The sequence below is a fragment of the Vibrio sp. Vb1980 genome (genome assembly GCF_033338615.1).
Classification (GTDB): Bacteria; Pseudomonadota; Gammaproteobacteria; order Enterobacterales; family Vibrionaceae; genus Vibrio; species Vibrio alginolyticus.
Window position 1 is genome coordinate 55,539 of the sequence record NZ_JAWOSZ010000015.1, and the last position, 53,521, is coordinate 109,059.

General features: G+C 46.1%; 47 protein-coding genes (1 of these 47 running past the window's edge). 13 read left to right on the plus strand and 34 right to left on the minus strand.

The features are described from left to right. The 10 genes from R7F64_RS19155 to R7F64_RS19200 all read right to left on the minus strand — a co-directional run. Positions 1 to 244 carry the 5' portion of a hypothetical protein gene (locus tag R7F64_RS19155; RefSeq protein ID WP_256952031.1) on the minus strand. The gene continues 221 nt to the left of window position 1, outside the view, so 244 of the gene's 465 nt are visible here — the first part of the coding sequence; it begins with the start codon at positions 242 to 244; its stop codon lies off the left edge, out of view. A 64-nt stretch (positions 245 to 308) separates the two neighbouring features. Next, on the minus strand, positions 309 to 809 hold the full coding sequence (locus R7F64_RS19160; RefSeq protein WP_161607486.1) for a hypothetical protein: 501 nt from the start codon (positions 807 to 809) through the stop codon (positions 309 to 311). A gap of 4 nt (positions 810 to 813) precedes the next feature. Then, entirely contained in the window at positions 814 to 1,272 is a 459-nt protein-coding gene (locus tag R7F64_RS19165) for a hypothetical protein (RefSeq protein ID WP_169628926.1), read from the minus strand. Next, positions 1,272 to 1,853, minus strand: a complete 582-nt coding sequence (locus R7F64_RS19170; protein ID WP_213907395.1) for a hypothetical protein — start codon at positions 1,851 to 1,853, stop codon at positions 1,272 to 1,274. Before R7F64_RS19170 ends, R7F64_RS19165 begins: the two co-directional genes overlap by 1 nt. Positions 1,854 to 1,939: 86 nt before the next feature. Beyond that, positions 1,940 to 2,137, minus strand: a complete 198-nt coding sequence (locus R7F64_RS19175) for a hypothetical protein (protein ID WP_169628928.1) — start codon at positions 2,135 to 2,137, stop codon at positions 1,940 to 1,942. After that, positions 2,134 to 3,537 (minus strand): hypothetical protein, encoded by a 1,404-nt coding sequence (locus R7F64_RS19180; RefSeq protein ID WP_318071998.1) that lies wholly within the window; start codon positions 3,535 to 3,537, stop codon positions 2,134 to 2,136. Before R7F64_RS19180 ends, R7F64_RS19175 begins: the two co-directional genes overlap by 4 nt. A gap of 56 nt (positions 3,538 to 3,593) precedes the next feature. Beyond that, positions 3,594 to 3,893 (minus strand): hypothetical protein, encoded by a 300-nt coding sequence (locus tag R7F64_RS19185; RefSeq protein ID WP_206954367.1) that lies wholly within the window; start codon positions 3,891 to 3,893, stop codon positions 3,594 to 3,596. A gap of 3 nt (positions 3,894 to 3,896) precedes the next feature. Further along, a complete protein-coding gene (locus R7F64_RS19190; protein ID WP_213907392.1) occupies positions 3,897 to 4,436 on the minus strand; it encodes a single-stranded DNA-binding protein in 540 nt (179 codons plus the stop codon). A 3-nt stretch (positions 4,437 to 4,439) separates the two neighbouring features. Continuing rightward, positions 4,440 to 4,742, minus strand: coding sequence for a helix-turn-helix domain-containing protein (locus tag R7F64_RS19195; RefSeq protein WP_169628931.1), 303 nt, complete (start codon positions 4,740 to 4,742; stop codon positions 4,440 to 4,442). After that, on the minus strand, positions 4,717 to 5,148 hold the full coding sequence (locus R7F64_RS19200; RefSeq protein ID WP_161441356.1) for a hypothetical protein: 432 nt from the start codon (positions 5,146 to 5,148) through the stop codon (positions 4,717 to 4,719). The genes R7F64_RS19195 and R7F64_RS19200 overlap by 26 nt, the downstream gene beginning before the upstream one ends. Positions 5,149 to 5,287: 139 nt before the next feature. Here R7F64_RS19200 and R7F64_RS19205 point away from each other — a divergent pair, with 139 nt between their 5' ends. Further along, positions 5,288 to 5,521, plus strand: a complete 234-nt coding sequence (locus R7F64_RS19205) for a hypothetical protein (protein WP_318071999.1) — start codon at positions 5,288 to 5,290, stop codon at positions 5,519 to 5,521. Positions 5,522 to 7,399: 1,878 nt separating this feature from the next. Here the strand turns inward: R7F64_RS19205 and R7F64_RS19210 are convergent. Together R7F64_RS19210 and R7F64_RS19215 are read right to left on the minus strand one after the other, a co-directional pair. Beyond that, positions 7,400 to 8,476 (minus strand): replication initiation protein, encoded by a 1,077-nt coding sequence (locus R7F64_RS19210; protein WP_054577229.1) that lies wholly within the window; start codon positions 8,474 to 8,476, stop codon positions 7,400 to 7,402. 89 nt (positions 8,477 to 8,565) lie between these two features. Beyond that, positions 8,566 to 9,483, minus strand: a complete 918-nt coding sequence (locus R7F64_RS19215) for a hypothetical protein (protein ID WP_318072000.1) — start codon at positions 9,481 to 9,483, stop codon at positions 8,566 to 8,568. A gap of 549 nt (positions 9,484 to 10,032) precedes the next feature. Here R7F64_RS19215 and R7F64_RS19220 point away from each other — a divergent pair. Then, positions 10,033 to 10,386, plus strand: coding sequence for a hypothetical protein (locus R7F64_RS19220; RefSeq protein ID WP_158174268.1), 354 nt, complete (start codon positions 10,033 to 10,035; stop codon positions 10,384 to 10,386). A gap of 91 nt (positions 10,387 to 10,477) precedes the next feature. Here the strand turns inward: R7F64_RS19220 and R7F64_RS19225 are convergent, their stop codons facing one another. Together R7F64_RS19225 and R7F64_RS19230 are read right to left on the minus strand one after the other, a co-directional pair. Next, positions 10,478 to 11,431, minus strand: a complete 954-nt coding sequence (locus R7F64_RS19225) for a hypothetical protein (protein ID WP_064369749.1) — start codon at positions 11,429 to 11,431, stop codon at positions 10,478 to 10,480. 13 nt (positions 11,432 to 11,444) lie between these two features. After that, positions 11,445 to 13,118, minus strand: coding sequence for a portal protein (locus R7F64_RS19230; protein WP_318072001.1), 1,674 nt, complete (start codon positions 13,116 to 13,118; stop codon positions 11,445 to 11,447). Positions 13,119 to 13,499: 381 nt separating this feature from the next. Here R7F64_RS19230 and R7F64_RS19235 point away from each other — a divergent pair, with 381 nt between their 5' ends. From R7F64_RS19235 to R7F64_RS19255, 5 genes are all read left to right on the plus strand, one after another. Further along, entirely contained in the window at positions 13,500 to 20,219 is a 6,720-nt protein-coding gene (locus R7F64_RS19235; RefSeq protein WP_318072002.1) for an SNF2-related protein, read from the plus strand. A 55-nt stretch (positions 20,220 to 20,274) separates the two neighbouring features. Next, positions 20,275 to 20,700, plus strand: a complete 426-nt coding sequence (locus tag R7F64_RS19240; protein WP_054579116.1) for a hypothetical protein — start codon at positions 20,275 to 20,277, stop codon at positions 20,698 to 20,700. A 572-nt stretch (positions 20,701 to 21,272) separates the two neighbouring features. Next, positions 21,273 to 21,512 carry a hypothetical protein gene (locus R7F64_RS19245; RefSeq protein ID WP_017634062.1) on the plus strand — a complete coding sequence of 80 codons (240 nt, stop codon included), beginning with the start codon at positions 21,273 to 21,275 and terminating at the stop codon, positions 21,510 to 21,512. Positions 21,513 to 21,515: 3 nt separating this feature from the next. Next, positions 21,516 to 22,289 carry a ParA family protein gene (locus R7F64_RS19250; RefSeq protein ID WP_140203112.1) on the plus strand — a complete coding sequence of 258 codons (774 nt, stop codon included), beginning with the start codon at positions 21,516 to 21,518 and terminating at the stop codon, positions 22,287 to 22,289. Further along, positions 22,286 to 23,203 (plus strand): ParB/RepB/Spo0J family partition protein, encoded by a 918-nt coding sequence (locus R7F64_RS19255; RefSeq protein WP_140203111.1) that lies wholly within the window; start codon positions 22,286 to 22,288, stop codon positions 23,201 to 23,203. The genes R7F64_RS19250 and R7F64_RS19255 overlap by 4 nt, the downstream gene beginning before the upstream one ends. Positions 23,204 to 23,224: 21 nt before the next feature. Here R7F64_RS19255 and R7F64_RS19260 read toward each other — a convergent pair whose 3' ends face one another. The 18 genes from R7F64_RS19260 to R7F64_RS19345 form a co-directional block, all read right to left on the minus strand. Beyond that, a complete protein-coding gene (locus tag R7F64_RS19260; RefSeq protein WP_140203110.1) occupies positions 23,225 to 23,557 on the minus strand; it encodes a hypothetical protein in 333 nt (110 codons plus the stop codon). A 92-nt stretch (positions 23,558 to 23,649) separates the two neighbouring features. Then, positions 23,650 to 25,095 (minus strand): hypothetical protein, encoded by a 1,446-nt coding sequence (locus R7F64_RS19265; RefSeq protein ID WP_140203109.1) that lies wholly within the window; start codon positions 25,093 to 25,095, stop codon positions 23,650 to 23,652. 235 nt (positions 25,096 to 25,330) lie between these two features. Beyond that, positions 25,331 to 26,014, minus strand: coding sequence for a hypothetical protein (locus R7F64_RS19270; protein WP_140203108.1), 684 nt, complete (start codon positions 26,012 to 26,014; stop codon positions 25,331 to 25,333). 68 nt (positions 26,015 to 26,082) lie between these two features. After that, a complete protein-coding gene (locus R7F64_RS19275; RefSeq protein ID WP_318072003.1) occupies positions 26,083 to 30,876 on the minus strand; it encodes a hypothetical protein in 4,794 nt (1,597 codons plus the stop codon). Next, a complete protein-coding gene (locus R7F64_RS19280) occupies positions 30,873 to 31,499 on the minus strand; it encodes a hypothetical protein (protein WP_213967943.1) in 627 nt (208 codons plus the stop codon). The genes R7F64_RS19275 and R7F64_RS19280 overlap by 4 nt, the downstream gene beginning before the upstream one ends. Then, positions 31,492 to 31,905, minus strand: a complete 414-nt coding sequence (locus tag R7F64_RS19285; RefSeq protein ID WP_069497785.1) for a hypothetical protein — start codon at positions 31,903 to 31,905, stop codon at positions 31,492 to 31,494. The genes R7F64_RS19280 and R7F64_RS19285 overlap by 8 nt, the downstream gene beginning before the upstream one ends. Beyond that, on the minus strand, positions 31,902 to 32,225 hold the full coding sequence (locus tag R7F64_RS19290) for a hypothetical protein (RefSeq protein ID WP_140051868.1): 324 nt from the start codon (positions 32,223 to 32,225) through the stop codon (positions 31,902 to 31,904). The genes R7F64_RS19285 and R7F64_RS19290 overlap by 4 nt, the downstream gene beginning before the upstream one ends. 446 nt (positions 32,226 to 32,671) lie before the next feature. Next, positions 32,672 to 35,305, minus strand: coding sequence for a hypothetical protein (locus tag R7F64_RS19295; RefSeq protein WP_169628944.1), 2,634 nt, complete (start codon positions 35,303 to 35,305; stop codon positions 32,672 to 32,674). Positions 35,306 to 35,402: 97 nt separating this feature from the next. Continuing rightward, positions 35,403 to 36,521 carry a hypothetical protein gene (locus tag R7F64_RS19300; protein WP_318072004.1) on the minus strand — a complete coding sequence of 373 codons (1,119 nt, stop codon included), beginning with the start codon at positions 36,519 to 36,521 and terminating at the stop codon, positions 35,403 to 35,405. Positions 36,522 to 36,593: 72 nt separating this feature from the next. Then, a complete protein-coding gene (locus tag R7F64_RS19305) occupies positions 36,594 to 37,853 on the minus strand; it encodes a hypothetical protein (RefSeq protein ID WP_158157460.1) in 1,260 nt (419 codons plus the stop codon). Further along, positions 37,853 to 38,314, minus strand: a complete 462-nt coding sequence (locus R7F64_RS19310; RefSeq protein WP_158157462.1) for a hypothetical protein — start codon at positions 38,312 to 38,314, stop codon at positions 37,853 to 37,855. The genes R7F64_RS19305 and R7F64_RS19310 overlap by 1 nt, the downstream gene beginning before the upstream one ends. Before the next feature lie 57 nt (positions 38,315 to 38,371). Further along, positions 38,372 to 39,244 (minus strand): phage tail protein, encoded by an 873-nt coding sequence (locus R7F64_RS19315; RefSeq protein ID WP_262679445.1) that lies wholly within the window; start codon positions 39,242 to 39,244, stop codon positions 38,372 to 38,374. A gap of 99 nt (positions 39,245 to 39,343) precedes the next feature. Then, a complete protein-coding gene (locus R7F64_RS19320; protein ID WP_158157466.1) occupies positions 39,344 to 40,744 on the minus strand; it encodes a hypothetical protein in 1,401 nt (466 codons plus the stop codon). Further along, the gene (locus tag R7F64_RS19325; RefSeq protein WP_024703838.1) at positions 40,741 to 41,088 is read right to left on the minus strand and encodes a hypothetical protein; all 348 of its coding nucleotides are present in this window, start codon (positions 41,086 to 41,088) and stop codon (positions 40,741 to 40,743) included. The genes R7F64_RS19320 and R7F64_RS19325 overlap by 4 nt, the downstream gene beginning before the upstream one ends. A 3-nt stretch (positions 41,089 to 41,091) precedes the next feature. Next, the gene (locus R7F64_RS19330) at positions 41,092 to 43,764 is read right to left on the minus strand and encodes a hypothetical protein (protein ID WP_318072005.1); all 2,673 of its coding nucleotides are present in this window, start codon (positions 43,762 to 43,764) and stop codon (positions 41,092 to 41,094) included. 128 nt (positions 43,765 to 43,892) lie between these two features. After that, positions 43,893 to 44,705, minus strand: coding sequence for a hypothetical protein (locus R7F64_RS19335; protein WP_318072006.1), 813 nt, complete (start codon positions 44,703 to 44,705; stop codon positions 43,893 to 43,895). Continuing rightward, complete coding sequence (locus R7F64_RS19340; protein WP_054866402.1) at positions 44,705 to 45,220, minus strand: hypothetical protein; 516 nt, start codon at positions 45,218 to 45,220, stop codon at positions 44,705 to 44,707. The genes R7F64_RS19335 and R7F64_RS19340 overlap by 1 nt, the downstream gene beginning before the upstream one ends. Positions 45,221 to 45,231: 11 nt before the next feature. Continuing rightward, positions 45,232 to 45,792 carry a hypothetical protein gene (locus R7F64_RS19345; RefSeq protein WP_213967099.1) on the minus strand — a complete coding sequence of 187 codons (561 nt, stop codon included), beginning with the start codon at positions 45,790 to 45,792 and terminating at the stop codon, positions 45,232 to 45,234. Positions 45,793 to 46,125: 333 nt separating this feature from the next. On the opposite strand from R7F64_RS19345, the gene R7F64_RS19350 reads away from it, so the two are divergent. After that, positions 46,126 to 46,461, plus strand: coding sequence for a hypothetical protein (locus R7F64_RS19350; RefSeq protein WP_318072007.1), 336 nt, complete (start codon positions 46,126 to 46,128; stop codon positions 46,459 to 46,461). A 226-nt stretch (positions 46,462 to 46,687) separates the two neighbouring features. Here R7F64_RS19350 and R7F64_RS19355 read toward each other — a convergent pair whose 3' ends face one another. After that, complete coding sequence (locus R7F64_RS19355) at positions 46,688 to 47,284, minus strand: tyrosine-type recombinase/integrase (protein WP_262652351.1); 597 nt, start codon at positions 47,282 to 47,284, stop codon at positions 46,688 to 46,690. A gap of 352 nt (positions 47,285 to 47,636) precedes the next feature. Here R7F64_RS19355 and R7F64_RS19360 point away from each other — a divergent pair, with 352 nt between their 5' ends. Then, positions 47,637 to 47,825, plus strand: coding sequence for a hypothetical protein (locus tag R7F64_RS19360; RefSeq protein WP_318072008.1), 189 nt, complete (start codon positions 47,637 to 47,639; stop codon positions 47,823 to 47,825). Between the two features lie 333 nt (positions 47,826 to 48,158). After that, complete coding sequence (locus R7F64_RS19365; protein ID WP_318072009.1) at positions 48,159 to 49,079, plus strand: IS5 family transposase; 921 nt, start codon at positions 48,159 to 48,161, stop codon at positions 49,077 to 49,079. Positions 49,080 to 49,379: 300 nt separating this feature from the next. Here R7F64_RS19365 and R7F64_RS19370 read toward each other — a convergent pair whose 3' ends face one another. After that, the gene (locus R7F64_RS19370) at positions 49,380 to 50,414 is read right to left on the minus strand and encodes an IS110 family transposase (RefSeq protein ID WP_318072010.1); all 1,035 of its coding nucleotides are present in this window, start codon (positions 50,412 to 50,414) and stop codon (positions 49,380 to 49,382) included. 217 nt (positions 50,415 to 50,631) lie between these two features. On the opposite strand from R7F64_RS19370, the gene R7F64_RS19375 reads away from it, so the two are divergent. The 3 genes from R7F64_RS19375 to R7F64_RS19385 all read left to right on the plus strand — a co-directional run. Further along, positions 50,632 to 51,324 (plus strand): hypothetical protein, encoded by a 693-nt coding sequence (locus tag R7F64_RS19375; RefSeq protein ID WP_318072011.1) that lies wholly within the window; start codon positions 50,632 to 50,634, stop codon positions 51,322 to 51,324. Then, complete coding sequence (locus R7F64_RS19380; protein ID WP_318072012.1) at positions 51,317 to 52,351, plus strand: hypothetical protein; 1,035 nt, start codon at positions 51,317 to 51,319, stop codon at positions 52,349 to 52,351. The genes R7F64_RS19375 and R7F64_RS19380 overlap by 8 nt, the downstream gene beginning before the upstream one ends. Further along, positions 52,335 to 53,521, plus strand: a 1,187-nt coding sequence (locus R7F64_RS19385; protein WP_318072013.1) for a hypothetical protein, incomplete at its 3' end; no start/stop codon positions are given. The genes R7F64_RS19380 and R7F64_RS19385, both read left to right, overlap by 17 nt.

Genomic DNA, 53,521 nt, shown 5'->3' on the forward strand with positions numbered 1-53,521 from the left:
CGAACGCCTTGCGCTCTGACGATTTCATCACCTTGTGCTTGTTGCGTCTCGGGCACGTAAACAGGGACGACCACACACATTGATGTTGGTGCGAGCCTTGCGCTTTCCATAGCGTTCCTAGCGTGTCCCAATAGGTTGAGTCGTCTTGGATAGCTGGCGCACTGCGAACAAAGAAATCGAGCTGATAACACTCAGGAATGGATAACAAACGGGAAATGATATTGGAGTCGTTAACGTTAGCCACTTTGTACCTCTTTTTTGCCGCCTCACACTGCTTGGCAAGGCGGCCTAACGTTATGATCTTTCGATTAGTGTATTGTGCTTACTTCGGGGTTATGTACTTTGCGAGCTTTTGAGCGCATCGATTCCAGCACCATCGCTATCAGCTCAATTGGGGATGGCTGCCCCTCAAGGCTTGCGTTTTTCGATTTTAAAATGTCATTTTCAGCTCTTAGCACCTTGGCCACTTGCTTGTTACATTGATTGGCCAGCTCGCTAGCAATGTTTCCCATTTGTTGACGCGCATCCTCACGGCTCTCACAAGGCTTACTCAATACTTCGGAGCACTTTTGAGAGAATGTCATCAAACGCTCGTCAGCCAATACACTATTAAAGAGCTTTGGAAAGCTCTTAAGCACTGAATCTGGCGCGCCCGACATTCGTTCATCAAGCTTGCGCCTCACCGATTCACGAACATTTCTTAAATGGTCAAAATAAAAACTTGGACTTAAGTGAACACGCTTGTTTTCCTCGTCAAATTTAAAAGACAGCCCTTTAACAAGTCTTGTTCCGCAATGTTGCTCAGTCATTGTTTTACTCACTCTTAAAAAATACGTGTTTATACTCAGGTTTGATTGGTTGTAAGCCCTCTACAGACTCCACTCGGTCGCACTCTCGAAAGAACGACAAGATAGGGCAATACGATGAATTGATACCTCTCGTTACCTTGCACACCTCTTGGAATACCAAGGCGCTCTCATACTGCTCTGTCGAGCAAGCCGTAAAGAACATCGGATTGACCACCAGCGAGCCGCTAGAATCGGTTTGTGCCGCAGAACTGTTAGCAACAATCATTGGCACGGTCATCATTAAAGCAGCATTCGCCGCCGTGCTTGTTGTGCTGGTGGATGCTTTGATTGGCGTTGCCGGACGAACAGGCGCAGGAGCAACACGAACTGGCATAGGTGCAACTCGAACAGGGGTTACTACTGGCGCTGAATGCGCTTGAAAAGCGGCCAGCAAGGCCGCCGCTAGTGTAAATTTTCTCAGCATCAGTGAATAGTCTCCCCATCAGCTACAACTCGTTGAACGTTCTTAACTTCTACGGTTGAATCCGGCTTGGTTTCCACTTTCAGCATGTCAAGCATATCCATAACAAGGCTAAGCATCTGCTTAGTTTCTTCTGACGTACCACCAAGGCGATCATCTGCCGATTTAATGTTGTCTTTGAGCTCGTTCGTCAGGTAATCGCAAGCTTGTTGAGATAGGTTCGTTAACACCAAAGGCAAGTGCATTTCGGGATCAAATTCTTCCTCCCCCTTGTACACATATTCCAATTCATTAGCGGCACTCATCGCCAATTGGAATAGCTTGCTGTCCATCAGTAGCGTTTCAGCAATCTTGGTCGCCACTCCCACGACTACTTGAGGCGGTACTGCATCTTTGTCGTTCTCGTCATACTCGTACACCTTGCTTACGTGCATTGGAATTGCTTGAAGAACCACATCACGCACAGCGCGGTAATGGTCGTAATAATAGGGAGCCATCAAAACCACTCCGCCTGTTTCGGGATTAAAACCGACCATCATTGTGTTAACTTCGCAGGATGTTTCGAACTGTTCTTGAGTGTTCATGCTCATGCCTCTCGCTTTCTGGCTTAAACAATTTATTAGGGGTAGGAAAAGCAAGGGAGCGTATCCCTTGCGGGTTTAAATTCTTCTCAGTATTTGTGGCTTTGGTGCGCCAAGTGTGGGTATTCCTTTTCCAGCATGTACCCTTTGCTGCATTTCTCGCATCGATGCGCAAACTCATTATCGACGCGCACCTTACCTAATCGAACTACATTGCCTTTACACTGCTCGTCATCGCATTGGTACGTCACTAGCACGGCTGAAAATGGCTTGTATGTCTCGCTCACTTACGCTTACCTCGTTTCTGGTTACGTTTAGGCTTGCTTGGTTTCTTTGGTGAATCTGGAATACGGCCACCAGCGGAATGCAGCGCGTACTCTGTATTGAATCGTTTGTTGATGCGCTTAATTAGGCTTACGCTGCGTGGTGCAAGCTCTTTCGCACGTTCAATGTGTGTTAGCGCTCGGTTTAGCTCATGTTGAGGCACGTAATCACTTAAGCGCTGCGCAATCTCTACTAGGTTCACTTGGGTACACCAATCCAAATCGAGGACTTTGGCCACACTCACGACTTTCTTTGTGCGCTTAACTGCACGGTCTAAAGCTCGCTCAATTTGGTCTACTGGCACTTGCTTAGCGGCCTCGGTAAATTCTTCCCAATACTCTTGTGGCAGTACGCGCGATTCGTGTAGCAGCTTAGACATACATAGGGAACCATCTTCACCAATGTAAGCCGTGTGGCCAGCTCCGGTATGCGTGTTCATTAGGTAAATCAGACCAAAACGCTGATCCGGTTTGCCTGGACCCTCTTGAGGCTGAATCGCTGTCGCCTTGCAAAGCATGTAGGCTTGCCAGTTACCGCCTTTCCAAACGGATTTAAGATCGTGGTATTGAACCGCTTCACCTAGATATAGGTTGTCGTTGCGCAGTTCTTCGTTTTCGTGAGCAATGATCGCTGCGTAGGCCAACACCTCATCAATGTTGTGCATCACGTAGTGATAGTTCTCGTCAGCGTTCTTCAATCCCTCGCTCATGCTGTTGATTTGCTCGGTTTGAGTCGCCACCAGCTCACTTAGCATTTCGATGTGCTCTTTGCTCTTGGTGAGCTCTGATTCAGTGGCCTTGTATGCCTCATCCAATGTCGCGTTCTTAGCGGCGGTTGCTTTGCGTTTATCCTCGGCAATGCGTAGTTGCTCTTGAACACTCTCAAGTTGCTGATTAAGCGATTCCAGTTCACCAGATGATGCCACTTGGTTAGCCAATGCAGCGGCTACCTTGTTCTCCACCAGCTTAGGAATGCCGTCCAGTTCTTGTTGAGCGTGACGCAACTCAGTGGTAAGGCGTTTGATCTCTGCTTCTAGGCGTTGGTTGTCCTTACCTAGACGCTCGTTTTCTTCGCGTAGCTCGGCTGCGATCTGCTCGGCCTCATTACGCTTTTTACGCATCACCTCAGTACCAGCCATTGCGCGGTCACGCGCTGCAAGGATTTCGGTACGTTCATCAAGCATTGCCTGATATTTTTGCTTTAGCGCCTCGTCGGCCTTGGCCGTGCGTTGGGATAGTTTGAATTGCAAGTCATCGATGATGTGCTGCATCAAACCAACAAGCGGGATCTCAAATTCTTTGATTTCAATTGGCGAATTTTCAGGAAGTCCCCACGGAAGCTCTACAGTAAAAACATCGCTCATAGGAAAATTTCTCTACTACTCAAAAATTGGGATAAGGGAATAGGGTTAAAGTTTTCTTATTCTTGGTTAGCAAAGCGCTCAAGGCGTTCTTCTAAGTCATCCAGCCAAACCAGTATTTCGCTACCTTTGTGAACGTAGTCGAGATCACTTTCTTGGATTAGATTGGCCACCTCTCGCGAACACCCGTTTACCTCTGCCGCGATTGCGCGGTTACTGAAATAGAAAGCATTCGGTGTGTCAGTAAAGTCCGTTTCGCCTGTCGCTTCGCGCATTTCCATAAGCGCTTTAGTGGTCATTCGACGCAGTACAATCAGTAAGTCGTCTTGAGTTGCTAACGCTAAATTTTGTTTACTCATGGTTTAAGCCGCCACGTAACTCAACATCTTGTAGTGACGAAATTCGTTCTGGAACGGTATGTCATCGTCAAAGTCCATTGGTGGCTCGCTGTATTGCTGTTGAGGTTGCTCCCAACCACCCTGTTGCTGTGGTGAATGCTGTGGTTGTTGAGGTTGACCCCAACCGCCTTGTTGTTGCTGGCCACCAGCTCGGTTATTGCCAAGCATTTGCATCACGCCATTAAAGCCTTGAACTACTACCTCTGTGCTGTAACGGTCTTGGCCTTGCTGGTCTTTCCATTTGCGAGTCTGCAATTGACCCTCGATGTAAACTTGTGACCCTTTGCGTAGGAACTCCCCCGCTACTTCGGCCAACTTGCCGAACAACACCACTCGATGCCACTCGGTTTTTTCTCGGTTCTCCCCTGTCGCTTTATCGCGCCAAGTTTCGGATGTAGCGACCGTGATATTCGCTACTGCGCCGCCATTTGGTAGGTATCGGATTTCGGGGTCTGACCCCAAGTTACCAACCAGAATGACCTTGTTAATGCCTCTTGAAGCCATTCGTTATTCTCCGGTATCTCTCTTTACCGCTTTGTCTCTGTTAGAAATCGCATCACCAAAGAACAAATAACCCACGTCTGTACTTGTGTAGACCGCTATCAGTTCTAGGTTTTGCACCCTTGGGTTCACCTCGCCATTCTCGATTTTTCGATAAGTGTCTGGTGATAACCCGATTAACCTGCTCATTTCGAGTATGGTTAAATCTGCATGCCGTCTCGCTCGCTTGATTCGCGCTGCACGTTGCTGTCGATATTCAAGCGATTGGATTCGAGCGGCCTGTTTAGTCTTTGCGTCTCGCATTTTCATAGAAGCTCTCCACTTCACTTGCTAGTCGTTCTTCCTCGGTTGTGGTCGCCTTAATCAAGGCAACGCGATATTCATGTAACCGATTCTTTGACCAATCGAGGCAGAGCTTTTGCCACTTGATAACGGCAACCGGATCGGAAAGGTCGTAACCCGTCCCAAAACAGCTACAGCACTCCCACTTGCTAAATAACGACTTGGTGTAACCAGTGCCATTGCAAGTCGGGCAGCGATCCGGCTTGTCATCCAATGTCACATCGGCATCTTGTAACCGGTTCGCCAGAGCTTCGCGTTCGTCCGTAAGCTCTATGCCCTCGAATGTATCCAGGATTGATGGTGAGCTTTTGTCTCGCTCTCTTTGCCGTTGTTCCAGTTGAGATCGCTTAATTTCAGAAATTTCCTCACTCATCTTCCATTCCGAACACATCAATTTTATTCGGAGTATAAACCCACTTAAAAAACAATGCAAAAAGTATTGATACAAAAACCGAAACGATGTATTTTTGTCTCAGCAAACAGGCAAACAGACTCATATGAGGAATCAGAAAATGTCAGAAAACAACAGCAAAAAAGTTCACGACCAAATCCAAGCAGACGTTAAAGAGTACATGACCAACACCTCGAACAGCGTCTTAGACTTCGCTTTGGCCAATGCAATTAAGAGCGGTCAGAACAACCTAAATGAATTGTGTAAAATGTGGAGAATCCCAGTAGACAAGCTACTTAGCAAGTTAAACACTTCTCTTTTCAAAGTGGATGATGATAAAATCCACCTCGCATAGACGGATACGTTTAGCTATCGGGATAAGAGTAATGGAAAGCTTCGGGGAAACTCGAAGCTTTTTTTTGCCTCAATACTTAATCCGAACGTTCAAGAATTTAAGGCATAAAAAAAGCACCTACTCATAGAGCAAGTGCTTACCATTCGGAATACTACCAAAACACCACTAGCAACAAAAAAACAAAAAACCAACCAAATTAAACAACAATACTGTCGCTTTATAAAATCAAAATAGAAATTAGAAAGCATCAATCGAGAAAGATAGTTTGAACTGATTCATCAAGAAACCTCGTCCGTAAGGTTCTATTAGCACGCATTCCATTTAAAATAGCGGTATAGTGAAAAACAGACGCCTTACGTGACCATGACGCCAGATCGTTTAGCGTCTTATCGACGTCAAATAGTTGAGTTTAATACTGTCAACACTTAGGCTATTTGGAAGAAAAAACACTGTAAAAATAGTAGCTAAACCTATACTTTTGGCCCAATTAGTTTGTACGGAGAAGCATTTTAATTTTTTACAGGATAAGATGGCTTAACAGCAATACATTGAATGCGCTAACCCACCTGCTGGAAGCGGCAACTTTCTTTTGAGGTTGGCATCAAGCAGAAAGGAAAAATGAACATGAATTATTGGATAAAAATCTTGCTCATATCCCGATTCATGTAGAGAAATGAATATTTTTCAAAGCGTCCCTTTATGAGAGGGGAATTATCTGATAACAATGGGACATAAGGACTTGGGAGTTTTCATGCGCCTAAACCTGAAAGAGATAACCAACTCGTTTGGGCGTTTGCAAAATTAGCAAAAAGTCTGGAATACTAGGCACAGCAAGACGTGGAACAAAACGTTCCCCAATAACCTTGATTGTGTGAAGAATATAAAAAAAGGCTGGATTCGAAGAACCCAACCTTTAATTAATTTGGAGGTAATTATGTAATCACCAACCAAGCTCGAAGCAGCTAGAAAGCTTCACTTCGTGCATACGGGCAATCAATGGTGGCCGCCATTAAAAAACCCTTGTGCGTTGTCTTTAACCATAAGCCTTTGGAGAGGTAGATATGGTCAAGTTAGTTGATCTCTTGATTGCTTTAATCAAGTTAGTCACAGCTATAGTGCAAGCACTATTCGGCTAGACAACGTTGTCGCTCTAGAAGTACATTGTTGCTTCTAGAGCACACTTACAACTATCCAATAATTAATATTTCCTGTCAATTCGTGTTTTTGTCAAGAACTCACACAAATGCGATCGCAATTCGGTTCTGCCTGCCAAATTTACCTTTCATCGTCCATCTATCAGTTAGATTGAAAATTGACCTACCACTATTAGTTATAACACGCAGTTGTCTATAGCCAGGATCATTCACTCATCTAAACAACAAAAACTTGTTGTGTATGTGGGAAACTGTGTAAATCTTTGATTTTCCAGTTATCCACATACGCTATAAAGATCTATATTTAACTATATCAATCTATGAAAACTATAGAACTATAAGATCTATAGTAACCGTAACGTATTGATTTTAATTGGTTTTAACTCGTCTAAAGATCTTTTTTTAGGTCTTTAAGTAACAAGATCTAGGTTTAATTGATCATTTATTAGGTGTTTGTGATCTTCTTACAGGCTTTAGTGCTACATAATCTAGGTGAAAGTGATCATATATCAGGTGATTGGATAACAGATTTTAGGTGTTTCTGCTCTTGAATGACATATTTTAGGTGTGTGAGATGGTTGTATAGGAGTCTTGTCCGGTTTTTTCTACTTTCGAGTCAATGATCACGTCGAGTTCACTCCCATATACCTAAAATGTGTCACATAGCTCATTTCAACCTAGAAAATGTCATCTATCGAGCCCTTGACCTAAAACTTGTTAGCTATCAGTAATCGTGTGTATCGGTTAGTTCTGAAAGGGTATCTATCTTTTCCATTAACGACTCTAATTCATGCATTCCATCATCATGCTTTTGTTGCTCTTTTTCTGAGTGTCGCTTTGACAAGCTAGCTTCAACTTTAAGAGCGTGGTCTTCTTTACCCACATAGCGGTACGCGATGGCAAGTGATTCTAGTTCAGACTCGGTGAGTCTGACTTGGTTTTGAAGCCTTTTCAATTCAAGTTGTCTAATTGTCTTAAGAGCATCGTGTTGATTTAACTCATCAATTGAACCTAGTTTAACCCACCGGAAGAGAAACTTGATTCCAGTAATGGTTCTACCTTTCTTTACAACCTCAAACCCCTTATCACCTTGGCTACTTTCTAAAAATAAAAGTTCTTTGCTAATCTGAGGGTGTTCAGAAAGTTCTTTAATACTTTCCCTGATACAACGTTTCATAAATACGCTGTTGTTTTTGAAGGAACTTTTATCTTTCTTCAGCTTCCCTGATTCGTCCAAAAGCCCAAATATTCCTTTCAGTTCACTAAGCTTTTGCGCATGCATTTCAAAGCCCTTGTCTTTGAAGCGACTAAGCAGTTCGTACAAGCGCTTAGAATACTCCTTTTTTACCTCAAAGAAATTGCGAGTATTAATCAGAGCAAACCCTTGATTATATTCAATATACTCAGGTTTGAGCATATCGTTAGGAACCATCGTAAGTATGCCGTGTTTATAAGCGATATGTTTAAAAAGAGGTCTATAGTCGAATTCAATATCACCTTTCGGGGTTTCCACCTTTATCCCGATTTTTCGACTAGCTAGGCGGTTCGCTACTGGACTTAAGTTGCTACCGATATGTTTAGACTCAACACCTAACCACTCTGATAATTGATGTGAAGTAAACTCATAGTGTGGTGTTTTCTGCTCCCAATCACTTGGTTTCATATGTGCAATCATCAACGCAAACATATCTGCTTCCCTAGCGGATAGATCTTGACGACTAAAGACCAGTTGATGGCCTTTTTTGATATGTTTCGGGAGGTTATCGCTTACCGCAGGGTAGAAATATTCTTCATCACTCATGCAAATGCACATCCATAAATAACAAGATTTAGGTAATTATGACACATTTTAGGTCACGCATGTATAGAAATACTCACATCAAGCAGTGATTACAGATACCTGACTTGTACTCGCCCGACTGCGTCACGATAGTATTCAACTAAGCCTTGAGACTCTTTCTCGGAAATGGTGTTCATGTACTCTGCTAACATGGTGGCTGTATCACGAACCTTGTTCACGCTAGCTTTCACGGCGCTTGCAGCCTTGTTGTGCCAGCTAGCAATCACAAACTTAAGGTATGACACGAACTTAGGCGCTAAAGGCTGTTGGTGCTTGTTGTACAGCTTGATAACACGACGAGCTCCACTAGCTGATAGGCGGCCTTGCTTAGCTGCTAGTTGAAGTTGTTTTACTTCGTCAGCGTCACGTTTGAAGATCTTCAAAAACCAAGAATCAGACGGGACACCGTTATTAATTTTATTTTTACTCTCTGTAGAGAGATCTTTTGTATTTATAGTGCCATTTTTGTTTTTGTCTGATTGCTCGCAAGCCTTGTCAGCACTGGCCTCAAGAGGTTTTTCCACAGAAGCCCCCCCTGAGTGCCGTTTTTGTCTATTAAAACGCTTTTGTGCAGCTTGTAGCGCGTACTTGTATGCGCCAGCGAACATTTCTTGGATGGCGTCTACGCATAGAGTGATGTGACGTAGATTCTGACCTGTTGCATTGTTTGGCTTCTGTTCTCGGACAATTAAGTTCAAGTCTTCTGCTGTTTTCAGTTGTTTTTTGAGAGTGTCAAAAGTGGTTGGACGACAATCATAGCGATCGCAGTTCTCGTTGTATACCTGTACCAATCGAGTAGTTGATGCAAAGCAGGTATGGCCATGCTTAAGAATATGGCTTGAGATAGTTTCTAGTAGGCAAGCAAGTTTACGTTGTGCCGACGGTTTATTGGTTTTGATATTGGAGGCTTGGGTTCTGAATCCTGACTTCCAGTAGCAAGGATGCAGTAAAAGCGGTGTGTTTTGCATAAAATTTGATCAAAAGAAAGGCGTAAAAATTTGCCACCGATCTCTTTGAACGTTATACTTACACCTGCTTTAGTGTGGTGTAATTTGTGTTAACGTTCGCTGAGATTGATGCTCAATCTAAACTGTTAAACTAATTACTAACCATTTGAGGCATTAGTCGCCAACTAAATGTCTCGCCTGATTAGGCTTCGGTCTAATTCATTACGGCATAATGACTTTCCTTAAGTTCGTTTGTCGTGACGCTTTAAGTTTGCCGCTTAAAGCTCGATTTCAGTAAGAAAGCCCGCTCGCCAAAGCGGGCTTTTTTATTTTCTGTTGCCCGAAATCGAATCACTTTCTCTCTATCACGGTATCGCCATGATCTAATTACAGAAAAACTCCCCTATTATTGATCGTAAATGGTTGATCAAATAAATCCCTATATTAAAGCGATTCCGAACAAGAGGTGTTACCATCTGGCGCTAGAGTTTACCAAAAATTTTATCTATTTAAACTCCTTTTGGATATGATAATATTCCGAACACGCTGAATTTTGTGGATAACTCTGTGATGAAATTTACTCCCCCACCAAGTGCTGAACAGCAATTAGAAACTCAAGTTAACCAATTAAAACAACAATTTAAGCGCCGTCAGTTCCCGAAAAAGAACGCACCAGCGCTACCGTTGGATTTGTTAGTAACAATCTCAGGTTGCACCTTTGGTTTGCATAGCCAAAAAGACGGTAGACTCGTTCTAAAGGCCGATAAGGCGATTAACTTTGATAAGGGTGTCAATGTGTTGCGCTCAGTGTCGTATATTGCTGGCGCGCGAGATAGCGTATCTATCGCTGGTTGGGACTGGCGACCAATGCACTTCAAGAAAGATAAACTCTACTTGCGTCCTGTCGCGCCTAGTGATTTATAAAATTCCGAATTGGCCACCAGAATTTTCGATTTAATTGAGTGTTTCTTGTACTTGATTACTAATCGCTGGTGGCGCTTTTTAATTGATCAACTTATTGGAATTTTCGTGATGAAGATCCGAAGTTGACGAATTGCTGTTTAATTTGAGGCGCAACACTCACTTTTTGCTCTACTGGAACGTAGCTATTTGTCGGTAAAGTTGCCATTTTTCGGGAACCTAGCGACTCAAACATGGCTCGCACCACTTGATGATCTTCCTTGGTGGCCATGTTGGCGATCGCTTTGCGCTGCGCATCGGTTACATAGATAGGTAAAGAGTCCACAACATCAAGCAGCATCGAGGTTGCCTTAGCGTTTTGCTCTACCTTTTCACGCAACTCTGCATTCACGCTTTCTAGGTACATAAGCTGGTTAGTAAGATCACCGACTAGCTCAACATTGGTCTGTTGAGTCATGTTCGCGTAGATATTACGCGCGGATTCCTCATCAAAACCTTGTTCCTGTAGCGATTCGAGGATCATTTGCTTGCTGTTCGCACTTTCCATCATCATGGCCGGATGGTCTAGGCTGATATAGTTCGGCTGCAACACGTAGTCCATACCGTGATATGAAGTCGTGATCGATGCCTCGCGTGTATCTTGGCCACCAGTCGCCCAACTCCAACCACCAGCACGGCTATTGTGCAAACCTAAAGCGATACGGCCTGTATCGGTATCTAAAAACTCTTGAGTGTGTTCAACAATACCGTCATCTGAACAGGTGATAGAGACTGTGCGGTTAGATGGCACGTTTTCTACCACAACCGGACGACCATTAATCATGATCACCTCAGTTTCACCGATTGAGAGCTTATTAGCGCGTTGGCGGGATTGATGGCCATAGTAACCATACGCTTCGCCTAGTCGTAGTAGCTCTTGAGTTCGTGGGCTGTTGATCATCGCTTGCACGGCTTTGATGATGTAATTGCGCTTGTTGGCGCTAAGCTTGCGACCGTCATTGAATAGGCTGAAACGGTCGGATACTTGTTTAAGTGCTTTTGCTGTCACTTTCTTTTCTCCATTAATGGCTTTGGATTTCGGTTAGTAGGTCGAGAACTACGTCTCTAACGAATCGTTCTGCTTCGCTTTGGTCAGTCATGCCAATGGATTCCATCATTTTGTCGTTCTTGGCCACTTGAGCCGCGAGCTCGGAAATGACTTCATTGGCCAGCTCGGAATCGAGGCCAACAACGGACGTGTAAAGATGGTTTTTGAGTTTCGGAGACTTGCCGATTGGGGATTGCTCGATAAGGTCAAGCACCGTAGTCAGCATGGTTGCGTAGTTCGCTTGCGACTCCATTGCTGCCGACTTCTCTTGCTCGATAGCAGTGTTGAGAGAGTTAAATCGGATCTCGAATGGCATATCGTTGTCATTCCACACCTTGCCGTCTCGGTAGATGGTGTGAATGTCGATAGCGCGCTTAACGAACGCGACCACGGCTGCGCGGATTTGGTTGGCGCGTAGTGCAGATTGAATCGATGTGCGGAAGAAGCCGCCCTCGCCTAGTCCACCAGAAAGAAGATCACCAAACCCAAGCATGGATGGGTCTACGCCAAGCGTTCCGGCTAAGCGTTTAAGGTGAAACATAATGTCTTCGATGTGGGAGATATTCGGGTCAGTGGTAAAGGTATCGATCTGCAAGCCACCTTTAGCGCCGCCCATAAATGGCAATAGCGTGTTGATGACGGTTGGAATGAAACCTAGCTTGCGGGAACGGTCTACCACCTCTTGACGGTCTTGCTTCATCTGGTCAGCGACCATGTTGATGTATTCCGCAGCTCCGGCCGCATCTAAGCCGTCAGTGTTTACCGCTACCATGCGATCGATAAGTGAAGCATTCACACGACTTGCGCCGAGCGCTGCAATGGACTGGCGAAGCATCGACCAAGCCTCAAAACAGGTCAGAAGAATGGATGTGCCATAGTTCTGCGTCTCGATTGGCATGCGTGAATACGCATCGTCATAAAGTGAGTAGCGCTGGCCAGTGTAGTTAACTGGCGGCATATCCATATCTGGTCGCCAGATTGGCATCTTTAGTGGGATGAGCGCCCAAGGCTCGGCAAGGCGTACCTGTTCGCCGTTCGCTCGGGTTTGTAGATATTCCGCAGTAAATCCCGCTAGCTCGCCCGAACGTTCGTACTCACGAATTTGGTTTGGCAACGTGTAGTAGTTGGCCTCAAAGTGAGTAATACCCACGCCCTCTTTCGTGTATGGGCGAACATAGTTAACCCCATAAACCAGCGTTGAATACGTCCAGTTCATCAGGTTTTCGTTGATTGGAGTTAGCAGCTCTCGGTTAAGACGGCCTACGTACTCGGCGTACTTCTCATCGGTTGGATGAAGATACACAGCCATGCCATTGTCGTTTGATACCGAAAGAGCGTGACCAAGGTGCAGATTGAGCGCGGCATCAATCGTGCTGTCCTCGGCCATTTCCTTGAGTATCGGATATAGCATGAAGCGATCTTTCGGCAGCTTGTGCAGAAAAAAGCGGTCTGAGCTTTTTCGACCGTCATTGGTCAGAGCGCCGTTGCTTTCATCTAATTGGTGTTCGCGATCGTGGAATGGCGATCCCGTGTATCCAGCGCCAGATTCAAAACTTATCCCACTCTCTTTATCGTCATTCTCGTTAAAGAAAGGGAACGCTTGTTTTAAAGCTGCCGCTAGCCCAATTGATGCCTTGTTTTGCGACATGTGCGACCTCGGTAATTTGAGGCGCTTTTTACAGGGATGGGGATGATCTTGGATGATAGCGCATCGCGTCAATGTGACCAATACGCTAATAAATCATTGATTTTCTATGCGTTAATTTTTTTTAGTCAAAGTTCAATTGCTTGCCTTTGAATCTTGGTTACTCACCAAAAACACTAATTTTTATTCTTGATGATAATAACCGTGTTCGGAATAATTCTCTCGTCCCTAAAAATCTACTTCCTTAGATATTTTAGATTATTCATTAACTTAAATTGATATTGATAGTGGCGTTTTTTTGGGATGGGGAATAGGAAAGGAAAAAGTCGGGCGAAAGCTCGACTTTTTTTTTGGCTTTTATCCAAAGAATAAAAGGCACGTTCAATGAACACTGATTTAACCCGCAGTATTGAACAGGCGACAACAATCGATGAACTGGTACGCCAGTTTGAAGCCTTGCTCGCTGTCGATATTAGCGACACTCCAAAAGGCCACCAGCGCCTTAAGGCTAACCAACTAGCCAAAGATATTCTCGCCAAGTACAACGGCGACTACTCCAACGTTTCACCCGAAGATAAAGCAGCTCTGCGCGACTACACAGGTTTTGGCGGTATCGGTGGCTCCACCAACGAATACTACACGCCCAAATGGCTGGCGAGCGCGACTTGGGATGCAGTTCGCTCCTATGGCTTTACTGGCGGTAGCGTACTTGAACCAAGTTCGGGCGTGGGCGTATTTAGCGAAACCAAACCTAAAGGCACCCTGACTACATCCGTAGAAATGGATCAGACCTCAGCGGCCATCAACCAAATTCTTCACCCCGAAGACCATGTAATCCAATCGGCATTCGAAGCGGTAGCAACTAATCCTGGCATTGGCGACTTTGACCTAGTGATCGGCAACCCGCCTTATGGTGTTCGAGACGCTAGCGCGATGAAAGACAAAGCGTACAAAGACATTAAGTACGCTGATCAGTATTTCGTTTCTCGTTCTATCGATAAAGCGAAAGCTGGTGGCTTGATTGCCCTAGTGCTGCCAACTCGTATTTGTGATGCAAAAAACCTTGAGAAGTGGCGTACACAACTCGCGCTTAAAGCGGAGTTTTTGGGCGCGCACCGACTACCAACGGGCACGTTCTCTGATACGGGCGTAGTGACTGACCTTGTTATCTGGCGAAAATACAGCGACCAAGCGAAAGCACTGATTGATAGTGCCGACCGCGACACGCTGATTGAATCTAACGTACTTTGGGACACTTGGCTCAAAGGTAAGTGGTTCGAGCGCGAGGGTAAGAAATTCATCAACGGCGAACAGACTGTTGAGGGCGTAGGTAAGTTTGCGCGCAAAGTCGTGAAGCGTGGCAACCGTTCTAACGATGATATTAAAGAGTCGTTAATGCGCCGCTTTGACAGTCGCATTGATTGGATGTTACTCGATGAAGCGGTTAGCGAGCCAGTGAGCGCGAAATACTCCGATGGAGACACGATTTTCCGCAATGGCCAGCAGTACGAAATGATTGATGGCGAATGGGAGCTATCTGAAAGCAATGCGAAAACAGGCGTTATCAGTAAGGCGACCTATGGCGTAGATAACACCGATGAGATCGGTTCTATCACCTACTCTACTGAATCGATGCTTAAGCTATCGGCCAGCCAAGCGCTCAAGCTTTTCGAAGATTACGGTTACTTGTGTCATGACGACTTTAAAGCCCTAATGCGCGAGATTGCCAAGCTGCCAAAAGCAAGCCAAGAACACGCTTACAAAGGCATTCTACTTGGCATGAAAGTTCAAACACTTGCAACGCTGGTTGCTGGTGGCCGAACCACAGCCAATAGCGACTTGGCCAACATGGCAATGGGCGCGGAGGACTTCCAGACCGAACAATATCGCGTGAAGTTAAGCGGCGAAGTGTTAGAGCTGAACGCATTAATGGGCGGCTCTAAGGTATCGAAGAAAGCGCTAAGCAACTTAAGCGAGAAGTACGTCTCTGCATGGAATTACTACCACTCATCGATCGATTCTAAGGGCAAACTGTCTGACCTACTCAAAGGCGACCTTAAGCGTGAGCTGACCGTTCAATACAGTTCGTCTCGCATTGGTGACGTGTTCCATCTATGTGACCGTGAACTAGGCATAACCACACTGACACTGCATGACGTTCGCACGTATTACACCGCAAGCGGTATCGATGCGATGAGCGATGAGCAGTTGCTTGATTACCTAGCGAACATGGATGAGGTAGCCGTAAACCCTGACGGCACGGTGACGGCATTCCATAAAGCGACAACTGGCCTAGTCGGTAAGCGCATGGATCAGCTGACCGCACAATTAGTATCGACCACCAGCGATACCGTGAAAGCTAACATCATGCGCCAAATTCAAGCCATCGAATCTAAGCGAAACAAGATCTCGATTGCCGATGTGAAGATGAAGCTTACCGATAAGTGGATTCCTAAAAACATCATGCTTGAGTTCCTGCATGACCGTGGCTACACAGAATTTATCTTGGGCGACTTTACCGAGGATAAGGACGGCTTTGAGGATTTCGTACAAAGCGAATCCGGCCAATACCTTACTGGCTACCGTTGGCGTGATGGCGAATGGATTGATGGCCTAACTCGTAATGGCGTGAAAGGTAAAGCAGCGAACAGCGATGAGCGATTTGAGCGTCAAATTGAATCGTACATCAACTATGGTGCGGTTCGTGGCGGTAGTAAGAACGAAGATAAATCACTTATCCGTGAACAAATGCGCCGCCTCGATGATGAGTTTTCTACATGGATTGCATCATCTGACCATTCAGAATACTTGGAACAGGTTTACAACAATACGTTTAACGGTTGGATTAAGCCGGAGTTTGATGACTCACCACTAACGCTAAATGGCGTATCTGGTGCGATTGAGTTCCTACCTTACCAAAACTCAACGATTCGCCGTCACAGTGCAGACGGTAACGGCATTATTGCCTTTGGTACTGGCTTGGGTAAAACGCTCACTGGCCTTGGCCTCGTGCAGCATAACCTAGAAACCAAACGCGCCAACCGTGTGGCCATCGTTGTTCCTAAATCCGTGTTAGAGAACTGGTTCTATGAGTCCGACCTGTTCTTTGGTGAAAGCAATCTATCTGACAAGGTATTTATCGGCCTTGAAGTTCACAAAGACGATGACGGAAAAATCATTCGGGAACCGGTATTAGATGAAACGGGCGAACCGAAGTTAGACAAGAAAGGCGATCCTATCTTGCGCGCCAAACTGACCGTAGACACAAACGGCAAGCGCGTAGCAGAGCAGCTCCACCAGCTTACACAGTCAAACGCTCGCATCGTGGTAATGACAAAAGACGTGTACAACCGCATTCCATTGAAGCCGGACACGATTTCGGCCAATGTGCTTGAAATGCGCGATGCTGGTTTAATTGCTGGTTCAAGCAAGCTAGTTAAGGAAGCGGAAAGCCACACAGATCAAGCGAAGAACGCGCGCTTTGAAGCGAAATATGCTGACGATGGTACGGCCAAAAACGAAGAACTACCGTACTTTGAGGACTTGCTATTCGATTCGGTTATGGTCGATGAGGCGCATGATTTCCGCAACTCGTACAAGGGCGGCTCATACCGAAACAATCTGGCATTCTTGCCTAGCCAAGCGCAAGCCGATCGCGCTATCGATATGCAGCTTAAGAACAACGTCATTAAGGCTCGCAATGACGGTCGAGGTGTTTACTTCCTAACAGCTACGCCAACCGTAAACAGCCCTGTTGATATGTTCAATATGCTGTCCCACATCATTCCGGCAGACACGTTTGCCAAGATGGGGATCTTTGACAGCGACGACTTTATCCGCATGTTTGGTAAGACTGGCGAAGCGCTGGTTACTAAGATTTCGGGCGAAGTTGAACAGCGTGAAGCCCTACTTGGATTCCAAAACCTAGACGCACTTCGAAACATCGTTAACCGCTACATGACGATCGAGGATGCTAAATCCGTTGGTGCCAACGTTCACATTCCTGACCTGATTAGCCAGCAAAGCGTTGTCCAAATGAATAGCGAACAGGAAGCGCTATATGAGGAACTACGCCAGCGCGCTGACGCAATCAGTAATCCAGACAAAGACGAAAACCAAGAGATTGTCGAGCAATACCCTAACGACACGGTTTTCGGCCTAATCCGTAAAATGGACAAGGTAAGTACAGACCTTGATTTGTACTATGAGCGTGTTACCTACCGATTCGCCAAGGACAGCAAGAAAGAGGTAGAGGCGGCAGTAGCTAAGCTACCAAATACCGTCACGGTCGCTTTTGAGGATGTGGCACCAGACGGCACGGTTAAGTTAAGCAAAATCCAAGTTAAGGTTGATAAGAGCGTTAAGGTCGAGGGCGATCACTGCGTGGTTCAGCTCCACCAGCAACTTGATGACCGATTCACAAACATTTGTGACAAGGCCAAGTTGAAATTTACGCACCCTGTCTCCCCTAAGTACGCCAAGTTCCTTGAGAGCGCCCGCGAGATTTATCTGGCTGGCGGTAAGCAGCTTGTCTTTACCGAAGAAAAAACACAGCACAAGAAAGTCGCGCGAATCATTGCGGATTTTGTTGGTTGTAAGCTGTCTGAAATCGGTATTTTGAACAGCGATACCGTTGCGGGTAAGAAAGGCTCTAAAGCGACTGAGGACGATGAGGAAGCGGGTTTGGAAGCAATGGCCAATGCTTACAACACCTCGAAATACAAGTTCATGATCCTCAATAAAAAAGGCGAAGTCGGCATCAACTTGCATCATGGCACAACCGATATTCACCACTTAACGCTACCTTGGACTCCAATGAGTATCACACAGCGTAATGGCCGTGGCGCGCGTGTTGGCTCTAAACAAAACAGCGTGAACGTTCACTACTACACGTCGAAAGGCTCATTCGATGATTTCCGCTTGGCCACAATCCAACGCAAAGCCACTTGGATTGAGACAATGTTCAAAGGTGATGAAAAGTACATTGCGAACGCCGATGCAGACGCAGCCGACGAAACTGCAATCATGCTGGCAGCGAATCCAGAAGAAGCGAAAGCCCGTATCGAAGCGGCTAAGCGTCAAGCTGAGCGCAAGCGCAAATTAGAGGAACGCCGACTAGCAAGTATTAACGTTAGCAAGTACATCAAAGCCACCCAAATGCTTGCTTTGGATGTGAGTGCGGTTGAGGGCGAGCTGGCCGAACTACGCGAGAAGTTAGAGCCACTACGCAAAGAGGTGGAAGAAGATCGCCTACGTGCAGAGGGCGAGAAGCGCGGCAGTTGGCAGCACAAAAACTACCAACGCACCAAAGGCAGACTGTTTGCGCTAGAAAGCCAAATTAAAACCTATGAGGCAGCGATCAAAAACCGCGACAAAGCGAGCGATACCATCAAGAAATTGAAACCAGCAATGGAGCTGGCCATCAATGACGGTGTGTTAAAGGATTACCCTGACTTCCTAACTCATCCAGAGTTGTACATTGTTCGCAATGGCGTGATTGTGCGTAATGGTTACACCTACAAAGCCGAAGTTAAGAGCCGTTCTTGGAGCGCCGAGTACGATTCGAAAGCAACAATCATGATCACCAACTTCGACCGTAAATCTGGCACGGTGGACGGCTTTATTACTGAAATGGACGGCGAACCAGCGTCACGCAACTATGTCGATCTACCTGTTGAGCGCATTATTGAAATTGCGCCAGTGAATCAGGATAGAGCTGCGCTAGAAGCAAAAGCGCTCCAAGGTGTACCACTAAGTGAAGTCGCTCATACGTTTGACCGTGAGACGTTCTTTGAATTGGTCGCAGAAAAGAAAATGAAAGCCTACGGTAACAGCCGCCGCTGTTTGGTGCGCAATGCTGACGGCTCATTCTCTACCCCGTGGGGATTGGATGTTGAACCAGACCAAACGCTGATTTATCCAGATGCGAGCGATAAAGCGATCGTGAAAGCCCTACTCGACCAAGTAACCAAGCAATTGGAAGATAAAGGTCGCGTGATGCTGGAACACGACATTCTAAGTTTCTTTATCGGTAGCGATTGGGACAAACAGGCGATGGAAAACGGCAACCAAGTGAGCGAACAGGAAGTTGTTGAACTGGTGACACTTGAGATCAAAGCATTCGAGGAAAAATACCCTGAGCTTTATCAAGAAGCGCTACTGAAAGCGGAGACGACTTACAAAACGTCTATCACTTTCCTTAAAGAGCTAGATAACCATCTAAGCAATTTGAAATGGACAGGTTACACCAACGCACACGAAGCGCGCCGCCTATCGGCTAGTGAGTTCACTCGTTACACCGATATTCTGACCGAACGCTCTAGCGAATACCGCACAGAGCTGGAAGATAAGCTATTCGCTGACTTCACTAAGCTGGTGGCTAACGACCCTGACCGTGCGAAACGTCTATCACAGATCGCGTACTGGATGACGCAATACAAACCAACGACCGATACTCACCTACTGAAAAAGGTCGATGCGATTTACGGCGAAAACTCACAAGAAACCATGCTTAAGGTATGTGCTGACCTACACGCTATTGGCGAACGTGAGTTCCTATCCGGTGATGGCCTAATCTTCTCGGATGACTGGTCATTGAATCGCATGAAAGGTGCGTATGGTTCGCTATTCACTTACCGCAGCGCACAGCGTGAGGAATTTATCGAGAAGTACCTAAATGCGGATAAGCTGGAAAAGGCCGAGGTTAAAGTGACCGAAACGCAGAAAGTGAAAATCGATAATATCTCTGCCATTAACGTAGAGAGCATCGAGAAGTTTAGCGAACTAATGTCAGGCATTGGCATCGACGTTAAAATGGTGACTTCACCAATTAGTTGGAAGCCTAAGCGCGGTCGCAACCGAAAAGAGATTGTTGTAGAGCCATACGAGCGCATTGGTTTGATGGACAACAATGGCCTTAAAGGTTCGCTTAAAGTGATGTTCGCTGGTGACAAGGAAGCTAAGGCCGAGTACGGCGCTGACTTCGCATCAAACGCAAGCAGTGAATTTAATGGCGGCTGGTGGTTTATCTCTGCGAAAGCGGATTTGGAATTGCTAGCGAAATCGCTATTAACCATTCACAACACAATGGCCGAAGCTGCCTAACTCAAATTTTCGCATGCGAAAAGTTCTCGCATGCGAAAACTTTTTGGAGACAACAATGATTACCCAAGTGAAATTGCCTACCGTTGAAGATCTACAGCCCTTACTCGATGAGGCGCTAGAAACAGCGCAAAGCAAAGAAGCATTTATCCAAGCTCAAGTAGATGGCATTTACAAAACACTTAAAGCCAATCCGCTCATGTACCGTCACTATGGCGCTTATTGGTGGGCGGTTAAATCGCTCATGGCCAAGCATGGTTATGACCTTGGCAGCGATTCAGAAGTGATCACAGAGCAACACTTCAATTTCGAAGACCCTGCGATTTTGTTGTGTGCTGCGTGGGCGTACCAGCAAGAGCAAGTTGATAAAGGCTACTGGCAAGCGAACCTACATACCTACTACGTCGATGATGAAGAATTTGAATATTCTATCGAGGACGTAAATCTCGAAGCGTGGAGTGTTAACAGCAAATCGATGCGTTAAGTTTTCGCATGCGAAAACTTTTTCTCATATGCCCGTCATTTTTGGCGGGTATTTTTTTGCATGGAATTTGGTAAGAAGTTCTCGCATGCGAAAACTATACGGAATGGGATGTTTTAAAGTTCTCGCATGCGAAAACTTTTGAGATAGAAAAAATAAACCCCGCCACTGAACAAATGGCGGGGATTGCACGTTGAACAGATAAGCTTTGATGCAATCAATCCTACCCCTAATAGTTTTGTTGCCGCCTATCTGTAATTTAATGTATATGAAATAATTTTCATATACAACAGGTTTTCAATATTTTTTATTAAAAACAATGAATTATGCAACTAGGTGCTTTTCCCTTCTTATGCCTGTTGACGCTGCTCTTTGTAACCTAGTTAAGTAATAGAATTGTCAAAAAGTTTTCGCATGCGAAAACACATGGAATCAATCTCACAATTTATCTAATGTTCTCGCATGCGAAAACTTGTGCAATCGGTTCTGTTTGTTACTTTTTTTTCTTGTGCTGTTGCTACTGGCAACGTATAGTGTGTGTCTGTTGCCAGTGACAACAATCGAGAGGCATTGATATGGCATCCAAGGAACGATGCGAAAGATTAAATCAATTAGTCCAAAAGGCAGGAAGTACCAGAAAAGCCAAGCAGCTCATTGATGGCGTTAAGGGTGTAAGCCCTTGCCACACTGCTATTTACAAAGCAATGCACGGCGGCGGTACAACTGATTACGTAGTTCAGTGCTATATCGAGGATCTTGAGGTAGCACTGAGCAAACCAAAACAGCAAACAAATTCCACCAGCAAAGGAAATTAATTAATGAGCATTATCATGGCGATTGCCAACCAAAAAGGCGGCGTTGGTAAAACAACTTGTACTTACAACTTTGGCATTAGCATCGCTAACCAAGGCAACAAATGTCTATTCCTGGACTTTGACCCACAAAACAACTTAGGCGGCTCAATCGCACCGGAAATGGTCGAGAATCCAGAGTACACATCTGCGAGCTGCCTACACAACGCTTACAACCTTTTTGAAAATCCAGTAAAGGCTAAACCTTTCGAAGTCAGCGAAAACGTACACGTTATTGGCGGCGATAAGCGCATGGGTAACATTACTCAATCACAAATCTTAAACGTGGCTGAGTCTATCGACCTTATCAAAGACGACTACGACTATATCTTTATCGACTGTCCACCAGCGGCGAACGCGCTACAGCATGCAGCGCTACTTGTGGCCAGTAAGCTACTTATCATTAGCCAAGCGCAAAAAATGTCGATCAAAGGCGTTAATGAGCTGGTTAAGACCTCGCGCCAAATCCGTCGAATGAACCCTGACTTGGAAGTATTAGGCATTGTCCTAAACCTTATCGAAGCCAACATTACAAACGACCAGCGCGAACAGGAAGCGGAACTTCGTAAAGAGTACGGCAACCTAGTTTTTGAAAACAAACTGATTAAAACAACGCGCGTAAGTGAAGCTCTAAACCAAGGCAAAGCACTGATTGAAACCAACCCTAAAGCGGCTGAGAAATTCGGCTTTACAGCGGTTTGTGAGGAACTTTGCAAGCGCATGGTAGAGGTGACAGCATGACCAAAAGCTTAAGAGATCGAATCAAGCTTAGCGACCTAGATAATCTCTTGGATGAATCAGCGGTAGAAATCCGCGATGCAGCGAAAGTGCTGGCTATCCCTAAAGACTCTTTGTATTCAGTTGAGCAAGTACGTGAAGAATTTAACGATGAGTCACTACTTGAATTGTGCGAAAGCCTAGAAGAAAACGGCCAAATTCAACCTGTCGTTGTTTACCCGTTCGATGGCAAGGGATACAAAATCCAAGAGGGTGAACGTCGTTGGCGCGCCGCTATGTTGAGCGACAAGCTGACTCACGTTGAATGTATTGTCCGTGAAAAGGGCGATATTTTTGGCCAGCTCATTGAAAACATCCAGCGTGAAGATTTAACGCCAATCGAATTAGGTAAGGCGTTTGACCAAGCTAAGAAAAAGCACAATCTGGATAACCGTGGCTTGGCTAAGCGCCTTGGCAAATCAGACGGCTACATTTCGAAATACCTAAATGTACTTAAAGCCCCTGACTTTGTTTTGGAAGCATTCCAAAAAGGGATTATTGGTGATGTGGAGTCCATCAACGAACTACGCAAAGCAACCATCGATAACTCTGATCGCGTTCGTGAAGCACTGGAAAGCGGCGAGAAGCTAACACGCCAAGATTGTGTAAAACTGCGCACTGGCGAGCTAGATAGCAAGGTGGAAGTTGCACCTCAACCTAGCAAACCAGAGAAAGCAGAAAAGACCGATAAGACACCAGTAAGCAAAAAGCCTACGGCAAACCAAAAGCCTACCAGCATTTGTGTGATGGTTAATGACCGTCATGGTTTGGTGTTCGCATCTGGTAAGCATAGCGACAAGCTAACGGTACTGTTTGATGATGGCGAACTTGAGCAAGTGCCAGTTGGTGAAGCTCAATTAGTTGGGTATCGTGTGTAAAGTTCTCGCATGCGAAAACTTTTAAAGCGGGTGGCTAATTAGCTGCCCGTTTTTCGTTAGGACGTAATACCCGCCGTCACGGTAGACACCAACCACATAGTGATCGAGCGGCACGTCTTGCCAGCCAAATAGCCCTAGTTCGTCATCGCAATAAGCGACGATATTCACCAGCTTTACCTTTTGGAGATGCAGTAGATAGATATTATCTAGCGCCCCTTTAAATGGTCTGTAGATATACTCGCCATCTTTCCTTAAAGCGGGGATCTCATTCCCTGCGACTGAATGGCCATCGGCAACGCCGTCTTCGTTTATGTCGATTAGCCCGTAGTGATAACGATGCCTGATAGTAAACATCCCCTACTCCCAAATGCAAAAACGCCAGATTTGACAATTAAATCTGGCGTTTTTGTGTCTATAAAGGTTGTATAGGCAATATATGCCAAGAACTATTTTATAGCATGCCTCGAAGCGTTTGCAAGTTCGTCCAGTTGCACACTAGACTCGAACATAAAGCCTGTTTGTACCCCCTCGTTTTCTAGCTCTTGATTTACACGCCCAAGAATATCAATAAGCGATGCACCGCCGCCGCCAAACATATCCCCGAGCGCTTGGCCTTGGTGAAGCAGCTCACTATTGATTGCCTCGGCCATTGCCTTGAATGCCAGTGTCATGCGTTTTGCGCTTCGGTTGTTAGCAGCAATGAATCTCGCCAGCGCATCGGCCTCGGGATCGTTGTCGCCAAACAAACCGGACTGAGCTAATAGCTCATCGATGTGCTGACCGGAATCTTTGGCCTGTCTTACTAGCTCGGTTGCTTGCACCAGTGAGTCAAGTGCTGACTTAGCGAGGTCAGGTTGTGAGGCGTTAATTTCCACGGCTTCTGCCAGCGTTCCAGACGTGTTTTTATGCACCTCTCCGCTAAGGTATTGCATCTCAACAAACGCGCTTGCTGCGCCGTTTAGCGCGCTCAAAATGTTGCGAATTTCGGGATCGGCTTCCTCGGCTACCAGCTTCACCAACTTCTCGTTTTTGTACGCCTTGGCAAACACGGCATTTTGCATGCGCTCAATCAGTTGCTTGGTTGGTCGGCCATCTTCGGTAAGTAGTCCGGCGGTTGAGTTATCCCCAATTTCAGTTAAGAAACCGTTTATAAATCCTTGGTTAGACTTGGCCAAAAGGTTGCCTGTTTCGCTCGGTTGGAAAAGGGCAATCATGCGGTCATCGATGCGCTCTGCGTCAACCCAAGCTGTCTCGGCTGCGCTCATTTGTTGCAAGTCAGAGAGGTTGGAATCTCGGGCAAACTTAGCACGGTTAACTTGGGTAACACGTTCTCGAACCAACACTGGCTCGCGCATGCTCTCAACTTTCTCCGGTGATAGGTCGAAGCGCTCCGCATTGTCGATTAGGAACTGGCGGTACTTATCAGCCTTACCCTCTCGATACGCCTTGATGATAGCGATGGTTCGACCGTTCCCCGACTCCACCACATTATCTGCACCGACAACCGGTGCGCCGTGGCTAGATAGTCCAGAATCGGTTAATTGTTGTGGACGCAAATCGTTGGCCATCTTTGAGATCTGCAATTTTGAGGATACGCGAGTACGGTCGCGCGGTTGCAGTTCTTGCGGGAAGTTCGGATTGATTCGACCGTCTAAGTCGTTCGATGGAATAAGGTCGCTGGCTTCCACGACTTTAAAGCCTGTTTCCACTTCGTCGCCTTTTGCTGTCACAACGTAGCTGGTGCGACCTAGCTTGGGTTTTGGATTGTCTGTTGCGTACAGTTGAACAATCTCGGCTAGGTCATTGATGTTTTTCGCCTCTTTGATTTCGGCGCTAATTGATGTGAGTTGGTTCAATTTGACCGCTCCGGTTGGAGTGGCGAGTTTTCGCATGCGAAAACTTTTGGGACAGGGAAAAGGATTAAAGGCTCTTAAGCAATGCGAAAAGCGCCTTGGCGTAGTTATGACGTTCGCTGGCTGCTAGTGCAAGGTTTAAAGATTGCTTGTAGTAATAGTCTGCTCGGATTTTAGTGAAAACATTCATCGTTTTTTCTCAAGTTCTCTGAAAAGTTTTCGCATGCGAAAATTATATCGAACGAGATTCTTTAAAGTTCTCGCATGCGAAAACTTAAGCGGCCAGTTTGTCAGGATTGTGCTCGAACCATTCAATCGCTTTTTGCTTGATGCTATCTAGCTCCAAGCCCTCTGAGTGAACGTCTCGCATTACATCAACAAACAACGATGGCTTGGCTGTATTAAACTCCCCCGCAAGGAATCTCGCAACCAGTTCGCTTTGTTCAACTGGACGTTCGCCATTGTCGCGCTCATTCTGCTCAATGTGCTTAGTGATGGTCTTGATAGCCTTGCTACGGTCAGCGCGCGACCAGCTACCAAACCCACCATTTTTCTTGGCTGAGCCCGCATCGTTTTTCCAGTAGTCCAAACCTCGCGCAATATGCCCTTTGTAGCCAAACTGGAAGTTTTCGCCATCCTTGTACACAACGTAGTTATCGCCCTTTTCAACCATTTGGTAGTTAGGGAAAAACGCCATTTCGTATTCGTACCAGTTAGGCAGAAGTAGCACTTCATTGAGCTTTTCAATCTTATCGGAGCGGCCTAACTTGGAAAATTCTTCTACCGATATTGGCTCATCCGAACTTGATACCGGTTCCTGCTCAACCTTTTGGTTAGCGCCTGTCAGTCTATTAAGAATTTCCACCAGCTCACGGTTCTTTTTGATGCGTTCACCAATCGATAGCTGGCCACTCTTAAGCTCTTTCAACAAACCCGCAGCATCGCGGTTGAGCATCATTTTTTCTCTTAAGCTTAACACTTGATTCTCTCCGGTTTAGGCCGCCGATGTGGCGGCCTTGGTTGTGATTAGATTTGCGCTTGGATCATGCTGGTGATGTTGCTTAGAGCGGCATCCATCAACGCTTCGTTCTCTGCTATTTGGTCGTTAGCTTCGAAGTGGGCGTAAGCCTGTTCTAGTGCGGTTTGGAACTCATCAACCAATTCCGGCGTAGGTTCACCAGTGAAATCTCGGATTTCCTTTAGTTTCTCTACATGTTCCATTTCTTCGTTATTGCCCTCTGTTTCAGATTGAGGCGCCTCACTACTTAGATTGAACGCTTTCACTAATAGCGCTTCCATTTCCGCTGTATCGTCAAATTCACCGATCAAGTCGTTGCCTTGGTATAACGCGAACTTGTACTCGCCATCTTTAGCGATCGGATAAATGTCAGCGTGGCTTTCATTTAACCATGAACGGGCGATTAGCGGAGCGTACACGTTCGCTGGCACTGAGCCATTTACTGATTGGATGTCTGCCGCAACACTTGGTTGTACCAATGCGCCTTTTTCGTTGTAGTAGGTATCCGCAGATTGCCAGTCCTTAATCGTCTCAAGTTGAGCTTTCGCTTTTTCGCTTAAGTCGGTCGCTAGAATGTCGAATAGAACGTCTAGGCTGTAAGTGAGTCCGTCCTCATCTTTCGCATTAATCGACTTCACTCGGCCTGTTGGGAAAGTCACTTCCTGCTTACCAAGTTTTAGCTCTAGGTTGGTAAAGGCTTCTAGCTGCTCAAGCGCTTTCGCTTCTTCTTCATCTAGGCTTTCACGGAATGAGGTAACGTCTAATACGTCATCCTTTGCCTGTTCGCCTTGCTGGTGCATTTCAGTTAGAGACGCGAGCTCTACCACTTTGCGCTCTTTACCAAAATCAAAGTCCACGGTTAGGCGGCCACCAAAGAAATTGCGATCGTGGTAATCGGTCATCGTGTCGCTGTTGTTGTAGTCGTATTGGCCTACATAAGCGTTAACGAACTCGATCAGCTGATCTACTGCTTCGGTATAACGGCTCATACCGTGTGGCGCTGGCGAGTTAGGGTTATCAATCTCGAACTGTAGATAAGCTGGATTGTAGAGCATGACGTTTCTTGGCAAGTCAGTCAGCGTTAGGTCTAGTGTGCCGTAGCGAGGCTTGCGTACTGAGATTTTAACGTCATTACTGATCTTGCCAGCTTTCTTAAGCTGAGCGATAAAGGCGCGGATTCGCTTAGCGATTTCACCCGTATCTCGAATGCCCTCGCTCTCATAGATTGAGCCAAATGAATATTGAGTTGGGTCTAGTGCGAGAAGTTGTTTTTCTTCCTCGGATGCACCCTTGCTCACTTCATCTGCTGTGTCAGATTCTACGGCGTTCTTAGCACCCAATAGCTCAAGCAGTTTGTTAGCACCGTCAACCGTTAGGTAGCTGCGAGAATTGGTGTTAGCGATAAAGCGTAGCTCTTTACCCTTGTTCGACTTCGCAGAGAAGAAACTGTAGCCAAATGTATTTTCCATTTGGTTCTCTTGTTCTTCGGTTAGCGCAATATCGTTAATCTTGCCGTCAGCGTCCACCTTAGCCAGTAGCTTGTCGGCGTTATCGCGTAGTGTTGGGCGCGAGTGAAGCGAACCCGAGCCGTTAATGGCCAGCGTTGAATACAATGATTCAAAGCCGTTGATTGTGGTGAACATAGCCGGACTGACAGGCTCAAGTGGTGCGCTGTATTCCGTCTCTGCAATTTGCTCAAGCGTTTTGCCGTCCTTAAGCATGTTAAAGATTGCAATAGTGCTTTCTTTCACTGCTTGGTCGTTTAGTTGAGTCGCTTTTTGCTGCGCTGCTGCGCCCTCTAGGCCAGTTTCTAGCACCTTGCCTGTGTACGTATCGATAACGCTAAAGTCAGCTTGGCCAGTAGTGCCTACTGGTGCGTAGCGCTTCTCGCGTGTCGCCTTGAATTGGCCTTTATGGTTCAAGTCAGGCAATGCAGCAAGGCTAGGGAAGCCACGGCTTTCGTATTCCGCTTCGATAGCTTTTGTGTACCACAATGGCATGACTGAGTTATGGATAGCGCGCGCCATCTGTTCATTGTCGATCTGCTCATCGTTATCCAAGAATCTAAAACCATGAATTGCCAGGATGTCTTGGTTGGTAACACTCGCCATTGCGTAGTGCTGAGCAAAGAGCTCATCTGAACTTAGTTCGGATAGGTCAGGGTAACTACCGTCATCGATCGCCTTAATGAAGCGCTCAACTTTTTGGTAGTCCTCGCCTTGGTCTGCCATTGCTGGAATGACGGTTTCACCTTTTGCCTTGGTGTAAGCTACGTCACCCTCATGGTAAACCGTAGTCGCGCTAAACGCTTTTTCTACGTCATCCAGTGCCAACGCTTCGCCGTTCTCAAACTTCTCGTATAGGTCGCCACGTAGCGCGCGTAGGTCGAACATTTTCGCCGTTGCACTAAAGAATCCGTCACGGTAGTTCAAGATAGCTTGCAGTAGGTCAGCACGTTTCGCACGGCGGTTAAATGGGATGCGATGAGCCGTTAGGAAATCAGTGATCTCTTTGCGGTTCTTAAATTGCGCTTCCAATGACGCTAGGGTTTCACCTTGTAGTGATTCCACTAGGTGCGCTTGTTCTGAAATGCGCTTAGCTTGGTCATCCACTTTCTCGCCACGTTTTAGCGTTTTACCAGTACCTAGCGTTAGGTCAGCCAGCATAACAAGACGTTTGCGATCGCTTGGGCTCACTGACTGCATATCCTTAAGTTTGGATAGGGCAGTTTCTTGGAAGCGCATGCGGCCTTGCGTGTGTTCTGCTTGGCGCTGTAATTCAGCATCGCTTTGAACCAGCATTAGGTCTTCGGCAATCTCTTGAATCATTTCCGGTGTCACAAGGTCAATCGATGCGCTCCATAGCTTGTACGCTTTTGGATTTTCCTTGCGGTTCTTCATTTCCGGCTGCTGGCGTAGCTGCTTAGCGAACGCTGCTTTGAAGCCCACTTGTTTTAGGGTATCGAGCGTAGACTGAGGAATTTCATCAACGCCTTTGTCCTCAACCCATTGGTCTAGCGCTTCGGCTGCGATGCGCTCCGCTTCCTCTAGGTCGCCCTCAACCATGCCAAATAGCGGCTCTAGGTCAAAGTTGCTTACTAGCTCTGGTGGCAGTTTTTGGTCATAAGCGATCGCGCCGTGGCGAATGCCATTACCAGCGTCAGCGAATTGCTCTTGAGCCGATTCTGGATCGAGGTACTTAACCACTTGATGTTGTGGCGGCGTTGTACCCAAGCCATAAGGGCGTAGACGTAGGCCATACCAGAATAGGTTAGCTGTGGTTTCGTCTTTGTCTTGGTCGTTCGCGTTTGGCTCGTCGTTCTCAATTGGTTGCGGTTCTTCGTTGCTGTCATCGGTATCTTGAAGCAACTTAGATTCACGGTCGTAGTCAGCCAGAATAAGCGATTTAGCCGCTTCCCAACCTTGTAGATCGTCGCCACCAGCAAGCGGTGAACCCTCGCCGTAAGTGACAGCCAAGGTTTGGTTATCGCGCGCGTGGATCATGTACTGGCCAAAGCTATCATCGTCGTTCGCGTCAGGCGATTCGAAGTAGACAAACGGCTCGCTATCTTCGCCTTTATCCATCTTCCAGCCCTTAGCAATGGTCTTGCGGCCAATAAGAGCCAATAGCCATTCTTTGCGCTCGATATTCGCTTTTCGCTCGCGTTCTTCGTCTGACAACTGAGGAAAATCGTTTTCAATTGAATCACGGATGTATTCTTTAGCCTCGGCAAGCTCTGATACCGTCATAGCGCCTTTATCGAGCTCATAAATCGCATCATTGATGTACGACTCTGAATACGTGCTAGGAACGTTTTGATTTGCTGCACCTGCAAACTCTAATGAGTCTTTAAACTCTTGGCTTAGCTGCTTAACAAAGGCATCGAGATCGCCATTGAAAGCGCGTTCAATGATGAAGTCGCGTTTCTCTTGCTTAGTCCATGAAGCGTCCCATTGCTCGATCACTTGAGACGGACTGCCACCAGCGTCCACATTGGTCGCTGCTGTATTTGCTGCTGGCTTGATAGCAGCAAGCTGTTTGCGTAGTTCTTCTTGGATTTCGTTTTGCGTAGCAATCTGAGTTTTTAGGCGTTTCTCTTTCTTGGCCAGCTCATCAAGTTTCTGTTCCAAGTCTGTTGTTTCTTCGCCTAGCTGAGCGGCTTGCTCATCGAGCTCTTGTGCCTTTTGTTGCGCTTCTTCCAATGCTTTCTTGTCAGCGTCTTTCTTCGCCTTAGCGGCGACAAACTTCTCGCTGTTGTTTTCAAGCAATTGCGCTAGCTTGTTGGTCACTTCCTTAAGGGATAAATCCATGTTGCCCTTTGGCGCGACTACGTGAGTAATGTCGCGTGAGTTCATTAGGAAGCGGAACGCAATTAGCGTGTCGTCTGGATTGATTTTTAGCGGATCGTTATCCGGCGCATGGAACGCAATAGAAATGCTCTGGCCATCCGAAAATGGGATTTTCACCATTTGGACAGCGACCGCACCAGATTTGCGCGGTTTACCCACTTCTACAGCTTCTACCGATAGCGTAGGCGTTTTACGTTCCAAGTGCTTACCAAATTGCTGAGCACGAAACTCAAGCTTTGACGCTTTCGATTTGAACGCCTCTAGCATCATTTGAGGCACTGGTTTGCACTGGTATAGGTAAGTGTTCTCCAAATCCTCAAGCGATAGTGCTTCTAGGATTTGGTCGGCGTTTTCACCTTGCAGTACCGCTTCGATTTGCTCCGGTGTTAGCGTTTTAGCTAGATGGTCGATGCGATCCACAATCTTGATTTGATTTTGACTGGTAAACATCATGCTTTGGCCGCCTCTAATTGCGCTTCAAGTTCCTTGGTTTCTTGCTTCTCTTGCTCTAATGCAGCTTCAAGATCGGCTACACGGCGTTGGTCTTCTTCCAATTTCGTGCGAACGCTGTCCCGAGCGGCTAGGGCGTTGGTGTAATTGGATTGTGCAACCTGCTCGGCTGCCTTGGCTTCTTCCAATCGCTTAGCAATAGAACGTGTGGCTGGTTGAATGTCTGAGGTGTCTTTAACGGCCTGTGCCGCTTTGCGAGCTACTTGCTTGTCAAACTTGCTTTGGTTGCGCTCCATTAGGCGAACCATTTCACGCGCAAGCTCGCGTTCGTTCTTCACGCTTGGGATAGGCTGTTTCGTGTTGTTCAGTGTCATTTGGTAAATGTCACCCTCATCACCAATAAACAGCGTCATGGACTGGCCATTATCAAAGAACAGTTTGGCGCGTTTTACTGTCTCGCCGTCTCGTCTCGTTTTCTTGTTCGAGGCTTCTACGTCTGTAACAGTCGCACCCGCTTGTTTTAACGCAGTGGTCAGACTCTTAAGGCCGCGTTCGGTCACGTTGTCAAAATCGACCACCACATAGTTGTGCGACTGGTCTAGTGCAAACTTGCTGTTGTTACGCAATTTCAAATTCCTCTGAATATGTCGTACAGGTAGGGAAGATTTTGTATAGCGGATTGATTAGGGAACAGGAGCGCTCAATCTTCACGTCCAGAATCCACTCGCCGTGTAGCTTTTCCCCTGCTTCACGTTCAAGCAATTTGCGGTCGAACGTTAGGTATTCGCTGTTATTTCCGGCGTGTGAAAAGTCGAGTTTACGTGTGCGAGTAATGACGGCTTTTGGTCGTTTCTTACTTCGCAACGAATAGGTTAATGTCCCATTCGTAATAGCTCGGTTAGATTGATAACCAAGAACGAATCGAATCACTTCGGGATCGTCCATCTGGTTTGCATGCAGTATTTTTACTGCGTTTCGTTTAAGCAAAAATCGGTCAGCAATGGCTAGGCCAATCACTGCAAATTCCATCATTTGCTTTGCCCTCCGGTATTAAAGAATCTCGCTAACGTGTGGCTAGCTAGTTTGCGGATAAAGTTAATTGAGTCTGCTCCGTTGTTTGACGCGATGAGGACAAGCGCGCTGGTGTAACCAGACTCCACACCCTCACTGTCACACAAGTAAGCGACTATCAAACCGACCACCAACGCCAGCGTTAGCTCGGTTAAAAAGTCAAGGAATCCACCAGCCAAACGTTGCTCGCGTATGCCTTGGAGATATGACCCAACACCACTGAGGACGGATAGAGCCAGAACGCTAATAGCAAAGCTCTCACCAACAACTGATACTGGCATTAAATCCCCCTTTTATATGTGTCTTGCAAAGTGTATTCGGAATGATGGCGATTGCTCAATAGACGGGCGTTACTTACTTTTTAAAGGCTATAAAATAGGGCTCGTTTAGGGGAAAAAGAGATTTATCAACGGTCTACATAAAGAAAAACCTCTCACCCAACGAGTGAGTGAGAGGCCAATCCAACCGTTTTGTCGCGCGGCAACGCGAGCAAAACATTCCACGAGGAAGCAATGAGGTGAAATCTATATTTGAGAGATTTGGATTATATCCAATTTCGTTTTCGCATCAATATGCGCCAATGTTCTCGCATGCGAAAACTATATCGAACGGGATTCTTTAAAGTTCTCGCATGCGAAAATTTTACGGGAAGGAGTGTTTTAAAGTTCTCGCATGCGAAAACTTTTGCAAGAAAAAAGGGACAGCATTGTGTCCCTTTGGCTGATGGTTATGGCTTGATGTAGCGAATTGTAAAATGGCCACCTCCTACTATTATTTCACCACCTACAGAAATGAACCTCACCGTGTCATTTACGTTAAGGTGGCCTACCCATTTAGCGGTTGGAGTTGCCAATGCGTTATCCCTAGCAGTACAACTATTGGTAATTTTCGTCGCGTTGTTAACTTGGATGCGAGCTGAAACAGTGTCGTCCTGACCTGTAGCACGCACTCGTCTATAGTCAGTAAATTCGATGTAATATGTGCCAGCTTTTACAACCTTAAATCCTGTTGTTGGGTTAACCCAAGTCATTAGCGATGCAGACTCCGTTGTGCGTCCAGCCCAGTTGCGAGCATGCCAAGTAACATGACCTTGTAGCACACCAGATGTCGTGTTTGATGGATCGTTGCCCACCATAATATCGCCAACGGGCGCTGTTGGAATACTGTTAAACTTAGCGTCTACATAGTCTTTACGTGTTAATGAATGAGCTGCCGAGCTTTGAGGCGAACCCGCATACACATTACCGCCATATACCTCTACGTAGTTGCTTCTACGGTTAGTGTAGAATCTAATTCGACCATCAGAGTTTGTAAGAATCTGAATACCAGCACGAATGTTAGTTCCATCGTAGTAAGAGGCAAAAGCCCAATGAGCACCTGTACTGTCAGGCTTGTTGACACTGAAAGCGGCTACTCCATTACCACCCCAAGTACCGTCGTAAAAGCTAGGCGCAACACGAGCCACCCTTGCACTGGCAGACCAAGAGCCCGCAGTAAACTCACCATCAGTACGAACCAATGAGCTACCGAAAAAGACACCAGAAGTAAACTTAGCTAAGTCATTGATGCGAAGCCAGTTGCCGTCTGTATTACGAAATGCAGCTCGCCCACCTAATGAAATGCTCTGATTGAGCATTACATCAATCCCTTTAGCAAAGGTGAACGCGGAGTAAGAATAAAAGCCGCTTGCGGCCTCAGTCTCCATGTGACAGTAGGATGTGTTGCGTGAGCCAATCCAAGTTTTCTTTGCAGAGTAATTGAGCTCTAAACCCTTTCCATCAACAGAGTTAATTGCACCTAAGTCTTTATTGTAAGACGTATAGCTAGTGACCATTCGCCCTTTGACAATACCCGCTGGTTGAGTTGCACCTTTGTTACTAACGTAAGGCGTAATGGTGTGACTACACATGTATCGAATTAGGATGTTCGTACTGTAGGCACTACGTGTTTTTACATAGATAGCGTAATTATCACCGCTAGTATTCACCCAACCAAACTCACTAAATGGCAAGCCGCTAGGATGGTCTGTAATAACCTGACCATTTAGACCTTTAGGGCTTCCGTTACTGGCTCGCAGAATCATTTGGTGTCGTGACGACTGATAGTGCAAGTCAGTGTTAAAGCCAGCACCACCAAAGAACTCAATAACCGCAGTAGAGCTTGATTGAGGCATCGTTACATTGGCAACCAAGCACCAAGAGTTGTCACTACCTAAAGAGGTGCGCACAACCTCTGTACGGTTGAATGCCTCGGTAACTACCTTGCTACCTGATACTTCTATAGGCACATTACTGACTACTTTGCTCTTATTTAGGGTTAGGTATGCGGGCGTTGAGTTGTGCGCACCACCTACACCAATTTTTACCTCGGCTTTTGCGTCGGTTGAGCCGTTAGTTAGATACATAATTTGGCGATTACCAATCAAACCGTAACCATCCATTTTTACATGGTCGGTTGATGGAACCGTATTACCAGCTCTAGTACCTTGCACTTCAACGCTACGGTTGGAAGATACCGACTCTGTTGTGCTTAGTGAGCCGTATAGCGTTGTTTCACCACCTTTGCGGATCTTCAATCGACTTGAAACGTCACTCTCCACAACCTCAAAGGTGCCATCGGTTTTCGTTTCTATATGGAATCGCTTACCTGTATGGCCTAAGTGAAGTTGTGAGACGTTACTTGCGCCCTCATCGATGAGTAGGCCGCCAGTTAATGTACCACCTGCAAGTTTCAGGTAGCGGCCATCGGCTTGCGCTTGAGTCATCTTCGACGCTGCAAGGTCATACGCTTTCTTAACTGCACCTGCCGCCGCAAATTTCACGTCACTGGCATCGTTAATCGCCGCCGTGAATGCGTAGTTAGGTACGTTGGATAAGCCAACTTGAGCTTTTGTTACCTTGTGTGGGTTTGATGTGTCGGATTTGTGTTGAGCGATATTGGTTGTAATGGCCGCTACCGCATCTTCTTGATCCATTAACGCATCACCTAGCTCTTTGATTGTATCTAGCGCTTCTGCTGGCGCACCACCAATCAAAGTGCTGATACGGTCGTCGGTGTGCTTGTTCGCGTTTGTCTCTGCTTGCTCCGCTCGGTCATAAGCAGCGTTACCGCGATTTAAACCCTCAACGCCTTTGTCGTATGCCTGTTTAACAGCACCAGCGGTCGCAAGTTTGCTATTGGACGTGTCCGATACCGAGCTGGTGGCCGGATAGTTCGGTACGTTACCTAAGCCTACTTGTGCCTTTGTGACTCCGTGCGGGTTTGTTTTCTTGCTAGCATGCTCATCAACTTTCGTAGCGATTTCTTCACGAATTTTGCGAGCCGGACTACCACCAACTTGAGTCAATTTTTTTAATGCCATTCAGAAATATGCCTTTCTCAATTCATTGACTAGCAACTCCTACAAAGCGCCGGAGCCACGTTGTTAGTGGGGAAAGTAGGAAAGGAAAGGGCATGGCTTATTTGAAGCCGATAACAGTCACAATGTCGCCAGCTTGTAGCTGTTCACCGAACGTAATTGTGTTGCCAGATAGACTCCATACACCTGCGTTTTGCATTACACCGCATACGCTTAGAACAAGAACGGCAGAGATAGTACCTGCGGGTAGAGTGACGGTAGTTGATGCCGCTTCTAGTGTAATATCGACAGTGCGGATCGCGTCTTTGATTGTTGCGGCTACGCTTGATTTGGTCGCGTATTTACCGTCAGATTCCGCTTTGGTGTATGACGCGCCGCTAGCAGCAAGGCCGCTACGTGCTTCTGAAATGATTTGCGCTTTTGTTGAGTTCTCAAGTTTCGCAGCGTTAGCGGCAGTTTCGCCAGCGCCTAGCGCGCCCACGTCTTCTGCTGTTAGCTCGATGTTTTGGCTTAGCGCGTGACCGTTGATAGTGCGAGTCTTTGGTACTGCATTCAATACGCGAGAGTCGTTACCCTCCATTACTGTGCCAGCGGCATTACCAAAGTTTTTGTTGAACGCTGTGTTTTTGCTAAACGCTGGCTCTGCACCTACGTCTGTAGCTTCAAGCACTACGTTACCGCGCTGGCCGTTAACAGATGAAACCGCATCTGTTGGCGTTAACAGTTCTTGCCAGTTCGCTAGTGTGCTTGCTGGTTGGCGCATAAGAACGAATGATTTACGCAGATCCGAACGGATTGCCATATCACCCTCTTGCGCTGTCAGAGCAAGCATTTCCGCTTCTGATTTAACAGGGAACGTTTCTTTGATAGCGATAGCTGGCAATTGGCCTTGTGGGATCTTACCTGTGCTATCTAGCGTAGCCACGCCCTCTGCAACGCCTTTCTTGTTGTTAGGGATGTAGTCGTGCGTGTGGCTTGCTGGCGCTGCGCCCACATCTGAGTGAGTCAGAGTCACATCACCTGTTAGTGGCTTGTTATTGATAGTGCGAGAGGTAGGGACAAGGTTCGCGCGCGCTTCACTAACAACTTGAGCTTTAGTTTTGCCCTCAAGTTTTGATGCGTCTGCCGCGCGAGCGCCTACTGGCAATGCGCCAACGTCTTGTGCTGTTAAGTCAGAAACTAGACGGTTAATGCGAGTTAATTTGTTTTGTGTAGCCATAAAAGATCCAATTTATTTGTTAGTTAAAAAGGGCATTTATGGGGAATAGGGTTAGGGGAATTTGAAAACTGATTAGCCGACCAAGGTGATCTCCGTTCCTGCTGCAATTTCGTCAACAAACTGGATAACACCAGTGTCCGGCACAATGGTGTAAGCAAAGTCTTTCGATTGCTGCACACCTTGTAGGAACACAAGCTTAATCGCTCGCTCTGCAAATGCTGGCGGGATAGCGAATGTGTTCGAGGTATTAGGGAAGTGGCTATGGAATACTTCCATAGGCGAGCCAGTAGCGCCGCTATTGATGATGGATTCAAGCTTATCGATGTACTCTTGAAGCTCGGCAATGATCGTGCTTGATGTTGCCGATGGCGAACCAAGCGTAATCACCACTTCATCACCCGCCTCAAGTGGCTCGGCCACTTCGACTTCGTTCGTGTCTTTGAGGAACTGCCAAGCGCTGCCTTTGGTCTGCACAATGCCTTGAATAGACATTGCATCCACTTCTGGCACTTCATAAGGCAATGCGATTCTTGTCTCGCCACCAGCCGCAATATATGGCCAATGCTCAACCGTTTTGTTGTAGGCTGCGACCGCTTTATCGTGGACTAACTTGATCGCTTTTGCCGTGGCATACAGCTGATCGCTATCTACGTTAATCTCACTGGTTGCCGCCCAGTTGTTTACCAATCCAAGGCCAACTTGTTCTTTGGTTACGTGGTGCGGGTTTTCACGGTCTGCGTAGTGCGCTTTAGCCTCGGCGCGCATCGCATATTGATTGTGTGGGTCTGGATGTGAAATGTGCCCTTCGAGGTCATAGCCGCCTTGCTTGCGGTCATCAAAGTTAAGGTGTTCGCTTTCCAGTTGGCTAGCGGTATCCGGCACGGTGACACGGCACAAAATCAAATGATGATCTTCGACCGATTCCAGTGGCAGTACCTTAATTTCTGACGCTTCAATGTCGGACGCTAAATCGACTTGCTTTGTCTTTACGCCGAACTTATAGAACGCTTCGAGCACCACGTATGACGTAGCACCCGCCGGAATTTCCACATCAATATCGTGTTGCTGGCGAACAGTTAGGATGTAGTCGTCACGCTCAACCAGCGCCACGCCAAATTCTTCACCACTGCTCACACGCAGTTTCATTCCACCAGCCGGAGCACATTCAAAACCACGGAAAATACCAGCGCGAACGATGCCGTAAAATTTGCGGTTTAAGCTGTTACTGGCCAGTGGTTCTAGGTACTGCGTATCGGTGATAAGCGGTAGCGCTTGCCAGTCCGTTAGCAGTGGCGGAATGATGATTGTTTCTTCGAAGTTTGGGCGACTCATTATGCACCAACCTGCGCCACTCTAGCGCTATCCGTGCGAGCCGTGTTGATCACGATTTCAATCGATAGGCCACGGTCTGAGTAAATCCAAACTGGTTGCGTGACAGCCACCAGAATTAGGCCGCCACTTGCATCTTTCACGCCCACGCAAGAGAACTGGTGTTGTTCATCTTCTGCTAGCGTACCCGCTGGCAAGTTTGCCGTGATCACGATGTTGCCATTCACATAGGCATAGTTGGCCTTAGAACGGTAAAACACGTTTTCAATGGTTTTCTTGTCCAGTGGAATAGGCATGCAGCTAGGCTTGCCCTCAATTTCTTGGATAAGGTCAAAACCCCATTCAAGATCGCCAAATTGGAAATAAGGCTCAGTACCATTGGTAGGCAACGACGACAAGGCGCGTTCGTCGTAATAACGGTTAAGCAGTTCACACTGCGATAGGACTACTTTTTGTGTAAGCACCTTTACGACCTCGTATAAGTCGTGGCGCTTTAATGGGACGGGGAATAGGAATAGGGATTAATAGTACCGTCTATCAATGGAGATCGCATCCAAGGGGATAGCATCCATTCGAGGTGTACCATACATCGGGCTAACTGGACGTTCTTCCTGTGTCGTCGTTCCAGTCCGAACAAAGTCCTGTTTATAGCTTGGTGTTGATTCTATATCGGTCGCCACCTGTTTTCCAACCGTAACATGGTCGGAATAGTGGGGAATTTCCACCATATCCATGACTTCGAACTCGATTGAGTACAATTGGCCATCTAAAACGATGCGTAGCGGGATAAGTGGATGTACCACTCGTCTGATTTTTGCTTCGAACGCTCGAATGGCTTCCTCGGTGATACCGCCCTCTCCTGCAATGTCATTCAAAGGGATTCGAATCGCGCCGCGACTGGTCAGGAAAAAGTCGCTCGGGTTTAGTCCGTTTTGCAGTTCTAACTCTGACTCGGGAACTAAGAACGTGCCGTATGGGAATCGCTCTTGGTCTACTGGTGCGTAGATTCGTTCCCACTTCACACGTAGCCCTTTAAACTCACGCGCGAGCGTAGAGATAAGCGGGTAGATGGTCTTTTTAAAGTGGATTTCGTCCTTACGCTGCATCACAACGTGCGGCAAGTCCTCATCGGCCACTTCGCCTAGTGGGAAGATTTTTCGCAGCTCTCTAATATCTTCTAGCAGCGACTCTTTATCCATTTCGTACAGAGACGAACGTGCCTTAAGCTTTTCAATGTATGACTCTACGTGGGTTTCAATTGACTCTGCGATCGCGCTTGCTAAATCTACCCAAGCGGTTTCCTTTTGACGCGCCTTGGTTAGCTGGCCAGATAGCCATTTTCTAAAGTCTCCAAATGCCATATTTTCGCCTTGTTGGTCTGAAAGTTTTCGCATGCGAAAACTATACAGGATAGTGTTTCCTAAAGTTCTCGCATGCGAAAACATCCGTGTTTTCCATGCTCCGTGCGAAAAAGTTCTCGCATGCGAAAACTTTTATAGTGAGTAGTCGTAATTCAGTTGAATTGTTGACGTGCTCACATTCAAGTAGTGGTAAGTATCGATAGGGATACGGTCAAGAATACCGACTACCTCAACCTCAAATTCCTTAATGCCTAATGTCGCGTTGAGGTCTTGGATCACATCCCAAATCTGGTTCTTGGTAATACGCTCATTACGGCTCGCTTGCTTACCAAATTTCGCATCCAACGCATCGGCCAATACCTTTGTCGCCCATTCTGGATTTGAGTTTGGGTAAAGCTTGCCTTTGACCGTCACCGTAAATGGCACGTCCTTGCGCTCCACCAGCTTATAGCGCTCGTTATAGCCCTCACGGCCAGCGAATAGATCTTGGATTTCCTTATTCAAAATCTCATCGGTTTTATCGGCAGAGTAAGCGCAAATAAAGATCGTGTTGATGTTGCGAACGTCAGGTTTTCCAGTGAGTTTTTCCTGCTCCGCTTCGCCCCAAATAGACAACCAAGTAACACCCGAAACATTACGCTTAACAAAGGTCATGTAATCCGAGTCCCACGCAATCTGCTCGTCATAGATTGGCGAGTAAAGGGCGTTGTTTCGGATAGATTCAATATCCTCTGGCTCTGCACCACCGATAATGCTGGTGGCCGTTTTAATGGCGAGCTGGTCTTTATAGGCGCTTTGAATACCCATATCGATGAGCTCTAAAGGCTGCGCATCGAGTAGGGTAGTTACACCATTAGTCAGCCATAGCTCAAACTCAATCACATCGCCCGTAGCTGGCGCGCGACCGTTATTGTTGTTACCAAAACGAACGCCTAGCTGGTCGGTTGGCTTGTAATATTCCATGTAGGCTTTGGATTTGCCGTCCGTATTACGAAACTTAAAGACGTGCTCCCACACTTCACCGTTCACGCGCACAATGATGTTATGAATGCGCTTAGTCAGCTCTTGTGGGAACGCAACGGCTAACCAGTTATGCCCCTCATCGACCGTGTAGGTCATCTTGGACACTTCGAACTGTTGAACCTCTACAGACGCGCTTTCCTGTGGCATGAGATCGATGGCTTCCATTAGCGTGTAGCGTAATTGGTTGCCAGCAACGCATTGGCTGTATTTCGGCAAGGTAACGCGCTTAGTTCCGGTATTGGTCACTAGCGCACGGCCTTTCGATGGCGCTGCTTTTCGACCTACATAGCCCTCAGTTTCAGCACCCGCCAAAATGGAGGTGCGTTTAGTGGCTAACGTCAAATAAGACTCTTGTAATGCACGGCTACTGATCGCTGCCACACGTTCAACAATCTTGGCCACAAACAAGCAAAGGTAGTCAACGAACTGCGAACCAATATGACGCGACCACCAGCTTGAACCAGCAATCGCCTCGTTAAAGGTCTTTTTGACTTCTTCTAACTTACTCAAAACGTAATACCTCTTTCCAACGTTTGACCGTTCACAACGATCGTCAATTTGTAGGCATCGATACCGCTGACGTTTGGCTCTACGGCAATGCCGTGAACCACTGCGCCTTTCACGTCAATTGGGAGGGTTAATAGGATTGAGTTTTCGATAGCTGCTGCTGTGGTTTCGTTTACTGGTTCATGCTTGTATGTTCCTAATCTGTTGCCCCATTGCGGAGCGCCCCAAACTTGGCCTTGAGGTGTATCGAGCCATTCAGAGACGCGCGCAACGATCGCGTGTTTCTCATCGGCTACTTTTACACCGTCAATATCGACCCGTAGTAAGTAATCAATTTCTTGGCTCATCTATTACTCCATATCAGCGCTTTGACGCTGTAACGAACGGTCATCAAAGTTGAGAGGAATAGAGCCGCTAGCCTTAGTGGCTGACGCTGACTTGTCTTTGCTTGAGCTGCCGCTAGGCGCTGCAAAGATAGTGGTCGGTTTGTTGTTATCACTGCCGCTAACCGCGCGCCCAATGGCATCCAGTGAATGTTTGCTAAGTTCCACGGTTTGAGGCTTGCCGCTCTCTTTGAGGTCTTTCATTGCTGCCTGTGCTTGCAGCTCGCTAACTCGCTCATTGCGTTGAATGGATGATTGAGTCGCAACCGTCTTATTCGAGGTGTTTTCGGTGTCCACTTTCACCATGGATTGAGTGTCCGTTTTCTGGTTACTTAGCTCGGTATTGATGGATGATTCATGGCTGGCTGTGGTCACGCTGTTGGTTTGCGTGTTGTTTGCAGCCTTGGTTAGTGCGGCTACGGCCTCAGCCTCTTTACGGCGTTTGATCTCCGCATCGACGGCGGCCACTTGTTCAGCTTTCTTATCTGGCGAGTAAACTTGGCCAAGCTCGGGATGCTCGACCATACCGGACATATCCATGCCTGTTTCATTAGCCACTTGCACACGTTTGTCCTGGCTAATGTGTTTTTCTCTTTTTACAGCTAAGTAAGCTTCTTTGTAGCTAATGCCTTGCTCGCTGGCCTTATGCGATACCTCTTGAGAGGTCACTTGAATTGAGTTTTTTGCATCAAGCTCGCGCATGCTTCTCTCATCACCGGACGCTTGAGCCGTGTGGTAGGCTTCGGCGCTCTTGAGGTGTTCTTCTTTCTCTGGTTGAGCTTTCTCAGCCTTAGAATCCTTAGCCTCTTTGTCGTCCTCAACCTCACCGCCAAATAGCTTGTAAATGCTTTTGGCCATATCGCCAGAATCAAAGGTTAATGCTTCCTTAGCGCCATCCAAACCGAACGCCCCAAGCGCCGAACCAAGCAAACCAGCACCGCCACTGACTAGGCCACCCAAATCGAGCACGTTCGCCAATGCCATTGAGCTTTTCTGGCCAGTTGTCGCCTCTTGGCCATCTTTGAGGTTGAACGTCTCTTTCTGCTTGTCTTGGTCTGTAAATCCGCTAAACGCATCGTAGGCCATTAAGGCCGGAGCAAGGAAAGGGATCGCCTTGCCAGCAACAGAGCCGATTTTAGACATACCTTTAAAGGCAGCTCCCGCCATCGATACGCCCTTGCTGGCCACGTTTGAGGCTTTGCTGCCAATGCCTGACATAACCGATTTAACTCGGCCACGCTTACCGCCAACTTTACGACCATTGCGGCGTTCAAACATATCGCCAGCCAAGTCAAATAAACCACCTTGGCCATCGTTCCCCGCTGCTTTGGTTGCCGAAATCAGATCATCGAGCTTGTCTAGCACATCATCAAACTGGCGTTCACGATCAGCACTCGACTCATGGAGCACTTCAAGCATGTTTGCTCGGTAGCTCTGATCTTTGGTGCTCGTTAGCTCACTGGCCTTGCTTATCCGGCTAGAATCGCCCCTAGCAAGATTGACAGGATCGTTACCCCTAGCACCATCACGGTTAGGTCGATCACTAGGCGTAATTTGCGTTGAATGGCTTGTCTCGAACGAATCTTTTGTCGCTGATAGTTGTTCATGGCTAACTGTCTCTATGGCTGTGACGGCCTGACTGTCTGCCTCTGGCGCTTGTTTGCCTCGGGTAAAGAGTCGGCCTAGTTTCGATTCTTTTAGCTTGTCCTTGGTTGAGGTGGCTTTTTCAGTCACATCATCCAATGCTTCTTTAGCGTCTTGCCCCAAGTGATAAAGCTCTTTAGCGGAGTAGAAGAACGAACCACCAGCCGCAGCGCCAGCCGCATCGGTCGCGTCGTTTTCTTCCTGTAGGAACTCTTTCACGTTATTGATGGCCAGTTGCTTAAGGCTGGTGGCCACCTTGGCAAAAACGTTCTGGCTTTCCTTTTCCGTGTCGGTTTGCTTTTCAATTTGGCGCTCTAATGCGGTTTGCTGTGCGTTCTTGTAAGCCGATTGCTCTTGCTTACTCGCATAGCGACCATCGGAGCGTCGAAGCTTGCCGTTAGCGTCTTCCCAATAGCCCTCAAACTCTGCCAGTGCGTCAGAGACAGCCTTTTCTAACTTCTCTGGCACATCATCAAGGATTGAAGTATCCAAACGTTCAGAATTGAATTCTGGCGCTTCTACACTCACGACAACGGGCGCTTGTTTTACTTGCTCGCGCGCGTCCTCGCTTTTCAGCGTGTCAGCAATCGACTTTACGCCACTTACAGAGCTGCTTTGCTCGATCGCTTTGGCGTCCGGCTTAGCTTGTGTTTCTGCTGGCTGACTAGGCGCAAATGACAACTCAATTTCACCTGTACGCTTGGTCTTGGTTGCACTTGGTTTAGGTGTGCCGCTTGATTGTTGTGTTAATCCTTTTTGTGGATTAATGCTCGGAATGGTAGAGACGTTAAGAGAGGCATTGGAAACGCCCTTAGTTACCGCCTTTTCGATGCCCTTTGTATCCACTGCAAGGACGGCCTTTTGTTGGCTCGTTGGTAGAGTCTTGCCATCGAGTTTGCGACTAATCTCAGATAGCACGGTCAGCTCTTTGTCACTGGCTCGTTTCACTGCATCAACAACCAGTGAAAGATCAACCTCTGTTTGGTTTCTGTCCATTTTTCACCTTGTCTTGGAGCGCTTTATCTAGGCTTATGGCCATCGTTTGAGGTGTTTTGAATACCGCATCGATAGGCTGGCCACCGTAGATCGTTAAGTTCTCAATCAGTACGTTCCAACCAACGTAATCAAAACGTTGTAATGAAGTCGTTATGCCGAAAGGGTAAGAGCAACGTTCGAGTTGCTTCACCTCCTTGCTCGATAACTTTCTGACACTGCGGAATGGTGGCGACTAGGTAGTAACGCCCCTCGTCGTACTTGGTGAGCAATCCGTGACGCGCATTGCGTAGGCACTTTTCAACCTTGGCAAAGGCCACACGAAATTCCGTGTTGAGGTACATCGATTTCAATAGGTCGATTTTCCACACTAGGGCATCGTCTTGGTCTTTGGGTTGATCTTCGAACGTTAGGCAGTAGGCCAGCTCAGTGAGCGCCATGTGATTCGCTTGCTGCTTCCATTCAGCGCTGTCCGGTTCGTACTGGTCGCGCTCATTGCGAATGTTCTCAAGTTGCTCCGCTTCGTAACCGGTTAGTGGTTTCACGTTCGCTAGGTATGACTTGCCTTTCACGCTTAAGGTGATCTCTTGTTTTGGCAATCCATTGAGCGCTTTGGCCGATTCCATTAGCTCGCCCATATTGAGGTCGAGATAGTGAGTTTTTTTGCAGTGCTCGCACTTATAGCTAAAGGGAATAGTGCCTAGCTCGCTGGTGGACATAAAAATCCACCACAATGCTGCGCGGCGATCTTCACCAGTCCATAGGCCGCTATCACTCATAGGGCGCTTACTGGTGTCTTGCATGTGGTTCAGATAGCGAGTTGTGTTGGCTTCCTCTTGGTACTCGTTGAGGTCGCAGAACAATAGAGCGTCTTCCACGGTTGGGACTCGAAACTCAATCACTTCTGAAATGTTACTTGGTAGTGGAAATGATGGAATGCGCATTACAGTACCTTGTTACCTACAGACATAAATTTTTGGAGAATGAGCGGGAATGACTGGATCTGGTTGCCGTTTTCGCGTGAAAACATCACGTTGCCAATCTTGGTAGGAAAGACTTGATAGCTCTTATAGAGTGACTTTTTGCCGTCCTCATTGAGCGTGAATATGTTGATTTTGAACACGTACTCTTTGGGGATGTTGAGTGTGCCGTCTTGGTTTCTGACTTTCTTGATTCGGCTTTCAAACCATTTAGAAACAGTCAGGTTTTGGTCATCACGAACCGTTAGCGTGATTTCGCCAACGCTGCTGTATGTAGGCAGCGCAATCGAGCCAGAACCGACTTGGAATGAATCCGCATCGATAGAGCCAGCACCAAAATCAATATCCTTTACGTAAATATCAAAGTCCGTTGGCGCGTCCGGCGAGTCGATTTCTACCGCCCATTGCCAGCCTTGCAGCCACGGCTTATTCATAAAGTTATTGGTCGCGCGTTTGGCGAGCTGCATGTATGGATTCATGGCCGCCTCGCTTAGAGCAACGATACTGGTGGAACAATGGCACGGTTCGCGCGCATTGAGTTTTCAATCTCGGCTTTACGTGCGGCTAAGTCAGGTTCGGCAGCAATATCGGTCACATCCAACTTGCCAGCTATGGCAATACGGCGTTGACGCTCTGCGTTCGGGATAGTGATCAGCAATTCCAGATAGTCGCCAAGCAAGCTAATGCACGGCGTTGGAAGCTGGAACGAATCAAACGGCTCATTGAGTACGTTTTGCATGTACATCAATGTCAGTGGGAATGTTTCTGCGCCTGTTAATTTCAGTTCAAGAACGTTGCCCCAAACCTCGCTACGCACATAACGGCCACGGTCATCTTTGACCACCAGCCTTGCAGCAAAGTCGGACGGTAATTCAAACTGATTGCTATCGGCTAAGTCGCTTTGTTGGATGCGGATTTTAGTGGTAAATCCGGCAATCTCTTGGTACTTGGTCAGCGCTTTACGCAGTAGGCTTAACAGCGCCTTTTCGTCGTCGTGGAGCAAGATAGGGAATCTCGCTTTCACGTCTTCGAGTAGTTCAATCGGTGTCATGGCCGCTCCGGTAGTGGCGGCGCATTTTGAGATAGGGGATAGGCTTGGTGAATCTTAACTCAAACCAATAGTGCTCGCGATTTAAACTTTGTTATTGTCGATGGACAACAAAGACCGAAACTCATTTTTGGACAGAAATCAGCTAGAGCATCTACTTAAATTAGCAATTCATAAATTACTTTTTGTATGGCAAAGTGAGTTTGGGAGAGCTAGCGCTTCGGTTAAGATAGCGCTAGCTAAAAGGATTGCCTCAAGATTAGGCTTTGGCTTGATGCGCACAACGAGCAAAAGGTTAAAGAGTACAACGACAACCTTAAGCGCAAGAGAGAATTGATGGCTGAATCCCAAAATACTCTGCAAGATGACGCCCTCACGAAGAAAACAATACTAGGCGGATGGAAAGACCGCTGTAACGGGCGCGGCGGATGGGCTGGCAGTATGTATTTTCACGAAAACGGAAAGGCGAGCTGGAACATGCAAGGCAGTGGAAACTTCGAAGGAGAATACTCTATCAAGGATGGCATTATCTCATTCGTTTGGTATAAAAATTTCAAGAAACAAAAACCTGTTCAGTGGAGAATCAATTTCTTGACCGAGGATGATCTTGAGATTGAAAGGAGTAGGTTGGTTTGCACCGCAAAACGAGAAGATAATGAAAATATTGACTAAAGCTAAGATAGGCGAAAGCTCACCCATAAGTGAGCTTTCGATGCAATCAGTGTTGTCTTGGCTTACGGTATTTCTACAAGATATGTATTGAATAGCTTTTTTGATCGACTGTGGGGAGTTATCCACATTAGTCCATATAATCTGAATCATACTTTTATAACCAAAATTTTAACGCGTAATGGGACACAGGCTTTTCAGAAGAAAAGCCTGTAACAGTTCCTGCCTGTCAGCAGTCTGTTTTCTCAGAAAGCCTCAGAGCGTCTTCTAGCTCAACGCCAAGGTATCGAATTGTGTTATCTAGCTTCGAATGTCCAAGTAAGATCTGTACGGCCCTGATGTTTTTCGTTCTGGCATAGATTAAAGTAGCTTTAGTACGGCGCATGGAATGAGTGCCGTAATAGTCAGCATTCAATCCCAGTTTTTCAGCCCAGTTTCTGATAATAGAACGGTAAAATGAGTAGCTGATAGGTAGCCCAGATCGTCGGCTGCTCGGGAATAGAAAACTGCTTGCCTCTAGGGATGCTGCAAAAACCCACCTGCTAATACTTTGCTGCGTTCTCGGAGTAATCTCATAGTGGACATCGGTGCCCGTTTTTTGCTGAATGCACTGAACCCTCTCATAGATAACTCCTTGCGAAGAAACATCGTAAACATGTAGCTTTAGCAAATCACTCGCTCTTAACTTGCTATCTATCGCTAGGTTCAGTAGTGCAAGCTTCATTAGATCGTTTTCAATCTCCAGCCTAGTTCTAATCCGCCAGATCTCTTCAAGCTTAAATGGCCTTTTGATGCCGCTGCATTTACCAGAAGATAACTTTCTCATGATGACCTCCTCCTAGTGTTTTTGGTCAACATAAAGTTTGGCAACCACATTTAGTAAGGTCAGGAAAAGCAGAAACGTCCCTGGACAGAACCTTCTTAGAGTAACCACTTAAATTAGAAAAATACGGATAAAGTTCGGTATTTAAAAGCCCCTTAATAGAACGCCCAGTCTCACTGGAGTAGATCACCTTGCTTTGCTTCCACTTTTTTCATTCATCAATGCAGAAAGCGCATGAACCTCGGCTAATTAACGGTTTGTTGCTTAATTCAATAGAACTAAGCAACAAACCCTTGTGAAAGTTAAGACTTTATGATTACAATAGAACAGCATCAAAGTGCTTATGTGTGTTGAAATGATGGATTTACTCGTACGAATGGATGAAGTGAAGTTCAATGAGCTTATTAATTCGATTGAAATTATGTCTCAAGAGCAAATAAAACAATTACAAAAAAAGATATTTACAAAAAAAAAGATAGTACCGAAAGATACTTTATCTGATGAAGAGTTACTACTACTTAATGAGATATTTGATAAACATTAGGTGTAGGTCGTTATTATCAATTTTGTAATATAGAAAACATTAAACAAAGTAAGTAGGTTTATGTGTAAACATGGCATTTATTATCAACGCAGAAAGCGGTCTGTTATAGAAAGAATCTTAGGTATTAAAGAAGTATACGTATGTTCAAACTGCGGGTATATCCTTAAGATAAGATAATTGGATTAAGCCAATTCATCCTCACTAAGGCGTCTCTTTATCGGGTGCCTTTCTTTTGCTGGGGTTAAGGTTTACACGGCTTTGTTGCTTAAATCGATGGAACTAAATCAAAAAGATACGATCTGATCGGCTACACCCATCAAGCATCGTAGCCTCATGCCTAAACCTCGTTACAAAACAACTAACTGGAAGCAGTACAACAAAGCCTTAATCAACCGTGGTTCTCTGACCTTTTGGATTGATGAGGAAGCGATAGCCGAGTGGAAGCAAAACAAACAAGGCAAGCGTGGTAGACCTCGCCGATTCAGCGACTTAGCCATTACTACCGCTCTGATGGTGAAACGCGTTTTCTCTATGCCATTGAGAGCGCTGCAAGGTTTTTTAGAGTCCGTATTTAAGCTGGCTAACATCCCGCTTGTTTGCCCACACTACACCTGTATAAGCCGCCGAGCTAAGGAAGTTGAGGTTTCATTTAAAACCAAAACCAGAGGTGCGATACAACATCTGGCAATTGATGCCACTGGCCTCAAGGTTTATGGCGAAGGTGAATGGAAGGTCAAGAAGCATGGAACTGATGGGAAGCGAAGAGTCTGGCGTAAGCTGCATATCGCGGTAGATACAAGCACCCACGAAATAGTCGCAGCAGAGCTGAGCTTATCTAACGTCACTGATGCCGAAGTGCTCCCCAACTTACTCAAGCAGACACGTCGTAAAATCATTGAGATATCAGGCGATGGCGCTTATGACACAAGGAATTGCCATGATGCCATACGGATCAAGCGAGCGGTTCCGCTCATCCCGCCAAGAGAAGGAGCAGCCTTCTGGGAGCAAGGGCATCCTCGTAACTTAGCGGTAGGTTGCCAGAAGCTCTACGGCTCCAACAAGAAGTGGAAAAAGCGGTATGGCTATCATAAGCGCTCTCTGTCAGAGACCGCAATGTACCGAGTAAAACAGTTGCTAGGTGGGAAATTAAGTCTAAGAAATTATAATGCTCAGGTTGGCGAGACTTACGCTATGATCAAAGCGCTGAACAAGCTTACAGGGCTTGGTATGCCTGAAACTCGGTATGTTGTTTAAGAACTGATCAACATGGGGCTACCATGTCTTCTCACCGAATTAAGCAACATATATGGACGCACCTCAGGATGCAATGGCTAATTGAATGATACGGTCGCTAACATATATCCGACGTCTTTCTAGGTCGATAATAAACCTGCGCCATGATGTAATCCGCCCCTCACTGTCTTTTCAAAGCCTCGGTTTCAATAACCATGTTGCGTTATCAGAGTGTAGTAAGGATGGTTCACCGTTTATTCATCAGCTATTGCAAACTCAGTTGCTTCTCTAGGATAACTCCTTAGAACTTGCTATTTTTTATCAAACAGGCTTAAAGGCCTGATTAATATCGTATTCACTATTTTTCATCAAGATGTGCCATGCTACCCGACCGAGCTTGTTTGCAAGAGCGACAATCGCTTTTGCTTTGCCTCGGCGTGCAATGAGTCCTCTCAACCATGCTCCCATAGAATCCACTTTGTTAGCTCCACACCGAACCACTGCGCGAGCGCCGTGAATAAGTAATGCTCTTAATTCGCGATTACCATTCTTCGATAGAGAGCCGAGACAACTTTTTCCACCTGTACTATTTTGTTTTGGAACCAGGCCACACCATGCTGAGAACTGGCGACCATTTTGGAATTGGTGTCCAGTACCTACCTCACTAATCAGTGCCGCTGTCAAAATCGGACCAAAACCAGGAATATTCCGAATAGCCTCATACCTTGGATTTTGCTGACTCAACATGGTGACACTTTGGGTCATTTCATCTATCTCTTCGCTAAGGCTGACAAAGTCACAGTATAAAGTTTGCAGTAAGTTCCTCATTACTGGGGAAAGATCATTCTCTGCATCTTCAAGAGCTATCGGTAAATGACTTCGCAAAGCTTTAATAGACAAAGGGAAAACCACTCCGTATTCAGCGGCGAGTCCTCTGATCTGGTTCGACAAGGCAGTTCTGTTCTCCACCAAGCGTTTACGGACATTGCGTATTGCTTTGAGGTCTTGTTGCTCAACAGACTTAACAGGAACAAAATGAATATCAGGCCTAGAAAATGCTTCGCAAATTGCTCTCGCATCATTAGCATCGTTCTTTTGTCGCCCAACAAATGGCTTTACGTGCTGAGCTGGGATAAGAGCTACGCTATGTCCCAGCTCTTGAAATATTCTGCCCCAATGATGCGAAGTTGCGCATGACTCCATCGCAATAGCCGTTTTCTCAGGTAATTGACGGACTGTATCAAGAAGCTTGTCACGCTTTACCTTTCGGTTTGACAAGATTTGTCCATCAGAACTCAACACGCATACTTGAAAGAGGTTTTTGGCTATATCGATACCGACAACTTTAATAGACATGATGATTACTCCTGCTCTTACTGGTTGCACCATTAGTTTGGTACAACGGTGCTAGAAGGGAAGTGCGTCCATCACATCAAAACCGGTGCAGATCTGCTGGGTCATCAACTAAGATACTGAACAGAGCCGAACACAGATGTTCTAGATTAATTAGTTTCACACTTGGAAAATCCCACTAACTTTGTCTAAGTTTAAAAGAAAAATGGATTTTTTGTTTATGACTCCAAGAGCCACCTGTGCTTTGTATGTAATCTCAATCTCGTGCTTAACCTCAGTTTCAGCGCAAACTGTTTTAGAGGTTTCCAGTACAGATTTTTATGAAAGTTATGCAGATAACGTAAAAGTTAGTGGTTCAGTTTTAGCTGCCTCATATGTCCCTGGCAGCTTTAGCCACGCATCTCCAGAGCAGCTATACTTGTATATTCCTTCACACAAACCTCTTGTGCATATTGTACTTACGAGCATAGACGGGAAGTATAGTGCAGATGCCGCTATAAAGCTGAATAAAAATCAAACTGGCTGGATTCAGATAAAACTGCCCACCGCATATAAAAAAGAGTATTTAAAGTATTTACCTGATCAACTTGCTGTATTTGTTTTTGTTGATAGTGAAGACATGTTTGGAGATTATATACAGGAGGTATTTCCCAGTTCATGGGGCGCACCTACATCTAATGCAATTCATTTTTCAATGAACAGTGGGGGGGGAAACCCAAATATCACATTTAAAAACCAAAGTGGTAAAGTTATTACTCTTGATTGTCGGATGATAAAAGCCAAATATACCCGGGCGTTTAACCATATTTGTGACCTAGGCAATTACACAATTGGTCCGGGAACAATTATCACTTTTAGTCCTGAATATAATAGCAGTGGCAAAGACTATATAATTTGGACATCAAGTGAGTGAAGAAAATTTGTTTTCTATTGATGTCAATAAGCTGCTATCAAAACTAAACACCGAAAACCTAGTTACACCTACAGTAACTCTGTTAGTCATCGCGGTAACCGCTGCGATAACGTTCTTTGTCATATTATTTCATGCGATTATTACTAAACTAGACTCCAATACAGAATACTCAATACATGTCTCGACACAAGTAGTAGGTTATAAGCCAAACGATTCATCTGTCCCAAATGCAACTCTTCCTGAATTTAGATTACTTAAAGGTTATTCTGATTGCCCCGGCCTAAACAAAGGAAAATGGTATAACCAAGGAGAGCTGACCTTTTACAAAAACAGTAGCGTGACTCTCCGGTTAAAAACATTAAACCTCATTCAGATCAATATTGAGCCGGAACCAGAAAGCACACGACTAGCACAGTTAATTACACGCAAAGGCAGGTGTGTTATTCAAGAAAAATTTACTGTGGATATCAAGCTCACAAAAAGTTCCCCTGATTTCATAGCAATTCTCGTTGGCGATGTCACATTAGGAAAAACATTGAGTTACGATACACGCTCAATGCCAGCATTCTTGGCAAATGGTGAAATTGAAGTAAAGGATTCAAGTTTTTGGTTCGAAGATCCAATTTCGTTACCCTCTATTTCTCTTAGTACTGGAGATACTGTGTTAATTCCATCCGATAATAAAAGTGCAGCGACTGGCTTATTGACAGTTAGCTTTAACGAAAAGGAAATGAAAGGTGTTTTCAATAAAAAAGGAGGGGAGGTACGTATCATTAAGCCATTTTCATCTAATGAAGGTAGCCCTATAAGTATCAGCTTCTTCGAAAGATTATACAGTGACAATGCGCTAACCATTGCTCTTAGTATTAGTTTTATCGTTATTCAAGTTGTGATGTTTATGATTACAACATTGATCAGACTAACCTATATACCTAGAAATACAGACGACTTACAGGTTCAGGACGCTACCACCATAGCTGAAATTAATTCTGATAAAAAGGTGCCTAATAATGAGACTGATGACTAATTATCTTGTAGCTTTAATTTTATCTGGATTCACAAGTTTAAGTTTAGCATCGGATGCTTTTGTAAAAACTCCACATCAAGAAGGCCAGGGAATACTAAGGCCAATTGGTGAAAGCTGTTTTCTTTACACTCCCTCCCATGTTGTAACACTTGCTCAAGGTATATTGATAGAAACACGTTTACGAAAAAAACTTAAAGGCGAGTTAATCAACACGTATCCACAAGATTTAGCTCTGGTGAAATTAAAAGACGTATCGGCATGCGAAGAAAGTAGCTGGAATGGCGGAGGAGAGCGAGTTGAAGCAATCTTGGGCGTCATAACAAGCGGTAAGTTAAATTACAAACACCAGCAAGGCCGCCTAGAAGTATTTGATATTGAAATAACCAATAAAGCTGTTGATACAACTTTTAATATCAAACTAAAAAACGGCAAAAAGTTTAGGCAAGGTATGAGCGGGTCAATTATCACCGTGGGCGATTACCCTATAGGCATGTTGGTATCAGTAGAGGGAAACACAGGAACTGTCTTAAGAATGGACATGATGGCGGATATATCTCGAAGAGTCATTCTCAGATATGCCACGGATTTGGAAAAAATTAAAATGGGTGACTTGTCAAAAGATGAGAGCTCTGATGAAAGTAAAGTGCCTTACCCTCCCTCAACTAAACCTGCTAAGAAAATGAAACAAAACAATAAGTCAGCAAACCTTTCTTTCGAGGGGCGTTTATCAGATGGGGAGACGAAAGACTATAAATTACTTGCCAGAGGCAATACCGCCTATCGGATCATCAGTGAGCCTCAACGTGATAATATGAAGTACGAATTGCAGCTGCTTGACGATGCTGGAAATAAGCTATTCAATACCGTTAATTGGTCTGAAAGAAAGCTCGATTGGGGCATTGGTGTTCGCGCCCCAGGAGAATATACGCTACGCGTTTACGGACTGAGTCGCGCCGGAAAATACCACTTCAAAGTCAATACTATCGCCACACCAGAAGAATTGACCTCTTCTAGTAATATTATCGGTGTCAATGACAGCATCGCCGGATATATGTCCAATGGCACTTTTGCTGAATATAAATTACTTGCCAGGGGCAATACCGCCTATCGGATCATCAGTGAGCCTCAACGTGATAATATGAAGTACGAATTGCAGCTGCTTGACGATGC

Coding starts and splice junctions, on each gene's coding strand:
- R7F64_RS19220 (WP_158174268.1), top strand. CDS start 10,033: ATGAAATTTACTCCCCCACCAAGTGCTGAACAGCAATTAGAAACTCAA.
- R7F64_RS19240 (WP_054579116.1), top strand. CDS start 20,275: ATGATTACCCAAGTGAAATTGCCTACCGTTGAAGATCTACAGCCCTTA.
- R7F64_RS19300 (WP_318072004.1), bottom strand. CDS start 36,521: ATGGCTACACAAAACAAATTAACTCGCATTAACCGTCTAGTTTCTGAC.
- R7F64_RS19185 (WP_206954367.1), bottom strand. CDS start 3,893: ATGAGTAAACAAAATTTAGCGTTAGCAACTCAAGACGACTTACTGATT.
- R7F64_RS19315 (WP_262679445.1), bottom strand. CDS start 39,244: ATGCGAAAACTTTCAGACCAACAAGGCGAAAATATGGCATTTGGAGAC.
- R7F64_RS19290 (WP_140051868.1), bottom strand. CDS start 32,225: ATGCCAGTATCAGTTGTTGGTGAGAGCTTTGCTATTAGCGTTCTGGCT.
- R7F64_RS19165 (WP_169628926.1), bottom strand. CDS start 1,272: ATGCTGAGAAAATTTACACTAGCGGCGGCCTTGCTGGCCGCTTTTCAA.
- R7F64_RS19255 (WP_140203111.1), top strand. CDS start 22,286: ATGACCAAAAGCTTAAGAGATCGAATCAAGCTTAGCGACCTAGATAAT.
- R7F64_RS19230 (WP_318072001.1), bottom strand. CDS start 13,118: ATGTCGCAAAACAAGGCATCAATTGGGCTAGCGGCAGCTTTAAAACAA.
- R7F64_RS19375 (WP_318072011.1), top strand. CDS start 50,632: ATGACTCCAAGAGCCACCTGTGCTTTGTATGTAATCTCAATCTCGTGC.
- R7F64_RS19355 (WP_262652351.1), bottom strand. CDS start 47,284: ATGAGAAAGTTATCTTCTGGTAAATGCAGCGGCATCAAAAGGCCATTT.
- R7F64_RS19200 (WP_161441356.1), bottom strand. CDS start 5,148: ATGAGTGAGGAAATTTCTGAAATTAAGCGATCTCAACTGGAACAACGG.
- R7F64_RS19205 (WP_318071999.1), top strand. CDS start 5,288: ATGTCAGAAAACAACAGCAAAAAAGTTCACGACCAAATCCAAGCAGAC.
- R7F64_RS19170 (WP_213907395.1), bottom strand. CDS start 1,853: ATGAACACTCAAGAACAGTTCGAAACATCCTGCGAAGTTAACACAATG.
- R7F64_RS19250 (WP_140203112.1), top strand. CDS start 21,516: ATGAGCATTATCATGGCGATTGCCAACCAAAAAGGCGGCGTTGGTAAA.
- R7F64_RS19305 (WP_158157460.1), bottom strand. CDS start 37,853: ATGAGTCGCCCAAACTTCGAAGAAACAATCATCATTCCGCCACTGCTA.
- R7F64_RS19160 (WP_161607486.1), bottom strand. CDS start 809: ATGACTGAGCAACATTGCGGAACAAGACTTGTTAAAGGGCTGTCTTTT.
- R7F64_RS19340 (WP_054866402.1), bottom strand. CDS start 45,220: ATGAATCCATACATGCAGCTCGCCAAACGCGCGACCAATAACTTTATG.
- R7F64_RS19350 (WP_318072007.1), top strand. CDS start 46,126: ATGGCTGAATCCCAAAATACTCTGCAAGATGACGCCCTCACGAAGAAA.
- R7F64_RS19270 (WP_140203108.1), bottom strand. CDS start 26,014: ATGATGCTCAACCGCGATGCTGCGGGTTTGTTGAAAGAGCTTAAGAGT.
- R7F64_RS19330 (WP_318072005.1), bottom strand. CDS start 43,764: ATGGACAGAAACCAAACAGAGGTTGATCTTTCACTGGTTGTTGATGCA.
- R7F64_RS19235 (WP_318072002.1), top strand. CDS start 13,500: ATGAACACTGATTTAACCCGCAGTATTGAACAGGCGACAACAATCGAT.
- R7F64_RS19190 (WP_213907392.1), bottom strand. CDS start 4,436: ATGGCTTCAAGAGGCATTAACAAGGTCATTCTGGTTGGTAACTTGGGG.
- R7F64_RS19275 (WP_318072003.1), bottom strand. CDS start 30,876: ATGATGTTTACCAGTCAAAATCAAATCAAGATTGTGGATCGCATCGAC.
- R7F64_RS19245 (WP_017634062.1), top strand. CDS start 21,273: ATGGCATCCAAGGAACGATGCGAAAGATTAAATCAATTAGTCCAAAAG.
- R7F64_RS19325 (WP_024703838.1), bottom strand. CDS start 41,088: ATGAGCCAAGAAATTGATTACTTACTACGGGTCGATATTGACGGTGTA.
- R7F64_RS19365 (WP_318072009.1), top strand. CDS start 48,159: ATGCCTAAACCTCGTTACAAAACAACTAACTGGAAGCAGTACAACAAA.
- R7F64_RS19180 (WP_318071998.1), bottom strand. CDS start 3,537: ATGAGCGATGTTTTTACTGTAGAGCTTCCGTGGGGACTTCCTGAAAAT.
- R7F64_RS19260 (WP_140203110.1), bottom strand. CDS start 23,557: ATGTTTACTATCAGGCATCGTTATCACTACGGGCTAATCGACATAAAC.
- R7F64_RS19335 (WP_318072006.1), bottom strand. CDS start 44,705: ATGCGCATTCCATCATTTCCACTACCAAGTAACATTTCAGAAGTGATT.
- R7F64_RS19215 (WP_318072000.1), bottom strand. CDS start 9,483: ATGCAAAACACACCGCTTTTACTGCATCCTTGCTACTGGAAGTCAGGA.
- R7F64_RS19370 (WP_318072010.1), bottom strand. CDS start 50,414: ATGTCTATTAAAGTTGTCGGTATCGATATAGCCAAAAACCTCTTTCAA.
- R7F64_RS19285 (WP_069497785.1), bottom strand. CDS start 31,905: ATGATGGAATTTGCAGTGATTGGCCTAGCCATTGCTGACCGATTTTTG.
- R7F64_RS19345 (WP_213967099.1), bottom strand. CDS start 45,792: ATGACACCGATTGAACTACTCGAAGACGTGAAAGCGAGATTCCCTATC.
- R7F64_RS19265 (WP_140203109.1), bottom strand. CDS start 25,095: ATGCGAAAACTCGCCACTCCAACCGGAGCGGTCAAATTGAACCAACTC.
- R7F64_RS19210 (WP_054577229.1), bottom strand. CDS start 8,476: ATGAGTGATGAAGAATATTTCTACCCTGCGGTAAGCGATAACCTCCCG.
- R7F64_RS19360 (WP_318072008.1), top strand. CDS start 47,637: ATGATGGATTTACTCGTACGAATGGATGAAGTGAAGTTCAATGAGCTT.
- R7F64_RS19195 (WP_169628931.1), bottom strand. CDS start 4,742: ATGAAAATGCGAGACGCAAAGACTAAACAGGCCGCTCGAATCCAATCG.
- R7F64_RS19295 (WP_169628944.1), bottom strand. CDS start 35,305: ATGGCATTAAAAAAATTGACTCAAGTTGGTGGTAGTCCGGCTCGCAAA.